This is a genomic window from Shewanella sp. ECSMB14101 (assembly GCF_000773485.1).
GTDB lineage: Bacteria > Pseudomonadota > Gammaproteobacteria > Enterobacterales > Shewanellaceae > Shewanella > Shewanella marisflavi.
Map to the genome: position 1 here is coordinate 1 of NZ_JSFF01000017.1, position 57671 is coordinate 57671.

A 57671-nucleotide genomic window follows, 5' to 3' on the forward strand; every position below is an offset into this window, starting at 1 on the left:
TTTAGTCCCCGCTTATCCGCGATGAACCAATTAATAGCCATAGGCCCTGGATAGTCCGCTGCGGCTATCCAGGGATATCCCTGCTAATCTTATTTCCCTTTTTATTCATCTATATAGTAATATCGACGCCATTCTTTTCTTATAGCAATCAAATTAAGTCAGTGATCTGAAATAGCATTTTAACCAGCTAAAATGATCAGCTATTTAATACGATTGGTATTACGTGCTTGCCAGCTTGGGATTGGCCTGACTGTCCGCACGAATTAACAGGGAGTTTACTGAATGAAGAAGGCATTAGTGGCGGCGGCAATCGTCGCCATAGGCGCGGGTGGCTACTGGGCGATGCAACAGGCGCCTAAGTCCGTGGACAATCAGGTATTGGCCTATGTGCCTGCCGATACACCGCTATTTTCCGCACAGTTTGAGCCTTTTCCGATAAAGGATTATATCGATGCCCTTCCTGAGGCGCAGAAGCAATACCCCAAAGAGATCAAGACCCTGCTATCTGAGGAAGACGATCCCAGAGCACAGTTTTTCTTTAGGGTGTTAGAACGCTATTTTGATGCCTCTCAGAGTGGTCAGCAGCTGATCGATACCTTCGGTCTGCCGGAGAAGCTCACTAGCTACTTCTATACCTTAGGTGTGATGCCTGTGGTCAAGCTAGGTGTCGCCAGCCCAGATCGTGTATGGGCTGTGCTGGATAGGGCCGAGGCCGATAGCGGCATGACCCATGAGGCGAAACAGATTGGCGAGGTTAAATACCGTAGCTATCGTCTTACCGACGAAGGGGAAAGCGAGCGTGTCGATCTGATCGTTGCCATCGACAAGGGCATGCTTACTCTGACACTGGATACCAGCTTCCTTGAGCCTGAACTGCTTGAAATTGCCCTTGGGATCAAGCCGGTTGAGCAGTCGCTTGCTAAGGCGGGCACTGTGGATGCGATCATTAACAAGCACGGCTTTAGCAAAGCCGGCATCAGCTATTTCAATCATGAGGAGCTCGTTAAGGCGATCACCACCTCTGATGGCAATCAGATGGCGCGCCAGCTGACGAAGATCTTCGCGCTGATCAAAGACGACCCCTTTGGCGAATTGCGCTCTCAAGCCTGTCATCGCGAGCTGAGTGGCATTGCGGCCAACTGGCCGAAAACCGTCATTGGCTACACGGATTTTGAGGTGAAGAACAAGCAGGCCAAGCTAGGCTTTAGCACGGTTATCGAGAGCAATAACCAGGTGATCCTAGGGGCCTTACAGCAGATGCGTGGCTTTATCCCGGCCCATACCCAGACGATTGACAGTGGCGTGTTTTCCATGGCGCTTGGCATAGATGTCAATCAGTTCGTGCCGAGTGTTTCTAAGATCTGGGACGATCTACTCACCCCTAGTTATCAGTGTGAGCCGCTGGCACAACTGCAAAGTGAGATGGAAGGTCAAAGCCCGGCAATGCTCGGCATGTTTACAGGTATGGCCAACGGTGTGAAAGGGGTGTCAGTCTCCCTGCTCGATTACGCCTTGGAAAATGATACTCAGCAGATCGCTTTAAAGAGTCTGGATGCTGTCGCAACCCTGTCGGCGGATGATCCGGCGACCCTGTTTAACATGGTTAAACCCTTTGCGCCTGAATTGGCGAATGTCAGTTTGCCAAGTGATGGCAGTGCAATTGATCTTGCGGCCGCATTGCATCTTCCGCCTTCATTAGGGGTTAGCGCTAAGATGGCGCTCAAGGGTCAGCATCTGGTGATCTACACGGGTGACAAGAGTGAGGCGATTGCCGATAAACTTGCTGGTGAGAAGCCTGTCGCCAACGGTTTGATGTCGATGTCGGCAGACTATGCCAAGCTGTTTACGCCAGCCATGAACCTGATGGCCATGAGCGGTGAACCTATCCCCGACGAGCTTGAAGCACTAAAGGATTATCGCACCAAGTTACAGCTAGGTATGGACATTAATGATAAGGGGATCGTTTTCGATACCCTGATGCAGACACGTAACGATTAATATCTAGCCTTGTATTAAAAAGCCCCGAGACCTATGTGACTCTCGGGGCTTTTTTATTGGGAGGAAAATATCCTTGAGTTACTCAGCCTTGGCGATGCCTAAGGCATTCAAGTTGGCGGCAATATCTTCGGCGGCCGTCTCGGGATTAATGTCTTCGTCGATTTTCAATATAGTGCCATCTTCACCTATGTAGAAGGTGACCCGGCTTGCCACTCTGACCAGATTGAGTACATCGTAGGCCTTGGCGGTTTCCTTAGTGGGATCGCTCAGCATAGGAAAATCGGCCTTCTGCTCCTCGGCAAATTTTTGGTTATCTTCGAGATCATCGACACTGGCCATCATGTAAACGGCCTTGTACTCGCGAATAAGATGACCTTTTTGCACTAAAGACTTGCACTCTAAGGTGCAGCCTCGCGTGTTCGCCATGGGATACCAGGCAAGTACTAAGGTCTGTTTACCCAGGTAGTCGCTGAGCTGATAATAATGACCATCTGTGGCCTGCAGTTTGAAATTCGGTGCCTTGTCGCCCACCTTCAGATCTGTGGCACTGGCTTGTAGCGACATTAAGAGTCCCAGGCTCAGGCCAAAGAGGAGTTTGCTGATTAGCTTATTCATAGTTTTTCCTTTCTTCTGTTAGTTGGGGGAAGCGGGAGCAAATAGCTCGATTAAGTTTTCCCAATAGACGGGGTCATCCATGGGGCGAATGATATCGGGTTGGGTAGCAATGCCCGATAAGCGTCTGCCGATGGCATCATACACTTGGGTGGCGTTGAAGCTTATCTTGATGGCGCTGTTGGGCAGAGAGATTTGCTGTAGTTTGCCAAAATCACCGCGGGTTGGCTCTCCAACCAAGAGGGTGTTTGGCCAGGATCTGGCAAAGTGGGCGATCCACTGGCATTGCTGACGACAAGCAGGGCCGATAATGAGCATCAGCTTACCCGTCTTAGGTTGCGGCAGACCGGCCCATGGCTGGCTGGAATGTTGCCAAAACTTTATCTGCCAAGGGCTAAAGTGAGGATTATCCTCTGGTAGCAGCGAACTCACCAGCTCAAATTGCAGACGCTGAGATTGGTTGAGGCTAGTTGCCGGCATAAAGCCTAAGGGTTTTAAAAAGTCGCTGCGTAGATTCGCGCCCTTCTTATAGCGGGCAACCGCAAAGAGTGAGTCAGGCCATTCACTTAATAGTGGCGGCGTGACATCTGGGCTGAAGTAGTGACTCAAGAATTTTAGCAGCTCATCGCCAGTGCCATATCCCTGCTGTAGGTCCAGTATGGTAACAGGCGAAAATAGCGCACGTTTAAGGCGTTGTCCCAGTGGGCTGTCAGGCGTAAAGCGCGAGAGATCATAGAAGTTGAAGACGCCTTGGGGGAGATTGTCAAAGCTCTCTTGATGTTGTGGTGAACTCAATACTGTGGGCGGCTTGTGGGTTAGGGCGAGGCTTATCTGATGCTGGGTGCCTTGATTGTCAGTCAGGGTCAAACGGCAGTCATCCCTGGCGGCAAGTCCAATCTCACGTCTGAGCATAGAGAGCATCTGCAGGAGTTTAGCCTGCTCTATGTTGCTTTCGGCCAGACTGGGGGGCAGAAAAGCCTTAGTCGCCGATAGCCAGAGGTCGATGGGTAGCCCATCTATGTGGCTAATAAATGGGGTCTCGTTATTCAGGAGCCGATGGTCTAGATCCAGCGCCAGCCAGCTATCCTCCCTTTTTCTTAAGGTGATAGGCAGATAAGCCTGAGCCTGAAAGGAATCGGCCTCTGCGAGTGGATCATCAAGGGCAGTTAAGACTTTTACTAGCTGCTGGGCGAACAGCATTCGTTCGCCTTCTAGCGGTAATTGGCTGAGGGCCTTATTGATCTGGTTTTCTAATTGGCTTTGACGTAGAGGCGACTCGGCGGCATTAGCCGAGTATTGCAGCAGGTGTTGCTGCAGATAGTCGAGATCTGCGCGCATCTCCTGCTGAGACAATTGGGGTTTGGGTGGTTCTTCACGCAGGGCTATGGCCGTCAGCTGAATGCAGCTGATCAGCATGATGAGGCCGAAACCATTGATAATGCTCTGGTGTCCGAATGTCATCTGTTTTCCCTATTGCCATCGGCGCTTGGCGAATGAAACGATATTCGGTTAGAGAATGTCGTTGATCGAGAAGCCGATGCCGATCCGTTGGGTATGGGCGTTATAGTCGATTAAGCTTTCGCCATAGCCATTAAAATATTGCGTATACACGCGCAAGTTACCAATGATGGGGTAACTCCAAGTGAACTCGACGGCGCCGCGGTTGGGACTCTCAAGGTTATTACGCAGCATAAGCGTAAACCTGTGTTGGTCGATACCATAGACGCTGGTCAGCTCGAAGTTACCCATATAATCCAGAATATCTGGGTTGTCATCTCCCTTGGCCGACGTAGGTGTTTCTTTCTCATCTTCTGGAATACGCCACCACACTTTCAAGCCAAGGGCGAAAGGGCCATTGTCGAAAAGCATGGTGCCATAGATACGGTTCCAACTGCGGGAGAGATCACCTGATTTACCGTTAGATTGATGCACGGCACCAACGCCCCAGAAGGAGTTGGTTAAGGGGCCGATTTTCCAATCGTTGTTGAACAGCATAAAGATCTCCGGCTCGTGGTTGGTCTCACGAAATGGCGAGGAGATCTCCTTGTTGTACACCTGCCAATAAGATTGATTGGTGTAGGCGACAAACAGATGACCATTGTCCCCAAAGACGTTGTACATCAAGGGGAACTTGAAACTTATCTGGAACTTAGCTTCCAGGTTATCTATCTCGGAGTTGTTCTCGGCCAGCTCTTCAGCAAAAGGGTCCATATTGGGTGAGCTGTTATAGGTAACAGGGAAAAAGTAGTTGACCTTGTGCGGGGTGATCACGAAGGGACTCTCAGAGGTCGCCAATTCATCCTTGACGCGTTTGTCGAGTAATGAGGTATCGTCTTCGCTTTGAGCTGTTTGGCTCTGCGCTTCTTGGGTTGGCTCAGCGCCTAGGCTGGTCGCAGGTAGGGAGAAGAGTCCGATTAAGGCGATCCATATAAAAGATTGGGTGATTTTCATCCGTGGTTCCTTTGCTTGCGCTGTCTGAGATCAACATATGTCGCAGTAAATCTTGCCTATGTTGTAACATTTGCAACTTACTCGTGCACCTATTTTCAATCTGGCCGTCTGATTTTACTCACTAAATGTCATGCAATGCTCTTTAATAACCAAATGGAATAAATTCTAATTATTATCTATTTTTTAAGATATAAGAATGACGCTATATTAACCTCATCACTATTGTATGAGATGCGGTTATGGAACTATTTACACTTACCGGGCAGCAGGCACAGGGCAAAGTCTGGCTTGTGGGCGCTGGCCCTGGCGATCTTGAGCTATTAACGCTCAAGGCTTACCGCATCCTCAAGAAGGCCGACGTAGTGCTGTATGATGCCCTGGTGAGTGATGAGATACTCTCGCTGATCCCCAAAGAGGCCGAGCTTATTGCCGTGGGTAAGCGCGCGGGTAAACACAGTGCTGCCCAGGATGAGATCAATCAGTTACTGGTAACCAAGGCCTATACCCGTAAGAATGTGGTGCGCCTTAAAGGCGGGGATCCCTTTATCTTCGGCCGAGGTGGCGAGGAGCTGGAAACCCTAGTAGCATCAGGTGTGGCCTTTGAGGTGGTGCCTGGCATCACCGCCGCCAGTGGTACCTCTGCCTATGCAGGGATCCCTCTGACTCACAGAGATCATGCCCAGGGCGTGACCTTTATTACCGGTCATTGCAAGCTGGAAAGTCGTCCCATGGATTGGCAGGCCTATGCTAACAGCGCCAATACCTTGGTCGTTTACATGGGCATACTCAATGCCAACACAATACAACAAGGTTTGATCGGTGCGGGCCGCTCACCGCAGACGCCAGTGGCGATTGTCTCTAAGGCGACCACGGCGGCGCAGCAACGTTTCTTTGGTACCTTAGGTGAACTCACCGAACTGGCGGCTCATCCTGAACTGGAGATGCCAGCCTTGATGATCATAGGTGAGGTGGTTGGCCTGGCAGACAGCCTACACTGGTTTGAGCCTGAGACCAGCCCTAGAGTCTTGGATACGTCGATAAAGCAGTCTCTGGGTCAGTAATCTATCTTAAAGTCTTTTTTGAACAGTGCCTGCAGCGCGCGGGCATACTCTTCATCTGCCTTGGGGCGCACCAGCTGCGCCAACTCATCGCCGGTTGGCGTCAAACGATAATAGCTAAATACCAGATGACCATGCTTGGGCGTCAGTGTCATACGTTTGCCCGAGAGGGTGAAGCTGATGGGGTTTTTAGCGTTGAGCTGTCCCGTTTCAAACTCACTCCTGTGTAACAGCCCCGCATCGACCAGTGTCAGTATAGAGGAGTAGGGCAGGCCAAATTGCGACAGGGCGATCTGTGTGGCGTCGGATTTGCGAAACAGCTGACCAAAGCCACCATCGTGACGAAAGCCGATCACCAGCTTGAGCTTAGTTTCGTTGTTGACTGTGACCGCCATTCCCAGTGCCTTTTCAAATATCTGTGCCTCTTTGTGAGTTAACTGTCTCAGAGTGGCCAGGCTTCGTAGGCTAAAACTCCCTGGACTGGTGATCTCATTGGCTAGGATGCGCCCCCAAAGCGCTTGCATATTACGGTTGTGGATCTGTTCCGCCTGCTGAAAGAATTGATGGATCCAGTCGGGGTCGAGATCTGTGCCTGTAACATCCGACGGGGTATGAGAGAGGGCGATGGCGTAGATATTTTCCAGATTAGCCTGATATCGGCTAGCCAGCTTACGCAGGCGATGATCCGAGCGCTCGGCAATTGAGGCTTGGGAGGGGCGGTAGTCTTCATCACTACCCAGACCAATAAGGCGCCCCAGTAGCAGCGCTTTTCTGCGGGCAGATACATCGGGCTGGTTCGACCCTGAGTCGGATAGGTTAACAATCTCGGCCATAGTCTTGTCTTTCTTATATTGAATAAATCGATTCTATCTGAAAATCGGCGCTCACCCTAGCCTCAGGCGCCGGCAGGCCAATTGACGTGCTTATCCTGGGCCGGGTGGCGGGGAATATTGAGTGCCAAAATCAGAGAGCAGATGGCGAAACCCGCACCGATAAAGAAGACCCACTGGTTGGAATAGAGCCAGAGCATCCCCAGCAGTGCCGGGATCACCACGGCCGCGATATGGTTGATGGTAAAGCTGACCGACATGGTAGCGGCGATATCCTTAGGTTCGGCGATCTTCTGAAAATAGGTCTTGATGGCGATAGCCATGGCAAACAGCAGATGATCTAGCACATAGAGTACAGCCGCCATCTCGGCTTGCTCGACGAAGGCGTAGCTGGTGAAGATCATGAACAGACCCACATATTCTATGGTCAAGGCATTGCGCTCGCCGATGCGGCCGATAAAGCGGCCTATGGCTGGGGCGAACAGCAGGTTGACCACATAGTTGATCAGAAACAGTGCGGTGATCTGACTGACGCTATAGCCAAATTTTTCCACCATCATAAAGCCGGCAAAAACCATGAAGATCTGACGTCGCGCGCCGGAGAAGAAGGTCAGCAGGTAGTAGAGCCAATATCTTTGTCTGAGGATCACCTTTTTATGCTGTACCTCTCCTTGGGGAAACTGCGGAAAGTAGAGCGTCAGGGCGATCACCATTAGCAGCCCTAGGCCCCCTATGATGGCGTACATCCATTGATAATCCAGCTGCAGATAGGTCATCACTATCCAGATGCTGCCATAGCCTGTTAAGGCGGCGGCCGAGCGCCAGGCCAGCGCCTTACCCATGAAACCTGCGGTATCTGCCTTATCGACCCATTGCAGGGTAAGGGACTGATTAATGGTCTCGTAATAGTGAAAACCCACCGACATTAAGATGGTTGTCAGATAGAGCCCCAATACTTGGGGAAAGAAGCCTGTAATACCAACACCTATGGTGAGTAAGGCAAGGGAGATCAAGGCGAAGGTCTGTTCTCTGAGCAGGAGCAAGATGAAGATGGCAGTAAAGGCCAGGAATCCGGGGACCTCTCTCAGGCTCTGCAAGATCCCTATCTCGGCGCCAGTAAAGTTTGCCCGCTCGATAACGAAGTTGTTGAGTAGCACCTGCCACACAGAAAACACCAAGGACATTACGAAGGTCATTAGCAGTAATAGGGTTTGTGGGGTCCTTTTTAACATTCCTTTGATTCCTGTATCGCACAGAAAGCTCAGTCTACCTCATCCTCTAGGGCTTGTTGATCTTTTCTGTTTGGTGATTAAAACCCAATGCGGTCTGTCTATGATTGAGCCGCTAACCAGGCTGCCTAACTAATTTTTTTCCGCTATCTTGCTCCATGCAATGGGCGAAGTCTTAAGCTATCGTTGCTGGTTGTCGTTAGGCTCGCCCAGGGGGAGTCGCCTTACCTAGGTTGCGATTTTTTATCACAAAATGTATCCATAATGTAATTTGTGAACTAGGTAAACTTAAGCCGGATTTTGCCCTTAGGGCTCGTGATCTGTTTCAATTAAATATTGCTCGGATTCCCCTATCATGATGCTATAGAAAAAGCTAAATCGACTTAGGGGCCTTTGTGAGCAAAATATTAATCATCTATTCAAGTGTGCATGGGCAAACCCGTAAGCTGTGCGATTTCATGCAGCGTGAGCTCGAGGCGCTGGAACATAGTGTGACCTGCGCCAGCATAGATAACCCGCCTTCTCTGGATGAGTTCGATAAGATAGTCCTGGGCGCAAGTATTCGTCACGGCAAACACAACCCTAAGGTGTACCAGTTTATCAGCGAGAATATTAAGGTGTTGCAGGAGAAAGCCAGTAGCTTTTTTGCTGTGAGTCTGGTAGCGCGTAAGCCCGCCAAGAATACTCCAGAGACCAACCCTTACATGCAGGCGTTTTTGGCCAAGTCTCCCTGGCAACCTAAGTTGCTGGCAGTATTTGGTGGTAACCTGGATTACCAAGGTTATAACGCCTTAGATCGTAACATCATACGTTTCATCATGTGGATCACTAAAGGCCCAACCGCGCCGGATACCAAGGTGGAGTACACCGACTGGGATAAGGTAAAGCACTACGCCCATGAGGTGGCTGCGCTGTAACCAATATGAGTGTGGTGCTCAAAAAGAGTCGTAAAAGCGCGTATATAGCACCTTAATGTGCCTAATAGGAGAAACATGATGAAGATGCTGGCCAAGTTTAGAGAGGTACTGGAAACCTATCAGCACCTGTTTGCCATTCTCTTGTCGCTGTTTCTGATCGGCACCAGTGGCTGGATCATGATGGGGCGCGCCTTGCGAGCCAATGCCTCAGTGTGGGACTGGCTTCATGTCTATCTGGGGTTATTGGCCGGGGTGTTCTCTGTCACTATGCTGGTGACCAATGTGGTGCGCGGTCAGTGGCGCCAATATTTCCCCTATCTGGTGGGCGACTTTACTCAGTTAAGTAACGATGTATGTGGTCTGAAGCGCGGCAAGTTGCCCCTGGCTGGCGGGCGTGGCCTGTTTAGTGTGATAGAGGGAATTTGTATGTTGCTGTTTGTGGCGGTTGCGGCCACGGGCCTTATGTGGTTTTTGACCCAGGGCAGTAGCGAGGCGCTCAATTGGCGTAGCTATCATCACAGCGCGGCCCACGGTTTCATCGTCTTCATGGTGATCCACGCCCTGTTTGCCCTGTCGCATCTGCTGGATTTTATTCGTCGCTAGTATGATGCTTTGCGATAGACGAGGTTGAGTCGGCAATCTGAGTCGTTAGCGAATCGGATCTTTAATTTTGCGAAGCCTCATCAGAGATAAAAAGCGCGGCAGAAGCCGCGCTTTTTAATAGCTCAATCAGTTCGCCTCGTCGGTTTTTTCTGCGCTGGGCTGAGGGTCTTGGTGTAACAGATTGAGCAGCAAGGTACCAATGAGCACTGCGATACTGATAGACACTAATCTGACCAATTGCGCAGAGAGGGCATCGGACTCCAGGTGGCTAATGATCTGATATACCAATACTACAAAGTTGGTAAACAGTAGTTGATAGATAGACTGGGGGCACTGGCGGCGTATCGCAAAACAGGCTAGCTGTATACCGCTGAATAGGGCTAAACCTATCACTACCCAGGTTGGCAGGCCGAAGGCAAAGGCCAACATAACCGGAAAGGTGAACAGGATACCGACTGCTGTGGTGACGAGGCGGTTTTGCTTAAAGCTTTGATGGTCTTCAGGATCCGCCAGTCTTATCATGCTGCCTATGGTAATGGCGATCAGCATGCTTTGTGAGCTACCCAAGCCAATTAAGGCTATCAAGACGATTGTCATGGCGGTGGCCTTTAGCAGGATAACCCCCATGTGAGTACTGCTGCTGTTTTCCTGGATTTCATCAGGATGAATATCTTCATCATTTCCTGGAAAGATGAAGAAAATCAGGTAGGTGAGAACCAGGGCCTTCAGCGCTGACACCATGAGTAACCAGGGAAGTACCTCAATCGATACCTGTAGCTGTTTGCTCATAACTGTCATGATGATCACCACGATCAACATGAGAGTAGAGAGCAGATCCTTAGGATCGTTATGGCTGCGATAGAAGCTCCAAAACAGCAGGGACCAGCAAAAGAGTAGATAACCTGCCGGGGTGTCGAGCAACATGCCGCCGACAAATACCAATCCGAAACTGACAAACATGACCACAAGCAACAGTTTGACCATGAGATTCAGTGGCGGGCGCGATGGCATCAAGGTGAGAAAGAGCACCATGAAAACCGGCGCCAGCACTGGCAGTGGCGCAGCCTGATCCCATAGGTAAAACAGCAGTAAAATGGGGCCGAATACCAGACGGATGATAGGGTTCGCGGCGCTACGAAACATAGGTCCAGAGACTCACTATCTTGATCCAGATACCGACGAGAAACTCGCCTATGCTGCTCTGCTCAGTATAGAAGGCCACAGTAGCTTGAGAGCCGTAACGAATATTGCTGGGTGGTCTACCCTCGCTGAAGACGATATTAACCGGATACCTTTGTGCCTTGATTGCACTGTTATCTGCGGTGAGAAAACCGGTATTCTGATCTATGTTGTTACTACCGCCCGTACCCCAGCCAATGCTCTCCACGCGACCTTCAAGTATGCGACCAGGTAGCGCATCGAGTACGACTTCGACCTTTTGACCGACACGAATGTTTTCCAGCGAGTTTTCTCTCACCAGCGCTGAGATCCAGACGCTGCGGGGATCGATAAAGGTTAACAGTGGGCTACCCACATTGGCCCTTTGTCCCGGGGTCAGTTGTAGGTTGGTTACCACGCCTTTGCTGGGCGCCAGCACTTGGGTCTTTTGTAGATCCAGCTGAGCTTGTTCCAGCTTGGCCATGGCCGACAGGATCTGTGGATTGTCTTGACCCTTAGGGCCTAATGCTTGCGTGGCCTGGGCCAATGACGCCTCGGCGGCTTCAAGATTCGCCTGAGTTCTGTCTCTGGCTTCGATGGCGTTATCCAGCTCTGACTGGCTTAACACCCCTTGCCCTGCCAGTTCGCTGATCCTGGCAGCCTGTTCTTTGGCATTGTTGCGGGCTGCGATTGCATCGACAACCTTGGCCTGAGCGACTTCGACCGCGGCAGTGCTGGCACCGATATTTTGCCCCGCTAGCTCTAAGTTGGCTTGGGCAGCCTGCAGCGCAAGTTGGTAGTTGCGTGGATCGATTTGAAATAGGGGATCCCCCGCTTCGACAACCTGGTTGTCTTTGACATTGACTTCAGTGATGTTACCGGCGACTTCGGCAGCGACTCTTACGATATAGGTATGCACTCTGGCCTCGCTGGTCATCGGCGTGACCCGGTCGGCCCAAAGGCTATATAGCCAGACAGCAAAGATTAGCCCAATGATATAGAAACTCATTTTCCGTGATGATTTTTCCGCAGCAGACATCCCATGGCCTCAACAAATTTAAGTTATTTTATGTTAATCGGCGATGGTGTTATCAGCAAGTGAGATAGGTTAAATTAAGCGTTTTTATATGACATAGGTATCTAAAAATAATGAAAAAGCTATTTTGCTCTTGCTGTAAATCAGATAGAAGTCTATTAAGGAGTCTGGTAGCTTGCTGAATCCTTGCGCGCTTGCAGTGGGCGCCATAATTCAATAAACAGTAAACACTTAGGGAATAAATAATGTCAGGGAATATTTTTAAATATAAAGACGCTACCCGCTTGACGACATGGGTGCGTTATCTGCTCTACGTCCAGATCTTAGTGGCGTTGATTTCAATGGGCTCAAATTACTTAGAATACCAGCTGCTATTAGACTATCAGACTGGAGTGTATCAGTCAGAAGCGGTAGCCATTGCCGATGGTGAGGCGAACGATCAACGTCAGTTTCTGGTCGGCCTGCTGCATCTTGCGGTGTTTATCGTCTCGGGGATCATGATCCTTAAGTGGATATACAGGGCCAACTTTAATGCGCGTCAGTTAGGTGCCACTGACATGAACTTCACCCCAGGATGGTCTATCGGTTTCTACTTCGTTCCTCTTCTCTGCCTCTGGAAGCCCTATCAGGCGATGAATGAGATCTGGCATGCGAGTCATGATCCAGAAAACTGGAGCCTGAATAACGCAAATTCTGCCGTCAACCTCTGGTGGCTGATGTGGATCGTCAGCAATGTGCTGGGGCAGGCCGTGTATCGTTTTACGAATAAGGCCGAGGAGCTGCAAGACTTTATTAACGCTAACATGGTGTCTCAGGCCGCTGAGGTGGCAAGCATCCTTTTAGCGCTGGTGACCTTGAGGCTGATTAATCATATCTACCGGGCGCAGACTAAAAGCCAAGTACGGGCCGAACAGGAGGCCTTTCAGGGGGCGCAGCAGGTCGTCGTAAGCTAAATTATGACAAAGAAAAAGGCGCCATCAGGCGCCTTTTTTACAATCTATCTACGACCTATTTGTGTTCTACGGCCAGGTAGTTGATCAGGTCGATCAGCTCACCCAAGGTGCGGATCTGGCTTAGGTTGACTGCATACTTATCGTTAACGATAAAGGTCGGCACACTCTGAACGCGAAACTCTCTTTGCTGAGAACGCCAGAGATCTAGCTTGTCACTTACTGCTTTGCTGTCGGCGATTTCATCATACTTGCTGAGATCTATGCCGTGGTCGGCAAAGACTTTCTTGATGTCATCTCGGGTATTGATAGCTGGCTTCTCATGGGCGCTATGGTCGTGGTCATGGCTGTGTCCATGGCCACCTGGTTCGCCTTGGATGGCCGTAAACATGGCATGGATCATCTTGTCTTCGACGCCCATCTCATGAATCACACCAAGTGAGCGCATCACTTCTGTGCCAATGTCAGAGTTCATGAAATCCACGTGCTTGGTATCGAAGCTGACCTCCTTGTTGAGGTTGGCTTTAATGTCGCCCAGGAACTGTGTCTCCATATTGAAGCAGTTGTGGCAGTAGAAAGAGAAGAATTCAGTCAATTTAGGACTGGCACTTGGCGCCTTGTCAGACACAGTCATAAAATGTTGGCCTTCGACAAACTTGGCGGCAAAACTACTCAGTGGAGCCACTGCTAGGGTCAGGGCGAGAGCGATATGTTTAATCATGATTATCCTTAAATGATAGCGTCGTGGTGCGATCAATGGCTAATGTCATTCGTTATTAGGTTTAGCCTAAATGGCAAAGCTTAATTATGACTGAAGCGCGCCGAAGAAACAGTCGCTAGAGTGTGACCTCGGCTAAAGAACTGTGATTCTTTGGGGTGATAGATGGGATCTTGGCTGATCGTCAGGTTCAACGCTGCTCGCGTAAGGTCTGCCAGGCCTCGCAGATCCGTTTAAATTGGTTTGCGTCGCCGCCATCGCGATCTGGATGCCACTGTAAGGCCAATTTACGCCACTGCTTGCGAATCTCTTTATCCGTTGCATCTTGTTCCAGCTCAAATACCTTCAGAGCCTGACGTTTCGGCATAGCGTTGGGGTTGGCGCCAATATAGGCTTCGTAGCGATTCCAGAAGGATTCCAACATCTCCTGAATGATATCCGGGCAGGTATCATAGTGTTGCCAGTCCAGATAATAGTCTCTTAAGGCGTCGTCTTGACTGAGTTGGGTCTCCAGATTAGTGGGAATAATTCTGAAGATCTGTATCTCCATCGCTTTAACCTGTAACCAACAACCGGGCAGCAGCATGGCTTGCAGTTCAAACAGGGCATTCATCAATAGAAAATTCTGTTTAAAGAGGGCCTTTTGTGGTTGTTCGTCGAGATCTTTCAGGAGTCCTTGTTCTTGCAGTGCGGCGGCCAGGTGATGAACCTTCCAGCTATGGTTGCTGCGTTTTAGCAAAGAGAGGAGTGGCCAGATTAGCGGGTTGTCACCCTTGAAAGCGAAGCACTGGGTGCTTGACGCCTTGTCTTGCAACAGGGGGGCTGTCGTGGTTGATTTAGCAACTAGCATCCTGAGAGTCTCATCCGTGACTGGTGATAATTTCTACTATGACAATCACCAAAATGGAACGCAAGTCTTATTCGTCGGCCTATTAGCTTGTCGGGCCACAAAGCCCCACCGCAAGCAGTGAGGCTAAACTTAGGTTGGGATACCCAACGAGTTAGTGGGTATCAGTAGGCTGATCAGATCTCGGTAAAGAGTGTCTCGATAGGCAGGCGTGACTTAGGTAACTTAGCGTTGAAGTCTTCTTCGCTGCGATAGCCCAAGGAGACAACAACCGTGGCAGCATAGCCCTGTGCAGGGAGATCCAGCACCTGGTTGAGCTTAGTGGCGTTGAACCCCTCAATTGGGCAGGCATCGATATCCAATAGGCTAGCGCCCAGTAGTAGCGTACCCATGGCCAGGTAGACTTGTTTTTCCATCCAATGTTGAGCGTCTTTCAGCTCTACCCTGTGCATGTTGACGAAGAAAGAGCGGCCGTTGTGCTGGCCCTGTTTCGCCTGCTCGTCAGCAAAGCGGCCATCGGCAGCCTCTTGCTCGAGGAGTTTTTGCAGGTGCGCATCATCCATACTGGTCTTAGCGCACAACACCAAGACATGGGAAGCATTGAGGATCTTGGGGGTGTTAAAGGCGAAGTCACTGGTGGCCTCAGCAATTTTAGCCTTTCCCTCATCGGTCGACGCCAAGACAAAGTGCCAAGGTTGAGAGTTGGTCGATGAAGGGCTCATGCGCAGCAGCTGTTTAATCTCTTCTATCTTTTCTTGGTCTATCTTACGGTTAGGGTCAAATGCCTTAGTCGTATAACGCTTGTTAGTGTAGAAACTGAGTGGTTGCATGATGAGCTTCCTGTATGAGTCGATGTTGAGACCGATTTTACGTGACTCAACAGGTGATAAAAACAGATAAAAGTCACATATACTTTCAAAAAAATTTTGATAATTGGGTTTTCTTCTGGCCGCCACGACTCGGCATGTGGATTGTAAGCGACCAAAAAGATAATTTAGGCTTAACATTCTGAGTTACCAGCCAATGTTATACTCAACTGATACGCTCAGAGGGGATCGAGCTTAGGGCGAGCTTCAGACTAAGGAGTACAAGTGACCTATCCGACAACCGTGGATGAACAGCTAAGACTGGCCAGCTTTAATCTGTTTAACTTTATCGCCCCACCAGATGCCTATTATGAGTTTAACAATATCTACACTCAGGCTCAGTGGCAGCAGAAGTGTGATTGGATAAGTCACTATCTGACCACGCACAAGCCCTGCGTGATCGGCTTCCAGGAGGTGTTTTCGCCCGAGGCGTTGCGCGCTCTGGTGGCCGAGGCTGGCTATCCCCATTTCGCGGTTATCGATAGCCCTGAGGTGAGTGATGATTTTATCTATCGCCACCCTGTGTTGGCGCTTGCCAGTAAGTACCCTATTATCGACAGCATCGCCTGTGGCATAGATCGAGATGTTGCCAGCTTGATGGGAATAGCCCCTAGTTTTCAATACAGTCGCCTTCCGCTGAGGGCCACTATAGTGCTGCCCCATCTTGGCCCTTGTGACTGTTATGTGGTGCATTTCAAGTCGAAACGTGCGCTGTTCGAACCCGAACTGGCCGGTAAAAGTCAGCAGGGGGCATGGTTATTTGCCGCCGAGGCCGCGGCTAAGTGGGCGGCGTCTATGGTGCGGGGGAGTGAGGCGAGTCTACTCAGGGTGGAGATTGCCAAGCGCCGCGCCGAAAAGGGGTATCCTGTGGCGCTGTTTGGAGATTTTAATGACAGCCTGTCAAGCGGCGTCTTATCAGTGCTCGTCAGTGAAGATACCCGCCTGCTGGGGCAGTTTGATGAGCGAACTTTCCATGGCTATCGCCTTCAGGACGCTTATCAATTATACCAAGCCTCTCAGTATAGCCCGGCCTCTATTGCCCGCGCACCAACGCATTATCACCTCAATCGCGGCGAGGTGATCGACTATATTCTTCTCTCCAATGAATTTGACCCTCACAACGATCAATGTCTGGCCGAAGTTGCCGGATATCACACCTATGATCGTCATCTGATCAATCCACAATATGAGCGCGACAGTCACAGCACAGATCATGCGCCAGTGATGGTTAGCCTGAAAATCAGAGAATAATAGGCTTTAGCAGTCAGGGGGTTAACGTCTGACAGCGTTAAAGCTAATGGCTATATTATTGTTTTAATTGTGGAATTAATTAGTTCTATCGGCTATATTTTGCTCAATAAAAAAGGCCGTTAAGCGAGTGTCAGTAATCACAGTAGTGGGTGACAAAGGATAAGTTATGGACAATGAAACCAAGACGATACAGAGCAAACAATTTATCAGCAATATGACGGAGTCGGCGATACGTATCGGCCTGCTCGCCATCTTAGTGATCTGGACCTATGATATCGTGCGGCCTTTCTTGGTGCCTGCCTTGTGGGGCGGCATTATCGCTGTGGCCTTGATGCCCCTCACCCATAGGCTGGAGCGACTGTTTAAGGGGCGACGAGGCTTGGCTGCGACTGTGGTCGCACTGATCGGAATAGCACTGTTGGTGACCCCCTTTGTGGTGGTGTCGGGTTCCATCTTCGATGGCGTGTCCACTACGCTAAAAGTGGTGCAAAGTGGTGAGATCAATCTGCCGGAGCCGACGCAGCGGGTAGCAGACATACCCATCATAGGTCAGAGCCTGTTTGATGCCTGGAAAGACTTTAGCAGTAATTTGGAAAAAGCCATCATCCACTTCTTGCCTGAGATCAAGGCGGCTTTTTCTGCCTTGGCGGGGATTATAGGTAGTAGCTTAGCCACTCTGGTGATGTTTATTATTTCGCTGCTGATCGCCGCAGGTTTCATGGCAAACTCAGAAAGCTGCGCCGCTGGCCTGAGCAAGATGGCCGTTCGAGCGGTAGGGCCTAATGCTCACGCATGGACCAGCCTGATGGCGGCGACCATTCGCAGCGTGTTACTCGGGGTTGTTGGTGTGGCTTTGATTCAAGCCATGTTAATTGGGTCGGCGCTATTCGTCTTCGGTGTCCCTGCCGCAGGCCTGCTCACTCTGGTCACCTTGTTTCTGGGGATCGCGCAGCTACCGGCCCTGATCATCATAGTGCTGCCGCTTATTGGCTTTGCTTACTCATCGATGGAGGCCACCTCGGCCACCATCTTTAGTATCTGGGTCTTCCTCGGCGGTATTTCTGACAATATCCTTAAGCCGATGTTAATGGGGCGGGGCGTTGATGTGCCTATGCCTGTAATTTTGATCGGTGCTATTGGCGGCATGCTGTTTGCCGGCATCATAGGCCTCTTCCTCGGCGCTGTGGTGCTGGCGATTTGGTATGAGTTGTTTGTTGCCTGGTTAAATGGCGGTCATCCTGAGGAGGTGTTGTCTGAGAGTCAGGGCGACTCCTCTGTAGATGCCGGTGACGGTATCTAATCGAGGTCGGCCATGTTAGATGCCATCTGCAAAATCGCAGACCAAGCGCCGAAAACCTATTCGGTATTTAGTTTTCAGCGTCTGAGCGAGTCGGAGATAGAGAGTCTGCGTCAGCAGCTCTACTGCCCTGTGTGTGGCGGCAGGGCTTATTTTCGTAAGGCTTCGCGTGATGGCAAGGCTGCCTGCTTCGGCTCGCGCTACCATAAAGCAGATTGCAGCGAATTTAATCCATCAGCCAGTCGGCGTCAGGAGGAGCAAGACGCCCTTGAGGTCAACCAGCAGCTGCTGGACAATGACGCCCTGATGATTGATTTCACCCTTCCCCCTAAACGCACGTCCAGTAAAGCATTGCGCCATACTGTCAAGCCTGACGCTGATGACAGTTCGGCTACAGATGCGGTAGCTGGCGTTGAGAGCCCAAGGGCTCACTATCGAACCAGTTCTGCTGAGCCTAATGAAGCAAATAAGGCAGATGAAGCGCCAGAACAGCCGAAAGTCGCCACCCAGGGGCTGGAGAAATTACTGCACAGCCTGCTGAGAGGCAGCGAATTGGCCAGTTCAGATCTTTGGGTCTATACCGGCGATAAGTATCGCTGGCGAGCCAAGAACCTGTTTGTTAATTTCGCCGATGCCGAGCCCACAGAGCGAGGCGCGCCTCGTATGTATTGGGGCACCATCTCTCATGCCGACAAGGCGATGCTCTGGCTCAATCCCGCCGATTGTAACGATGTGGGCATCCCTATAGAGGCCTTCAAGAGTGAGCTATGCCAGCGCTTCGATATCTCCGATCGTCATGCACTGGAAGGCGCAGGTATTATGCTGTTTGGCAAATGTTTCTGGAACAAAGACAAGACGCGAAAAATTATTCAGTTGTGGAAAAAGGATGTGACCCGCATGCATCTGGCTAAGGCCGATGATTAGTGATGCAAACTGCATTGCCATACGCATTTTTTTGACGTCTATTGGCAAGGAGCGCTTCGCCACGTATCAATACCTACAGAGATAATACTCAGTATGTGAATGGCTTAGCGTCACTTTTGCTCACTTGGTACGGCTTATGCTCCATCTGGTTATCGAACCAGACACCTCGATTGAGGATAGGGAGTCGGCGATGATAGTCAGTATCCAATCACCCCAGCTGGGATTTGAGGTCAACCTGAGCCTTTATGCCAGCAACCCTGCCTACCGCCAGCGTATCGACTACATTCGTAAGCTGATGAGACAGACAGTGAGCGATGCGCCTGGCTGCTGCATGACTCGTCGAGAGCGTCAGGCCCTGAGCCAGTTAAGTTGACTGGCTTAATTCTCCAGTTTTAGTTGACCGGCTAAGTCGACCGGCTTTGTTTTCGGTTTAGTTGAGTTGCGAGGCGCTCTTATCCCGGCGTCGCGCCAGGAGCTTGTCGCCCCATTGATATAAGCCAAGCCCCGCGAGCACAAAACCTGCGCCTATCATCAAGGTTTGAGAGATATGCTCCTGATTCACTAGGGCGCCCAGGGTCATGGCAAAGACTGGCGTGATTAGAGTGACCAGGGCGACTGTGCTGGCATTGAGGTGCTGCAAGATATAGAAGTAAACGATAAAACCGATAAGCGAGCCAAAGATCCCCAGATAGAAGATGGCGGCAATCGAGCGCACCGACCAGGTGTCGATTGGCAGGCTAGCATCAAATAGCAGCCAGGCCAGTGCAAACAGGGGGGTAGAGAAGATCAAGGCGCCGACCGTGCTGGCGATGGGATGAATGGCAAGTTCGACCGTTTTGATCAGCACGCCGCTAAGGCTAAAGAGAAACACGGCGCACAGCACAAGCACCAGACCTACCCAAGCCTCGCTCCCTAGTGCGAGTTTTGCCGAACAGACAATCCCCAGACCGGAAAATGCCAGCACTAGGGCGATGATTCGCATCACGCCAAACTTGGGTTCGCCTAGCAGTCGCTGGGCCAGGAGTCCAGAGATCAGAGGTGATAACCCAAACAACAGCGACATGGTGCCCGAGGCCAGATAGCGGGCGGCAAAATAGCTGAGCAACATGCCGCCGACGATGCCGATGGCCGAAAATGCGTAAAGCTTAAAGGCGGTGCGATTCCAGGGTAGGCGTATGTTACTAAAGAGGATGATTAATCCACCTATGAGTAATGCAATTACCATGCGCAGCAAGACTGCCATGGTGGGATGTACAGTCTCGCTACTCCAGACGATCCCCAGTGGTGTGGTCGACCAGATGAGCACCACGGCCATAAAAGAGACGGGAACCAGCCGGGGAAGTGGCTGAGGCATTTGGCCTGACTGAAGGTTAGATGACATGGGAGAACACGCCCTGCTACAAAATTAAGGGATGATTGATAGAGGCGATTTTGACCGAGATTGTGGATGAAAGCTATGGCCAAATGAGGCCTTGAGAAAAAATTTATGCCTGGGTGGCTAAGTTGGCTGGGCTTAAAAAGTCAAAAGGGGCAATGCCCTTTAGCATATGCCCCTTTTGTTGTTGGCGTTTGTATGAGCCTTTACCCTTCTTAGGTTTCTCAACGCGCATCTTAAATAACTCGCTGGTGACTATCGCCTTTAGGGCGTTGTCTTTAATAACACCGCGGCCGCTCTCATGGGGAGCCTGCGCAGTGCGCCGCTGTTTTTTACTCATGCTATTTCCTCTATTGATCTATCACTCATTCTGGGTTGACGATAGCGAATCGCTGCGCCAATGCCATTGCCTGTGTAGGCCTTAACCTGTCAGGCGGCGCAAGATTACGCCTAGGTTGCTCAAAAAGCAAACAATATTTTACCATAAATAAGCAAATAACATTAGACCTTATGATTCAATGTCTTAGTTAGTATTGAGCTCAGATAAACAGGGTCGACCCACCAGAGATGGAGCAACCCTTATGGGATTAGACCTCTGCCAGCTCATGACGGTAGGGGATGGAGCGCTGCGCCCCTTGGCGGGTTACCGACAGGGCAGCGGCGCGATGGGCAAACTCCACCGCCGTCTGCATACTCAGGCCTTCTCCCAGCGCCACCATTAAGGCGCCGTTAAAGGTATCTCCAGCCGCCACAGTGTCTATGGCGTCTACCTCTACACCTGGCACCAACACACAAGCCTTATCGCTGCTGAGCAGGGCGCCCTGTTTACCTAGGGTGATGATCACCGTTTTGGGCCCCAGTTGATGTAGCATCTGCGCCGCCAGTTTGGCGCTTTGTTCATCGATGACCTCTATGTCTGTGATGGTTTCAGCCTCGGTTTCGTTAGGGGTGATCACATCGACCAAACGAAATAGATCTTTGCCGATCACCATGGCGGGCGCCGGATTGAGTATGGTGGTTACGCCCTTGGCCTTGGCGCGTTGTAAGGCGTCGAGTACCGTTACTGCAGGGGTTTCCAGTTGCATCAGGAGGTAGTCAGCCTGATCGATCAGCGGGTAGTGAGCCTTTAGCGCCTCCGGTGTCAGGGTGGCATTGGCGCCGGCGGAGACCCCAATCATATTTTCACCATTGTCGCCGACAAAAATCATTGCCGTACCCGTTGGCTGTGTGTCTGTGTAGGTGATCCCCTCTGGGGCGATGCCATCTTGCTGCCAGGCTTGAGCCATGGCTTGGCCTATAGCGTCTTGGCCCAGGTGGCAGATGAAGTCGACCCGGGTACCTTCTTGGCTCAGGCGGGCCGCTGCCACCGCCTGATTGGCGCCCTTGCCGCCATGTTCGAGGCGATAGCCACGGCTCATCAGGGTCTGTCCTGCGCTGGGCAGGTATTCCAGATTCATCACGTGATCGGCGTTGGCGCTGCCTAAAATTAACAGTCTACTCATGATGTCCTCTTGCCTTGTTGGAGGGCGATGCCCTCCATAGGTGATTTAGTGATTATAGGCGCTTAGGCAATCGACGAGCAGGTCGACGAAGCCCTGGCGATCCAGGCCAAAGAGTACGCTGGCATTGGCGGGACAGCCGGTGAGTTGATAGCGATCCACCACTGTCATCCCCTGGGTGTGCTCCCCTTTGGTTTCTACACCGACCCAGCAGTCCTGCGCGTTAAACAGCTCAGGCTTGAGTAACCAGGCGATGGTACAGGGGTCGTGCAGCGGCGCGCCGGTAAAGCCCCATTTGGGATCTCTATGGTAGATCATGAAGAAATCCAGTAGCTCGGCAACGCACTTGGCCACAGGGTTTGGGATGGCGCGGATCCGCTCAATATCCTCATCCATGATCTGCGCCTCATGGGTCACATCCAGGCCACACATGGTAATAGGTATGCCAGATTTAAACACCATATCGGCCGCCTCAGGGTCGACGAAGATATTAAATTCGGCCGCCGGGGTCCAGTTGCCAACCCCTGCGGCGCCACCCATCAGCACGATGCGGGCGACCTTGCTGTGTAACTCAGGATAGTTAGCGATAAACAGGGCGATATTGGTCAGTGGCCCTGAGGGCACTAAGGTCACAGCCACGTCGCTTTGGCGTACCTTTTCAGCCATCAGTTCGATGGCATTTTGGGTCACGGGTTCAAAGCCGGGATCGGGCAGTTTTGGACCATCAAGACCGCTCTCGCCATGGACGTTGTCGGCAATGATCAACTCTCTGGCGAGGGGCTTCACTGCGCCGCCTGCCACGGGAATATCGCTGCGGTTGAGCAGGGTCAGGATGCGCAGGGCGTTGTTCAGTGTCTTGTCCGGCGTCTGGTTACCGGCGCTGGTGGTCACCGCTAGCGGCTTAAGTTGCTCACTGCTGAGAGCCAAAATAAGCGAGATAGCATCGTCATGGCCGGGATCGCAATCGAGAATAATGGGAGTGGCCGAGGCAAGCGGGTGGATGATTTTGGGAGAAGCTGTAGCTGCAAAAGAATCTGTGGCAGCGGTTGTTTGAGTCATGGTCATGCTCCTTTGATTGACACCTGAGGCAGAGTAACACGCTTTAGAGTCGTGTCATCTCTGAAATGAAAATTTGTGATTAAACAGACAAAGCGGCGTCAGTCGGAGTCGTTTGGTCGGGAGCTGAAACGCATGTAGGAAGCACACGGCACCATTAATTAAGCGTTTTGGTTGCATAAGCCCTTTTTAGATGAGGTGAGAGATTAGCGCATTATATTTTACTTATATTGATAATTATCAGTGGTTTATTAGGTTTTCCTGCCAGAGGTAAAAATTTTTTGTCGTCGGATAACTATTTCTGATTGACTCAGTCGTCATTGCAGATTATTTTGCGCCCGATGTTTTAGCTGGGGTCAAAAATAAAGGCATGGTTCGCTAAGGGCGAACGTCGTTATGTCCATAATAAAGCAGCAACTAAGCGTATAACTTTTTGGGTTCTACGCCGAATAAAATGAGTTTGCCGTATCGGCTCAATTTTAGAAGGACCTTAAGCCATGTCTGACGCGACAGCCTTAAGTCTTATTCCACCTGTGGTGGTATTGGTGTTAGCCATTTGGCTGCGCCGTCCAATCCTTTCGTTAGTTATCGGTGCCTTAGTGGGGTTAGTCCTGTATCAACCTGATCAGGTACTGAATAATTTCTCCGATATTTCGCTTTCTGTCATGGCCGATGAGACCATAGGTTGGTTGATTTTGGTCTGTGGTGGTTTTGGCGCCCTGATCGCTTTGCTGGTAAAAACCGGAGGCTCTATGGCCTTTGGTCGCCATGCGATCAAATACGCTAAAGGGCCTAAATCATCGTTATTTATGACCTTTATTCTGGGTGTAGTGATCTTCATCGATGATTATCTTAACGCCCTGACAGTGGGTTCGACCATGAAGTCGGTGACCGATAAGTTTAAGGTGTCACGCGAGATGCTGGCCTATGTGGTGGACTCAACCGCCGCGCCCATCTGTGTGTTAGTGCCTCTTTCTACCTGGGCGGTCTTCTTCGGCGGATTGTTGGTGGACAATGGTGTGGCGGGTGAAGGCCAGGGGATCAGCGTCTATATGTCGGCCATCCCTTACATGCTTTATGCCTGGTTGGCGGTGGCTATGGTGCTGCTGGTGGTCCTGGGTATCGTGCCTGCATTTGGCCCGATGAAGAAGGCTCAGCTGGCGGCCATGGCGGGCAAACCCGCCAAGGCGATAGATGCCAGTGATGAGGTGCAGACTTCTGACGACTATAGCCTTAAGGCGATCGAAGAGGAGTTTAAGCATGCCGATAACCTGGGCAAGCTGCACAACTTTATGGTGCCTATCCTGCTATTGGTTGGCTTTACCGTCTATTTCGATATCGACGTGCTAAAGGGGCTTATCGCTACCTTAGCCGTGACCTTGCCTTACTACGGGGTTCAACGCCTGATGCCATTGTCAGAGATGATGGAGCAGATGCTCGATGGTTTTAAATCTATGTTGCCGGCCATAGGCACTGTGATTGCAGCCTTCGTATTTAAGGATGTCTGCGACAAGCTGATGTTGCCGCAATATGTCATTGGTAATTTGAGTCCCTTTATGACGTCCCAGTGGTTGCCCGCCGTGGTGTTTTTAACCATGTCGATTCTGGCCTTTGCTACGGGGTCGAGCTGGGGGATCTTTGCCGTTTCTATCCCTATCGTGATGCCATTGGCTCAGGCGGTGGATGCAAATATTCCTTTGGTGATCGGTGCCTTGTTGTCGGCGTCATCTTTCGGTAGCCAGGCCTGCTTCTATTCAGACTCTACCGTGTTGGCGGCGCAAGGGTCAGACTGTAACCTAGTGAGTCATGCGGTGACCCAGTTACCCTATGCCTTGATTGCCGCTGGGTTTACCTTTATCGGTTTCCTATTTTTGGCCTAAGCGGTCGTTATAGATAAAAGAGAAAGGGGCGTTGAATAGTCGATTCAACGCCCCTTTTGTTTAACCCATAGGGTGACTATAGGTAATCTAATCTTTTAAAACACTGCTCTAAATATACCGCAACCTAAAACAGTGAGGCGTTCAGCCACAGATGCACCAGAATACTGGCGGCGTAGCCAAGGGCTATCACGGGCGTCCACTTGAGGTGGCTGGCGAAGGTATAGATACCGCGCGCCTGTCCCATCAGGGCGACACCCGCCGCACTGCCGATAGAGAGCATGCTGCCGCCTACACCAGCGGTGAGGGTCACCAGTAGCCATTGACCTAGCCCCATATCGGGATTCATGGTGAGTACGGCAAACATCACAGGAATGTTATCGACGATAGCCGAGAGCACCCCAACCGCCACATTGGCATAGGTCACGTCCCAGTGGGTATACATGGCCTCGGAGACCAAGCTGAGATAGCCCATAAAGCCCAGGCCGCCAACACAGAGCACCACACCATAGAAGAAGAGTAGGGTATCCCACTCGGCGCGGGCGATGCGGCTAAAGACATCGAATGGCACTACGTTGCCCAGCTGCTCCAGACGCTTGATGTTGTTATCTCGTTCAGCCTGCTCTTTTGCCTTGAGTACGGCCCTAGGGAAGCTCTTACGTAGGAAGAAGCCAAAGAATTGCAGGAAGCCAAGGCCCGTCATCATGCCCAGTACCGGTGGTAGGCCTAGTAAGCTATGAGTGCAGACGGCGGTGGCAATGGTTAGCAGAAACAGGGCGACTATGCGTCTGGCGCCTCGTTTCATGATCACCTTTTCCTCTTCAGCTTTCTGCTCCGTATTGACGATGAAGATGCTCATGATTGCCGCCGGTACCAGGAAGTTGACCAGAGAAGGGATAAAGAGGGCGATAAACTGCTCGAAGTGCACCACCCCTTTTTGCCAAACCATCAGGGTGGTGATATCGCCGAAGGGGCTAAAGGCGCCGCCTGCGTTGGCCGCCACCACTATGTTGATACAGGCCAGGGCAATAAACTTCTTGTTATCACCGCCGACTTTCATCACTACCGCACACATCAATAATGCGGTGGTAAGGTTATCGGCGATAGGTGAGATAAAGAAGGCCATAAAGCCTGTGAGCCAGAATACGGTACGCAGGCTAAAGCCCTTGCCCACCATCCAGGCGCGCAGGGCATCAAACAGATTCCGTTCTTCCATGGCGTTGATATAGGTCATGGCAACCAGCAGGAAGAGTAGTAGCTCGGCATACTCTAGCAGGTTGTGTTTAAAGGCCGCTTCTGACAGTTCAGACATGCCGTGCTGCACATAGATGTAGCCTATGATGCCCCAGATTAATCCTGCCGCCACCAGTACGGGTTTAGATTTTCTCAGGTGTAACACCTCTTCGCCCATCACCATGATATAAGCCAGAATGAAGATGACGAGTGCCACATAACCTGCACCAGTGGCGGTGAGATCTAATAGCTGGCCACTGGCCTCGCCACTACTGGCAAAGACAGCTGGGCTAAACAGGGTGGCCAGACATAAGAGTAAGCTTGTAAATGTAATGGCAAGGTTGCCAAAGTGGGGCTTAAGGTTTCTCATTAAGTATTCTCTGTGTTAGGAATCGCTTAAAAATTACCACAGCTTTTCTGTTGAAAATCTTGATGCGCCTCAAATTTATTTGCATTAGTTTCGTCTAAGTCACATAAAGTTTGCGAAATTATGCTTCAAAAATAAGCATTTACTCACAAAGTGGTAGTAAATGTATCTCCCGTTTTGTGAGAGTTACCTGTTTTACCTTGTTGAGGGTTTTGCTCTGAGTCACGGTTTTACAGCCAGAAATGGCCTTTGTGCAGGGTAAAAAAAGAGAGCCTGGTGGGCTCTCTTTAATATGCTGGTTAGATGGCGCCGAATCGCCCAGCCTGATAGTCCTCGATCGCTTGCTGGATCTCTTGCTGGCTATTCATCACAAATGGACCCATATGTACGATCTTTTCGCGGATAGGTTCACCGGCAAATAATAGTGCTCCGGCGCCTTGTTCACCTGCGGCGAGATCCAGTAGCTGCTGGCTGTCGACAATCAGGTATTGTCCAGCTTGGTAGGCTTTATCTGGCACAGATTGGCTGTAGAGCTCGCCTTGGTACAGATAGAGCCCGGCAAATTCTCGCTCCTTGAGATCGATCTGGGCGGTGCCCTTGGGCGGGAACATGAGATCGGCAATCTTGCCTTGACCCGCTAAGGTTTGAATTGGCGCCGCTATCGGTTTTTCGTCCGACAATTGCCAACTGCCAGCCAGGGCTCGCAGGCAGGTGCCACTTTTGTTGCGAGTTTCTGGTAGCGGCTTGTCAGTGCTGTCACGATAAATAGCTGGGCGCATCTTCTCCTTGGCGGGCATGTTAAGCCAGATCTGAAAGCCATGCAGACCATCTTTGGCATCGGCCAGTGGCATCTCTGAATGCACTACGCCGCTGCCAGTGCTCATCCACTGCACATCACCCGCCTTGATAGCCTTGACATTGCCTAGCTGATCTCTGTGTTCGAACCCCCCCTTACGAATATAAGTAAAGGTTTCTATGCCCCTATGGGGATGAGGTGGGAAGCCACCGATAAAGTCTTTTTCATCGTCAGACTTGATCTCGTCCAGCATTAAAAAAGGGTCGAATCTAGTGTTCATAAAGTCGGCCACACGGCGTATGTTAACGCCATCGCCATCCATTGCGGGGCGAGCAGTAAATTGACTGATCACTTTCATGGTATCTCCTCGCTAAAGTTGTCTAATGCCGGCTGGTTAGTTAAGTCTAGCTGGCGGGAATGATGTCAGATTAACATTCGCCTAATAGAACAAATATCGCGAAATTACGCTCAAATCATTCGATTAAATAGTAAATTTATTCTGGGGCGATTAACTTACCTTATGTTGTTTAATGAATAGGTGATCTGTTACTAATTGTTTTTGCTATTAAATATTTTAATTTCGTCAGTATTATTGCCACGGAGCTGTGCTAGTATTCACGGCAAAATGAATCGGCATATCAGCGACACTGACTAAGCACGACGTTAATGAGTCGTGCAAGGTACAGATATCGAGGTCGTCACTGCATGCCGAGGAGCAAACAGCTACTAGTTGATTAGAGAAGGATCTTTTAATGGCAAATATTTGTCCTGGCTGCCATAAGGGCGTACTAAAAACCTATAACTTTCATGGTGAAATGGTCGACTGTTGCCGCCAGTGTGGGGGGATCTGGTTTGAAAATGGCAAGCTTAATGCGGCGCTGTCGAAAGCAGATAACGGTGATGAAAATGTCAGTTTTGAGGAGAGCTTAGGGCAATTACTGGGGAGGTCCAGCCGTTCTTGTCACCAATGTGACCGTAGCCTGCATCGTTACCATTTGATGGAGAGTTATCATGTGGAGGTGGATATCTGCCACTCTTGCAGTGGGGTCTGGATCGATGAGCATGAGCGAACCAAAGTCGTGCAATCACCAAGAATAAAGCAGGTGTTAGGCGAGCTGAATGCTAAGCCTGGGGCCATTAGTTGGGTATTTCAATTTCTATTAAAGATGCCGGTGGAGTTTAACCTTAAACCTAAGTCTCGCCCGCTGATCACCTATCTGCTACTGGCGTTAAATATTGTGATTTTTGCTGCCTATGGCTTCAATCAAGCCTCGACCGAGCAAGTGTTTGCTCAATTTGCCATGCGATCCAATGAGGTTTTGGCGGGGCATTATCCCTGGACTCTGTTGAGCCATATGTTTCTCCACGGCGATATTATGCACCTGGTAGGTAATATGTATTTTCTCTATGTGGTGGGGGATAACCTCGAAGATGTACTGGGGCGGGCTAAGTTCCTAGGCCTCTATCTGTTGTGTGGTTTGGCGGCCGCTGCGGCGCAGATAATTGCCGACCCTGCCTCAAGCGTTTACATGGTTGGGGCGAGCGGTGCAATCGCGGGTCTTTTTGGTATGTATCTAATGTGGTTCCGTCATGCCAGCCTGACCTTCATGATATTGATATTCCAAAAGAAGCTTAGCCCTATGGTATTTTTTGCGATCTGGCTGGGATTCAATATTTTCGGCCTATTGATGGCGGGGCAAGGCGTGGCTTACTGGGCCCATATCGGTGGCTTTGTTATGGGGTTGATATTGGGTATCACGCTAAAGGAAAAGGTCATGCACAATAATCCTATGTTGGCACTCCTCAGCGAACCCGAGGTCAAAATTGTTCGTTAGAGTGACGACTTACTAACAAGCCCTGTCTGCGGACTGGGCTTTTTATTGGCCGATTTTTGCCGCTGAAACTTAAGCGAAAAAACGGCGTCTACCCCTTGAATATATTCAGATCTTGATAGCTGGTAATTCGGGTAAACTTGGATACAATGTAACCATCATAACTGTCAAAGCGAGAGATAAATGTCCAGAGCCAAAATCTTGATCATAGATGATGATCCCGTCTGCACCGGAGTACTACTCGCCATGCTGGGGGACGACTATGACGTGACCTCGGCCAATTCTGGTATTGGTGGAATCGAAGTGTTGAAGTCTTTGACGCCAGATCTCATCTTGTTGGATATCACCATGCCCCATGTGAATGGCTATCAGGTGATCCAGCACCTTAAGGGAGACGAGCAAACCGCTAGCATCCCGGTGGTCGTGATCAGCTCGCTGACGGAGCAATCGGACAAAGCCTTTGCCCTCAAGCTTGGAGTGGATGGCTATATCACTAAACCTATCATGCCTGATGCCATTCAAGAGGTGATAGAGGATTACCTTTAACTCGCCTCAGTGCCTCGTCGCCCACTATTGAGTGTCGAGGCTTTCAGTTTAAATCATCTTTTTCAGTGGCTTGCATTGTAATTAGTGAGTCACTCATTCACCGATAGACTTCTCTCTAGACAGGTGTTCAGGCCTGGGCTATCTTATGGCGGCAACAAGGATGTCACCACTTGGTTGACCAATTCAGCAAGTTAAATTAAGGGATTAATGATGAAAGCAAACCTGCTATTGCCGCTATTTTTTCTTCTCAGTAGCGCCCAGTGCGCCGAACTTCCGCCACCTGATGCCTATGGGTTGGCCGGCATGGAAGTGGATGTCGCCAACCTTATCGAATATAACGTCTCTCAAATGAAGGCTGACGGTGACTTTATTGCCATGGAGCAGGTCTCAGGTATCGACAGTGGCAAGCTCGAGCGCGGTTACCGACGCGCCATGAAGATCTGTTTCGATAAGCATGACCTCATGTCAGAAGAAAATGCTGAGCGTTTGTCTAACTGCTTTATCGACGAGACCGCTAAGGAAGTAGGTGCTACTCCTGAGCAGTTTAACGCCTGGTTAGATGAGCTTGACCGACAAGACGCCGAAAACCCCGACGCTATGGACGCCCTCTTTAATGAGATGGATAAGATCAGCGAAGCCATCTATGCCCTGCAGGATAAGCCGGAGCGAACCGAGGCTGATGAGGCGCAGCTCGAGACGCTAGAGCGAAAGCTTATGGAGCTGAGCGAGCAGCGCGACAGGCTGCAGGCACAGGAGACGGAAGCCATGGCCGCAGAGATGGAAGCCCTCTTTAAGCGCTAGTCATGCGCGAGTCATTCACACATAAACTTATCGATAAAAGGCTCGGTACTGTTGCATTCAGACCGAGCCTTTTTAATGTGCTTCTGGCCTAACTCTGACCTTATTAAGGCCTACCCTCTGGCGATGGTGATATCGGCAATATGCCCATGGGCGGTGGCCTTTAGGGCGCCCTGCAGCATCTGGGCGGCTTCATCGGCGCTCATGAAGCTTGAGGTGTCGAGGTTTTTGCCGCTGGTAGGCCAAAAACCAGTATCCATGCCGCCGGGATAAACGGCGATGATCTTCATCGGTTTGCCTTTGAGTTCCAGGCGTACCGACTCGATAAAGCCGCGTACTGCCCATTTGGCGGCGCAGTAGGTGGACTCTCCCGCTTTGGCTTGCTGGGCTGCGGTTGACATTACCACCACCAGATTCAGCGGCGTGTCCTGATAACGTTTGACTAGCTCTCGTACCAGTAAGATGCTGGTGGTGACGTTGTTTTGCATGAGCTTTGCGATCTCATCCGTCCGTTGCTCGGCGATAGGGCCGAAGTAGCCGCTGCCAGCGCAGTGGATCACCGTCTCTAGTGCGCCGCCCATTGTCGTTACGGCATCGAGCAGCGCCGCGACGCCTTGTTCATCGCAAAGATCGGCGGCAAGAGGATGCAGATTCATTGAGGTCTGTGCGATACCGGCCAGTTTGGCCTGGTTACGGCCGGATATGACCACCTGCTGATCTGCGTCGGCATAACGCTGAGCCAGGGCTGCGCCCAGACCGCTGCTGGCGCCGGTTATTAACATCATGATTGACTCACTTTATCACTTGCCATGGTTGGGTCGTCTATTATGCCGCAACGGCTAAGGGATGCCAGCTAGGCGGCACTAGAAAAAAGGGAAGCCTGAGCTTCCCCTTGATGGTATGAGCTAATGAATGCTCTGGTAACTAAACCTTAAGTGTTTAGCATCTTTGATCAGCTTGATGAAATCTTCACGGCTGAGATGCACCAGGCTGGTGTGATCGCCAGCCTCAAGGTAGAGTTCTTTAGCTTCGATCAGCAGATCATCATAGATGGTCTCGATATTATAGGCCGCGCCGAGAGAGGGAATGGCGCCATGTTCGCAATCGTCAAACATCTGGTAGACGGTTTGCTCCTTCACCAGATGCAGATCGCGGTTGAGCTTCTCGCCCAATGCCTTGAGGTTGATCTTATGATTGGTAGGCAGCACCGCCATGATCCTGCGTCCCTGATGATCTTCTAAGATCACGCCTTTGGCCACTTGAGCGGGCGCCAGATGGGCGGCGATAGCCGAACTGATGGAGTTGTGGCTATGGCGATGCAGCACTATTTCATAGTTCACATCATGCTCGGCCAGATAGTGATTTAACCGGTTTGAAATACTCATATACTTGCCTCGTTAACGTTGTGAAACGTTAACGGTAAGTATAGTTCAGTAAGGCTCTCGCGCCGCTTTTCACTCTGCTAATGTCCCATGAAAAGTCGTTTACCTATCGGCTTATCCAAGTCTTGAACCGGCTCAGCAATGAGGGGCGATAAAATGGGGTTATCTTACCCAGGCAGTAATCGCTTATCGCATCGTGTTTATCAGTCTTGAGCAGATAAGGGCGAACCTCCCAGCCATGGAGCTCCACCTCTTTGTGCAGGTGGCGACAATCGCTGCGAATGCGGCTGAAATCATCGCTTATCCTGTCACCTTCGAGGATAAGGGCTAAGGTAAAGACGCTGTTCTGGCCGCCGCGGCGAATGTCCAGCTCGCAAGATTCCATGAAATAGCCGGCCTTCACGCTGGGATACTTGGCCAGCAGGGCGCGCACCGCGCCGAACATGGGCAGATCGCTTGCCAGTACCTTGCCTAGCAGCAGGAGTTGATTACCCTGAGTGAGTAGCGCCATGTCAGGCAGCAACATATAGCGGATCTCATCGCTGCTGACGACCTTAGATAAGTTGCTATTGGGGTTGAGAGCCATATCCATCTGATTGGTCAGTAGCAGCTGAAATGCCTGAGGCGCATCTATCTCTATCTGACCGTGAAATTCGCTGCCCTCTGCTTCCATAACCGCCTTAGCCTGATCGACCGACTCCTGCGAGGTAAAAATCGGCACGAAGTAGTGTACCTGCCCATCACTGACGGGGATGTGCCACTGCATGATGGAGAGCTCTGTGGTGCCATCGGCCTGAGGCTTGTCCTGGCCATCGCTCAGCAGGTAGAGCCTGGCCTTAATTAGATGTTCATAGAGGGCTTTGGCCTGGGTGTGATCGGCAAGTGCCGCCTGCAGGGCGGTTTCGAGTGCGTTGCTCGGGGTGAGTGTAACTTCCATTTTCTTAAATCCTTGTTTCCAGCAGGTAGAGACCAGACATCCTGATGAGCTGGCATAGTAGATCAAGGTGTTAGCCTGGGTCTAGTTTTGGCGAGCTAAATATCTAATTGTAATAGGTAAGTCATTACTTTTAGGGAGGTCACTCCTTTCGTTGAGAGGTCTCAATTGTTGTATCCACTGTCTTTTCAAAAGTGGTGGGGTGTTTGGCATTACCTCTCTGTGGGAAATCAAACCTCCTATCAATCATTTGATATTGGCTGAGAACTTAGCCGTTTGTTTTATCAGTAAGACGAGTCAAATCTCGATTGGCAAGGCTATCATCATCTTGAGTTGTAGCGGCATAGTGGATTTAGCCAAAATGGGTATAGGCATATCTAGTGAGAGCTCTACTCATTTCATACTCTTTTTGTCTTCACCTGGCTTCCTCTTGTGAATAACTATTCATTCTGATCGCCTTTAAATTCTTATCGCCGAGTGTTTATTATACTTTGTCGAGCTTTCGAGTTGTTAACATAATCTTAATTAAAACTTAATATTCAAGCCAACCTTGCTGGCTAAAAATGCCACAGGCTAGATAGGTCGGCATATACCACTATATTAGCGGTCAATATATGAGCATTTGTTTATTTTTTCTTTTTATATAGCGACTTAGGCTTAATTATCTTTGTTGAATATATCATTTATGGTGAAAAGTTTGATCTTGAAGCAGTAATCAATATACCTCTTTAGGGATATTTTGACTGATCGCCAGTGACAATCTTCACACAAATGTTACCCGTATGTTTCTTCTTAACTATCCCTTTTGATATAGCTTTAATCGTCTTGATGACGCAGTGCTTACAATAAAATAACTACATAAAAAGTGAATAAAATTCACTTGCAGGAGAGTAAGATGAAATTACAAAAGCTTGCAGTTGCTATTGCGGTCTCTGCCGTATTAGTTGGCTGTGGTGATGACGATGACACACAATTAGTGACTTGTGGTGAGGGTTCAACACTCAATACTGAGACGAATATCTGTGAAGTGATTACTGTTGACCCCGTCGATCCCGTTGACCCTGTCGTGTGCGGTGAAGGAACAGTGTTAGATGCAGAGACCAATACCTGTGTTATTCCGCCATCAACTGGGCCTGTCGACCTATATAACAGCGATAACTGGCAAGAAAACTTCCCCGATCAACATGCAACTTGGGCAAGCACTGAAGAAAACAACCCTGAGTCTGGTGCGCCAACCGATCTGCTAGAAGCTAACTCTAATTTGGTTAGCGCTTGGGCTGGTTATGGTTTTGCCAAAGATTACAACCGCGCTCGCGGCCACCACTATGCATTGACCGATGTGATCAAAACGCTGCGAACTGGTAATCCGATTGTCGGTCATGATGGTAATGTTGTCGGCGAAGCGATGGCGGCATCTTGCTGGTCTTGTAAGTCTCCAGACGTTGCACGCATGTACGATCTGGTGGGTGAAGGTAAGTTTGCCAACAATAGCTGGTCCACCTGGGGCCATGAGATGAGCAACACCATAGGTTGTGCCGATTGTCATGAGCTGGGTGAAAATACACTGCGTTTGAGCCGTCCATATGCCGACCGTGCTATGACAAAAGTGGGTCTGACATTTGAAGCGCAAAATCATAATGATCAAGCGAGCCAAACTTGTGCTCAGTGTCACGTCGAATACTACTTCGATGGTACCGACAGTAAGAAAGTGCGCTTTCCATGGGATCACTGGGTTCCTGGTGTAGAAACCGATTATGCAAGTGTCGTAGGTTACACGGGTGATGATAAGCTCTATAAGGGCTTCGCTGCCGAGGCTCAGTTAGCCTACTACGACAAGATTAATTTTAAAGATTGGACTAACGCCATTTCTGGTACGCCATCACTGAAAACGCAACATCCTGAATATGAAAACTTAATGGATAGAGCTTCCCATGTGATGCCTAACCACCTTGAGTTCAGCTGTAATACCTGTCACATGCCTAAAGCTACAAATGCTGATGGTATCGAATACTCGAACCACAATGTTAAATTTGACCCCGCCAAGCTCCCTTCAGACTGTACGACTTGTCACAATGATAGTGCGCTTGAGTCTATTCTGGAAAAGAGAAAGACAGAGATTGAGAAGCTACGTTTCGCAGCTACGGGTACCGATCCTCGTCTGACCGAAGCACACTTTAAGGCGCAGGCTATCTGGGCTGCAAACGGTGTTGAAGGTATCGAAGCTGGCAAGACGATTGGCGAAGCTAAAGGTAACTATGAGGCAGCGCTGAAAGCAGGCAATGAGTTAGCGACCGAAATGAATAGTCTGCTTGGTAAACTCAGAAATGCTCAGTGGTTCTGGGATAGTGCAACGGCCTCACATGGTATGTATGCGCATAACTTTACCGAAGCAAAACGTCTGTTGGTTAAGTCTAATGCCATTCTGGACACTGTGATTGCTGAAGCTGACTTGCTACTGGCTAAATATGCGCCTGATTATGTCTATGACGCCACCAAGTACGATACGAAAGCTGAGGTACAACTAGAAGCTGGCCTTAACTTAGACGCTATGAAAGCGGCTAAAGAAGAGTTTATTAATGAGCGTGTTAAGAAAGAGTGGCCTGTCGAACTACGCTAAGTAGTCACTTCATCTCCAAACCACTTTGTCTCTAAGCAAAATGCCGGTCAGTTAAACTGACTGGCATTTTTTATCTCATGGCGATTGAGTTATGGTCTGCATCTGAACATGACTTTCCTTATAGCGTTTTGTGTCTTTGATTCTCTGATGGGGAAGGGGATCTGGGAACGATAAAAGTCGTGGAAATTGTCCCATGCCCTTGAAGTGCTGGCCGCTAAACAGGATAGGTAAATCACAGTGTTAATCGAGTAGAGCGACATCATTAGTCGCAAGAGGTAAGTCTAATGCTTGGTGGGAGCAAGTGTTGCAATATTCATATGAGATGGCTGACAGTATGGATAAGCATACTGTCAGCAAGATGACCAATAGGGCGGTTATTTGATGTCGGTTGTGATTGACTCTACAACATAGTTGTCGAAATAAGCTGAGCGGATTTCACTGCCACTTCTAGAGTCTTTGGCCCAGGCTTCACGAATACCGTTCATGCCGGCCGCATGATAATAACCAAAGAGTGTGAGGTCGACTTTTTCAATTTGTGTCGACAAGCTATCTTCTATTGCTGATGGAAATTTCAGGTCAGGAATGACACCGCTGAGTTCGCCAAATATCGTCCAGTCCAAATTGCTACTCACTACACTGAGCTGCAGAGCTTGATATCCGGTATTAAAATTGGTGAAGTCGTAGTTTGTTTGCGAGCTCGAATTGGTCGCAATATCTGTCATTGCTTCTAGTAATTCGAACTGGTTTTCTGGCAGCAGGATTTCATGGTTTTCATCTGGGTCGTTAATTGGATACCTGCCTCCTGCAGAGTAGAAAACTAAAGACTCTTGGTCGTTGCGAAGTTGTTCATGTCTATAGAACTGAATGAAATTTTTGGGATTGAGTTGTGGAAGCACAAAAACATTCGGTTGAGGATTGTAGTAATCCATTGGTCGGTACTGAAAGTGTACCCGTCCACTTTCGTTTGAGCCGTATGCATAAATGACGTCAACATCCAGATAGCCTCTATAGTAATTGACCTTTTTTGCCTGATTCTTCTCTTCGGTGAAGATGTCTGCAGAGACAGCGATAGTGTTTTGCGCATTGGGGATGTCGAGCAATGCACCATAGGCTTCTTCGTCGGCTTCGTTCGTCGGCAATAAGAGTAGATCTAAAGGCTTGAATGCTTCTTGAGGCGCGCGGCATACACGTTGAGCACCAGGCGCCGACGTATCTATGATAGTGCTTGCGATTTGTAATTGATGATTTGGATAAGCCGCTGCAATGTCACTGTAATCCAGGCTGATATCCTGGCAGATACAGTTAGCATTTAACGCGTCTGAATAGAAATTTTGAATGCCCATGTCACTCACATTTAAGTTGAGTGAGGTGTCAATATTGTAGTATCCGTTGTCTTGCCAAATCGTGGTGAGATGTTTGGCATCTTTGGGCCATGGGATATCAAACTTTCCTTGAGTATCCATCTGGTATTGACTGAGAACAGAGCCGTCAGCCTTATGAACAATAAGGGTTACATCTGTGTTGGCAACACTATAATCGCATTGAGTCGCGCTTGACTTAAACTCGCCGACTATTTGCTTAACTGGCAAGTTTGAATTTTGATTGTTATCTGTTTCATCTGAGCTGCCACCGCAGGCGGTCAGCAATATTCCCGATAATAGGAGGGGAGTCCCTTTTAAGAGTTTCATATGTCTTCCCTGAAAAAGTTAGTGTTTAATTCAACTTTGTCTAAATTAATAGATCTTTATTTTGTTATTTAATTTAGTGGTTTAGGTTATCATTTTGTTTCTTTTTAAGAAAGCCTAAACCGTTAGATCTTTGATTAATCACTGTGTATCAGGTTTAACTCGACAGTTAGGGAGTGTTGGTCTGGCGACCGAGGAAGTCGGGGGATTCCATCCCACACCCGGGAGAATGCGGCCTGATGGCCGAGGTAAGTTTCACTCAGGGTTAATTAGCCTCACGGCTGAAAAAGTCGTGGAACTCCGTTCCACACCAGGGCAAGGAGGACTGCTCGTCCTCGCCCTCCTTGCATCCACCCAGACGCCCCAGACGAAGTTGTTTGCCCTCATACTCCAATGAAAATCGCCTAACGACTCGGATGGGACTCCTGTCCCTCCGAGCCTTAGCCATCGTCCATGATGGCTATACGGCATTTTCATCTGCGTATTTCGGCAACTTCGATGGGGATCTGCTGTAGCCACAACCTTCTTTTCGAGATAATTATTATAACTTTAGCTTTAACTTAACTGATCGTTTTAAAACAAAATATCTGGACAGGTTATTTTTTGAACGCTATGTTGAATGCTGTCGATAGAAAGTGCTGCAGGGAAGGATTGGTACACTTAGGTATTTATATCTTAAGTATATTTCATGGAAGACGACGAATAAGAAACAATTATCAATTGCCTCCCATTAAATGTATCTCATTCTTTGCAATCATTTTAGGTTGTTTAGGGTTTCGGATAGTAAAGGTGTAGTCGTCTCGCTGCTATCTAGAAGCCTAATTTAGAGAGTCGAGATATCTATGAAATTATCCCAAGTATTATCAAGTATTAATCAGGTCGAAAAGTCGAAATTTATTTCATGCTTAGATAAGTTGTGCACTAGCGCTTTACCAAATGATAAGCAATTAGCAAAATCAGTGGGTAAGATCGATGGACAGATAAAGAATGCTTCAGGTAGTGAAATCACTTCCTTGTTTGCTTTGGTTTCTTCTATATATAAAGAGTTTATTCAAGAGCAAATTGCTATGTCAGACGCCCAAATTGGTCTGCTGGTAAATATTCTTACGCGAGATGGGAATTGCATCGCTCGTATATCTTGGATTGAACACTTGTATAATAAAGAGTGGAAGAAGTTAAATGACTCATCACTAGAAATAAAAGATTTGATTGAGAGGGATAAAGATTCCGAAGATATGTGTTGGGGGAGACAATTAGCCATTTATCATGATTGTTTCAGTGTTGCATTCCTAAATGATGAGAAGATTAATCGCGAAGCAAGAATTACTGACGATGAAAGAAGTATATTGAATACCTTGGCTGATCGATTAGGTATATCTATGGATGAAGCTTCTGCAATAGAGCATCTGATTAATCCGATACCTCAAAATAATGTTCTGGATGGTTTGAACTCCTTGAGGGAAATGGGTGTGTTGTTTATAAATAGGAAGCGAGCAGAGGTATTGGTTGCGGATGAAGTTGTTGCTATTTTAAATGAGCTTCAGGGTAAGGAATTGGCAAATAAACACACCTTAAGAATACTTAGATCACTATCTGACCCTGAATTATCTAATGTGTTTAAATATTATAATAAGAAGATTAGAGGTGTTGAACGTTATAAGAAGATTAATGAAATTATTCATTCTAGAATTCCTATAAGAAATATTCTCCAACGAGATATATTTAGTTCTGGTGAGCCTCTTAATGAAAGAAAGGATAGGTTAAAGGCGCTAATACATGACTTGGATCTGAACGTAGATAAAATTGGCGCTACATTGGACGATAGAATTAACGTTATTATATCTAAATTAAATAACTCAACTCACCAAGAGTTCGAAAGTCTTAGTGCTGCAGGCTTTAAGGAGCTGTATGTAACACTTCAAACTCACTTTCCTGACTTTGAATCTATACTTAGAACTGAGTTTGAATTGGAAGAGTCTGAAGACATTGATACAGAGAAATTGAGGGCTTTAAGTATTACGCCGGTTGACATCCTCTATTTGTTAAGTAATGAACAAATAAAAGTGGTTCGGGATAAAATGTCACTGTCGAAAAGGGGGAATCCAAGGCAGCTGATTTTGGAGTCTTTCGCTAATGCAAATGAAAAATTAATAGAGAATTATCCTGCGCTTGCAAGAAGGGATCTGGCTGCCTTAAGAAAAGCAGCAATTGAAATATCAGAAGCAGAGGTAGGTGTTAAATTTGAAGAGATAACTAAAGAGATATTTGAAAACTTGAATTTAGTTGTTGATGAAGATGTGAGGAAGTCAATTAACACAGCCAAAGATAAAGCAGATATAGTCATATCTTTAAGTGATGACGATGTGATTATTGGTGAGGCTAAGACATTTAAAAATGGTGATTTTGCAAAATATTCAACAACATCAAGACAGGTCAAGGCATATGTAAACCGCTGTGAAAATCAGGGGAAAAGAGTTGCTCAGGTATTGATTATCGCTCCAAGTTTTTCGCAGGACTTTGTTGAAAGTGCTGAAATGGATACAGAAATTAATATATCACTATTGGAAGCGGAAGGATTGAAGATGATCTATGACGCTTACAAATCTCGCCGTAACCCTAAATTCTCAGCAAAGTTACTAACTAAAGGTGGTTTACTAAAGGCTGAGTTGATTGCAAAAAATATCTAGATTTTGAGGTTGTTTATTTTTATCAGCTGTCATTATTAGTTTTCAATGCGGGTTAAAGCTACAACAAGTCCCCATCGAAGTTGCTGAAGGGCGTTGGAATAAATCGGGTGAGGCGGGCATGGATGCCCGACTAGCTTCCGCAGGTGCATGGATGCATCCTTCGGAAGCGCTAGCGATTTATCCATAAGCACGAGGGATCACAACTTCGTCTGGGGTGTCCTTGGGGATGCAAGGGGTATTGGACAAGCAATACCCCTTGGCCGGGTGAAGCCTGGAAGGCTTCGAGTACTAGCCAAGCAAAGCTTGGCTCATCAAAGCGTAATAAGGTTTACGCAGGAACCCTCTCCGTTAAACATCATAATCAAGCACTGGTGCTAACCACCGCTCTGTCTCCTCGACACTCATTCCTTTACGTTTGGCATAGTCCTCCACCTGATCCCGGCCGATATTGGTTACGCCGAAGTAGCGCGACTGCGGGTGGGCGAAGTACCAGCCGGAGACGGCGGCGGTGGGGAACATGGCGTAGCTCTCGGTGATCTTAAGATCTATGGTCTCGTCGGGTTGTAGTAGCTCCCACAGCAGGCCTTTTTCGGTGTGATCCGGGCAGGCAGGGTAGCCGGGAGCCGGACGTATGCCTTTGTATTTCTCGCGGATCAGCGCCTCGTTGTCTAGCTGCTCATCGGCGGCGTAGCCCCAGAACTCCTTACGTACCCGCTCGTGCATCCGCTCGGCGAAGGCCTCGGCCAGTCGGTCGGCCAGACACTTAAGCATGATGGCGTTGTAATCGTCGTGGTTGGCTTCGAAGCGGGCTACATGCTCGTCGATGCCGTGCCCGGCAGTGACGGCGAAGCCGCCCATGTAGTCGGCGACGCCTGAGTCTTTCGGCGCGACAAAGTCGGCGAGACAGAAGTTGTCGTTACCGACACGCTCTATCTGCATCCGCAGATGATGGGTGGTCATCTCGACCTGGCTGCGGGTCTCGTCGGTGTAGATCTCGATATCATCATGGTTAACCGTGTTGGCCGGGAAGAGGCCGATAACCGCCTTTGCCGTAAGCCATTTCTCTTCGATGATGGTCTTGAGCATCGCCTTGGCATCTTGATAGAGCTTGCGCGCCTCTTCGCCCACTACCTCGTCGTCGAGGATCTTGGGGAAGTGACCATGTAGCTCCCAGCTGCGGAAAAACGGTGTCCAGTCGATACGCTCGATAAGATCTTCCAGCGGATAGTCGTCAAATACCTGTCTGCCCAGTTGATTGGGCACGAAAGGCGTATGAGTGTTCCAGTCCTGCTGGCAGCGGTTTTCCCGCGCCGCCTCGATGGAGATGATCTGCTTGCGCTTAGCCTGTGAATTGCGTTTGTCGCGCATCATCTGATACTCGTCATAGGTGGCGTCTATGGTCGCCTGACGGGTTTCGTTGCTGATCAGCTTAGCCACCATGGGCACGGCGCGTGAGGCGTCGGCGATGTAGATGGCACCTTTGGGGGCATGAGGGGCAATCTTGACCGCGGTGTGTATCTTAGAGCAGGTGGCGCCGCCTATGATGGAGGGGATGGTGAGTCCCGCCTTATGGAAGGCTTTGACGTTGTGTACCATCTCATCTAGGCTTGGGGTGATCAGGCCCGACATACCGATAATGTCGACATTTTCCGCCTTGGCCACCTCGATGATCTTCTCGACCGGCACCATGACACCCAGATCGATCACCTCATAGCCGTTACAGGCCAGCACCACCCCGACGATGTTCTTGCCGATGTCGTGCACGTCACCCTTTACCGTGACCATGAGGATCTTGCCGTTGGACTGCCCCTCGACCTTCTCGGCTTCGATAAAGGGGTTGAGGTAGGCCACGGCCTTTTTCATTACCCGCGCCGATTTCACTACTTGAGGCAGGAACATCTTACCCGAGCCAAATAGGTCGCCGACCACGTTCATGCCGTCCATCAGCGGGCCTTCGATCACATCCAGTGGACGAGTGGCCTGCTGGCGCGCCTCTTCGGTGTCTTGGTCAATAAAGTCGGTGTTCCCCTTAACCAGGGCGTGTTCCAGACGCTTGTTGACCGGCCAGCTGCGCCACTCAAGATCTTCTTTCTTGGGGCCAGCGGAGCCGTCGCCACGGTACTGCTCGGCGATCTCCAGCAGCTGCTCTGTGTTGTTAGAACCTTCAACCGGGCAGGGAAGATTTAGCACCACAGCCTCAACCCTGGCCTTCAGCTCGGGATCGATATCATCATAGATCGCCAGCTGTCCGGCGTTGACTATGCCCATGTCCATCCCCGCCTGGATGGCGTGGTAGAGGAACACGGCGTGGATCGCCTCGCGCACCGGGTTGTTGCCGCGGAAAGAGAAGGAGACATTCGATACCCCGCCGGAGATCATCGCATGGGGCAGGGTGCGCTTGATCTCGCGCGTTGCCTCGATGAAGTCCACCGCATAGTTGTCGTGCTCGTCGATGCCGGTGGCGATGGCGAAGATGTTAGGGTCGAAGATAATATCTTCTGGCGGGAAGCCCACTTTATCGACCAATACCCGGTAGGCGCGGGTACAGATCTCTATCTTGCGCGCCATGGTGTCGGCCTGACCGACCTCGTCGAAGGCCATGATGATGGCCGCCGCGCCGTAGCGTTTTACCAGGGTGGCCTGCTCGATAAACTTCTCTTCGCCCTCCTTGAGGGAGATGGAGTTGACCACCCCTTTGCCTTGAATGCATTTGAGTCCGGCTTCGATCACCTCCCACTTGGAGGAGTCGATCATGATAGGTACCCGGCTGATATCTGGCTCTGAGGCGATAAGGTTGAGAAACTTCTGCATCACCTCGACGCCGTCGAGCATCCCCTCATCCATGTTGATATCGATGATCTGGGCACCGTTCTCTACCTGATCCCGGGCGACCGACAGCGCCTCTTCGTATTCGCCTGTCTTGATCAGCCGCAGAAACTTGGCCGAGCCGGTGACATTGGTGCGCTCGCCCACGTTCACAAACAGGGAGTCAGCGTCTATGGTTAGGGGCTCCAGTCCCGACAGGCGGCAGGCTACGGGCAGTTTAGGCAATGTGCGGGCGCTGTGTTTAGTGACAGCCGCGCGGATCACCTTGATATGCTCAGGTGTGGTACCGCAGCAGCCGCCGATAATGTTGAGCAAACCTTCCTCTGCCCAGGGGCCTATCACCTCGGCCATCTCCTCTGGCGTCTCATCGTACCCGCCAAACTCGTTGGGCAGGCCAGCGTTGGGGTGGGCGGAGACATAACACTCGGCGATCTTCGACAGCTCCTCCACATAGGGACGCAGTTCTTGTGGGCCCAGGGCACAGTTGAGGCCGATAGAAAGTGGCTTCACATGGCGCAGCGAGTTATAGAAGGCCTCTGTGGTCTGGCCCGTCAGCGTGCGGCCCGAGGCATCGGTAATGGTGCCTGAGATCATGATAGGCAGGCGTTGACCCAGCTGGTCGAAGACCGTTTCGATGGCAAACAGCGCCGCCTTGGCGTTGAGGGTATCGAAGATGGTTTCTACCATGATGATGTCGGCGCCGCCTTCTATCAGGGCCTCGATGGACTCGATATAGGCGCTGACTAGCTCGTCGAAATGGATATTGCGATAGCCGGGATCGTTGACATCCGGGCTGATGGAGCAGGTGCGGTTGGTGGGCCCTAGTACCCCGGCAACATAGCATTGGCGACCAGTTGCGCGGCTCACCTCGTCGCAGGCGGTGCGGGCGAGGCGAGCGCCCTCTAGGTTGATCTCCCGTGACAGCTCCTGCATCTCATAGTCGGCCATGGCCACACGGGTAGCGTTAAAGGTGTTGGTTTCTATGATGTCGGCGCCAGCCTCAAGGTAATCCTTGTGGATCTGTTTAATCAGCTCAGCTTGAGTCAGCACCAACAGGTCGTTGTTGCCCTTAAGATCGCAGGGCCAATCGGCAAAGCGCGCGCCGCGAAAGTCGGCTTCTTCCAGTTTATGGTTCTGGATCATGGTGCCCATGGCGCCGTCGAGGATCAAAATTTCGTTATTGAGTCGCTCGCGGATCGCGTCGTTAATCTGTCTTACGTTTTGAACAGGGGATGGGGTCGCCATAACTTTTACCTACTTCAACTGACCTATTGCCTAAACTGACTGCGTCTAGCTCATCGACGCACTATTTTTGTTTTTGGATGTATAAACGTATAGACGTCTATACTAATCGACTTATAATACCCAGGGCAAGTCAAATGAGTATAAGCGTAAACCCGGATGAAATTCGAGAGCTGCGCCGCTGCGTCCTGTTTAAACTGCATTGTATGTAAAGGCCGGCAAAGATATTTAATTTGAAAGTTTTTCAATGTGTTAATTGTCCGGCGTTGCCAAGCTTATTGCCATAAGGGTATGCTGCTAGCGACTTAACTTGAAAAGGTTTAATGCTGCGGATATGACGCAAACGACACTCTATTTGATGCGACACGGCGAATGTGAAGGCGGTAACTTGCTGAGGGGGCACAGCGATCTGCCCCTGACCGAGATAGGTTTTGCTCAGATGCAACTCGCCTTTGCCAAGCTGCCGGAGCCGGTAGACAGGGTGATCAGCTCGCCGCTTAAGCGTTGCCGCGTGTTTGCCGAGCATTTGACCAGCAAGAGTCAGATCAAGGTGGCGTTAGATGCTGGTTTAAAAGAGATCTATTTCGGCCGCTGGGATGGTCAGCCCATTCCTGAGCTGCACGCCGAGCATGGCGCTGAGTTGAGCGCCTATTGGCAAGATCCCTGGGAACATCCCTTGCCTGAGGCTGAAACCATGGCGGCCTTTGAGCAGCGTATCGACGAGATGGTCGAGCAGTTGGTACATCAGCATAGCGGTGAGATTTTGCTGTTGATCACCCATGGCGGGGTTATCCGTCACTTGATGGCCAAGGCCCTTGGGGTAGAGCGAGCGGTAGGCTTCTACACCCAGCTAAGCCTGAATTACGCCAGCGTGGTTAAGATAAGTCATTACCGCGACAAGGGGGGGGAAGGCTACTGGCGATTGCACTGGCATGACGCCGAATAAGCCATGAACTAACTTGTGTTTCGCCTTGTCTCTTGGCGGAAATACCGCATAATAACCGGGCGCAGGGACCGCCTGCGCCGGGAGTAAGGTGTCGAGATCCCACTGGGAATAACTCGGACTTAATAGGGAATTGGGGAGGCCAAGTGCCGTTAGCCCAAACTGTGCCCGCAACTGTGAGTGTGCTGCCAGGTCGTATCATCGCCCGGGTCGCCACGAGTCAGGATACCTGCCTACTCTCTAACTACTATCTCAAGCGGGTGACTTGAGGGAGCGAATAGATGAATACAATCGAAGGGCCAACTCTGGTCCCAGGGCTGCGTGCGCAGCCATGCTGCTTGCGAGGAATGCCTTGGTGAGCCAAGAAGCGAGCGCGAGTGGCGAGCAAGGCCCAAATAGCCTGGGCCAGAATAATCAAGGTTTAAGCAGCCAAACGAGTCACACTAGTCTGAATGAATCGAGCAACTGTGCGCCTGTTCTCTCGGTCAATGAACTCGGCTGGCACTGCGGTGAGCGGGATATCTTATCTCAGATCAGCTTAGATCTTCCCCAGGGCAAGATGCTGGGGATCATAGGCCCTAACGGCGCCGGTAAATCCACCCTACTGCGTTGCCTCTATCGTTTTCTTACTCCGAGTCGCGGCGAGATCAAGCTGTTTGGCCAACCCATCGCCAGCCTGAGTGCCCGGGCATTTGCCCGTGAGGTCGCCGTAGTGCTGCAAGATACGCCGCAGCATTTCGACATGACCACGGCGCAGCTGGTGGCACTTGGGCTGACGCCTCACAAGAGCGCCTTTTCGATGACGACCCCCGCCGACAAGCAGGCGGTGCGCCGCGCCTTGGAGACAGTGGGCTTAAGCGATCGCGCCGGGCAGGCTTACGAGTCCCTTTCGGGCGGTGAGAAGCAGCGCGCTTTGATCGCCCGCGCCATAGTGCAGCGCCCTAAGCTATTGATCCTCGATGAGCCAACTAATCACCTGGATATCCGTTATCAGATCCAGATCCTCGAACTGCTGAAGACTCTTGGGGTGACAGTGGTGATCTCTATCCATGATCTGAATCTTGCCAGTGCCATGTGCGATAAGCTGTTGTTGCTCGATCGCGGCTGGGCCGTGGCTCAGGGGACGCCTAAGCAGGTGCTGAGTGAAGCCCAGATCGCCAACACCTTCGGTGTCTGTTGTCAGGTGGCGCCTCATCCCCAGCATGGTAATCCGCAGATCCACTATTTCTATGGTTATTACGGCGAGCAGGCCCAATCTCACGGTGAGCAGGAGGCAAATCATGTTAAGCCTTAACCGTGGCGATCATAGCGCCAGGCGCTCACTGGCGCTTGCCTGCCTGGCGCTCTTGACGCTGGCGACGCCTATTTTGGCGGTGAGCTTCGGCGCCGCCGAGATAGGCGTGATCGAGGTGCTCGAGCTATTGCTGGCTAAATTGAGCGGCGCCGATCCTGGCGGCGTCACAGCTAGGATCGTGCTGGAGCTACGTCTGCCGCGCATCTTGCTGGCCTTTATCGCTGGCTTCGGTCTGGCCATCGCCGGCGCCGTGTTACAGACGGTGACCCGCAACCCTTTGGCCGACCCCTATCTATTTGGTATCTCCTCGGGTGCCTCCTTTGGCGCCGTGGTCGTGATCACCCTGCTGGGCGGCGCAGGTGGTGCCCTGGCCAGTATCGGCTTGCCGCTCGGCGCCTTTATCGGTGCCAGCCTGGCGGTGCTTATGGTGCTGGCCTTGTGCGGCGCCAACTTGAGCACCCAGATAGAGCGTATGCTACTTTCCGGCGTGGCGATCTCCTTTCTGTTTGGGGCGCTGGCCAGTCTGATGCTCTATTTCTCCGGGCCGCAGTCGGCCGCCGCCGTGCTGTTTTGGAGCCTGGGCAGCTTTGCCAAGGCGAGTTGGCAGATGCTCTGGTTGCCCTGGGTCCTAGTGTTGGGTGCAACGGCTATCTTGCTGTTGCTCAAGCGGCAGATTTTGGCGATCAAGGCAGGAGATGAGACGGCCCATACCTTAGGGATCCAGGTGCGGCGCCTGCGACTGATCAGTCTGCTGCTCTGCTCGTTAATCACCGCCGTGCTGGTGGCCAACTGCGGCGGCATAGGTTTTGTCGGCCTGATGGTGCCCCATATGGTGCGCCTCCTATTGCCTGGCCGCTTCGCCCTGATGTTGACGGCCTTGGTGGGCGGTCTGTTTATGATCTGGGTGGATGTGCTGGCCAGGTGCCTGCTCAGCTATCAGGAGCTACCCGTGGGCATTATTACCGCGGTGATCGGTAGCCTGTTCTTTTTGTTTATTTTAGGCGGTAAGCGCCGTGGTTAGGCAAAGGTCCCCTATCGGGCGCCAGTGTTGTCAGCCAATCATAGAGGTTAAGCAGTATGTTTGAGATAGTCGGAGTCAGTGGCGAATTTGATGCCAAGATCCAGCAGCGAATCGATAGCAAGACCAAGCCGCTTGGCGCACTGGGCCAGCTGGAATCTTTAGCGCTGACCATAGCTCGGGTATTGGGCCCTGACAACCCGCAGATAGTCCATCCTACCTTGTTGGTGTTTGCCGGCGATCACGGCATCGCCGCCTCGGGCGTCTCCATTGCGCCCAGTGAGGTGACGACGCAGATGGTGATGAATTTTCTCTCTGGCGGCGCGGCGATTAATCTTTTTTGTGCCCAGGCTGGGGTGACCATGGAGGTGATCGATTGCGGCATCGCCAATGAAATTGCCGACCAGCCTAGGCTGATTAACCAAAGGCTCGGGGCTGGCACTGGCGCAATACATAGAGAGAGTGCCATGACCCTGGGGGCGGTGAAACAAGGCTTTGCCATGGCCAAGGAGCGAGTGGCGCTGCACCATGGGCGCGGTTGTAACCTAATCGCCTTTGGTGAGATGGGCATAGGCAATACCAGCTCGGCGGCGGCCATTATGGCGGCGTTGCTGAAGCGCGAGGCAGCCGAGTGTGTCGGTCGTGGAACAGGTATAGATGCCGCTACCCTGGCGCGTAAGCAGCTGCTGGTCGAACAGGCGTTGCATCTGCACCGCGAACAGCTCGGCGATCCCTATGGCGTGCTGGCCAGCCTGGGCGGCTTCGAGATAGTGCAGATGACAGGCGCCATATTGGCGGCGGCTGAGCTTAAGATGCTGGTGTTGATCGATGGCTTCATCGCCACCGCGGCGGCTCTGGCGGCGGTGACTATCGCGCCCCAAGCCCGAGACTATATGATCTTCGCCCATGAGTCGGATGAACGGGGTCATAAGCTAATGCTCGAGCACCTTAATGCGCGGCCTCTGCTCTCTTTGGGGCTACGTTTGGGTGAGGGAACCGGCGCCGCGCTGGCGGTGCCGTTAGTGCCGGCGGCGGCCAAGTTTTATAACGAGATGGCCTCACTCGAAGAGATGGGCATAGAGATTTAGCGGCAATAACCATGTAACGGTTACGGCAAGTAAAAGGATGAGGTTGGGATGTTTGCCAGAGAGTTAACCCTGTTTTTTATCGCCATGGGCTTCTTTACCCGGATCCCCATGCCGGCCTGGGTGCAAGTGGATAGTGAGCGGCTCAATCAGGCGAGCCGCTATTTTGCCTTGGTGGGCGTAATGGTAGGCGGGATCTGCGCCCTGGTCTATGGCCTGAGTACCAAAGTCTTACCCAGCAATATTGCCATCTTGATGGCCATGCTCACGGGGTTGCTGCTGACCGGCGGTTTTCACGAAGATGGTTTGGCCGATACCGCGGACGGATTCGGTGGTGGCTGGCGCGTGCAGGATAAGCTCACCATCATGAAAGATTCCCGCGTCGGTACCTATGGCGTGCTGGCGCTGGTGATGAGCCTGCTGTTTAAGTTTGTGCTGCTCAGTGAAATTGCCCTGTTTGATGGCGATCTTGTGATGGCGGCACTGGTGGTGGGCCACTGTTTGAGCCGCCTGCTGGCGGCTTCACTGATCTTTACCGAGACCTATGTACGCGATGATGACACCAGTAAGAGCAAGCCTCTGGCGCAGTCACAGACGCTGAATGAGCTGGGGATCCTGCTGCTGACCGGCATAGTGACTCTATGGCTGAGTGGCATCGCCTCGGCGCTCTCTCTCTGCCTGGTGCTACTGGCAGTTCGCCAGCTGCTGGTGCGCGGCTATCGGCGTCAGATCGGTGGCTATACCGGAGATGTCTTGGGGGCAACCCAGCAGGTGAGCGAGCTGGTCTGTTACCTGTTTATTCTGGTGATCAGCCTATGATCCATCTGGTGTTAGGCGGCGCTCGCAGCGGCAAATCACGATATGGAGTGGCCTTGGTGGCCGACTATGTGGCTAAGGGCTATGAGTGTCTGTTTGTGGCCACGGCTCAGGCGCTGGATGAGGAGATGGCCGCGCGTATCTCCCGCCATCAAACGGAGCGAGCCCAGGATGAACTTCCCTGGCAGATGCTGGAATGTCCGCTGGCGTTGAGTGAGTGTATCGAGGCCAATGCCCAGGAGAATCGGGTGATCTTAATCGATTGCCTTACCCTTTGGTTGACCAATCAGCTACTCGAAGGAGATGCTTGGTGTGACGCTAAGGCGGCGCTGCTGCGCGCCCTAAAGACGGCCCCAGGGGCTATTGTGCTGATCAGTAACGAGGTGGGCTCTGGCGTGGTCCCAGGTGATCCCTTGAGCCGACGCTTCGTCGATGAGGCGGGCTGGCTACACCAGGCAATTGCCGAGTTGGCCGACAAGGTGGTGCTGGTTTGCGCCGGACTGCCACTGACGCTCAAGAATGCTGACGCTTAAGGATGCGGCGAGTCAGGCCGCCAGGGGATAGGAACTAACAGCAATGACAATGGATAACCCAAATAAGCAGTTTGATGCTGGTCAGCCGAGCTCTCAGCAGGCGGCTATCTTGATGGTGCAGGGCACCACCTCGGATGCGGGTAAGAGCACCCTGGTGGCGGGGCTATGCCGCTATTTCGCCCGTCAGGGAGATAAGGTGGCGCCCTTTAAGCCGCAAAACATGGCGCTCAACAGCGCCGTCACTATAGATGGTGGCGAGATAGGCCGCGCCCAGGCGCTGCAGGCCGAGGCCTGTTATCTGGCTCCCCATACAGACTTTAACCCGATTCTGCTCAAACCTAACTCGGATACCAGCTCGCAGGTGATTGTACAGGGCAAGGCGCTGTCGCACATGGACGGTAAAGCCTATTTCGGCAAGGATAGTCAGGGCTATCGTACTAAGGCGATGGCGGCGGTGCTCGACTCATTGTCGCGCCTAAGAGAGCAATATGCGCTGATCTTGGTGGAAGGAGCGGGCAGCCCGGCGGAGATCAACCTGCGCGAGGGGGATATCGCCAACATGGGCTTTGCCGAGGAGGTCGACTGCCCGGTGATCCTAGTCGCCGACATCGACAAGGGAGGCGTATTTGCCCATATCGTAGGCACCTTGGAGTTACTGTCTGAATCGGAACAGGCCAGGGTTAAGGGCGTGGTGATCAACCGCTTTCGCGGCGATATTGCGCTGTTACAGCCGGGGCTGGATTGGCTGGAGGCCAGAATAAACAAGCCTGTGCTTGGTGTCTTGCCCTACCTTAAGGATCTGCATCTTGAGGCGGAAGACGCCCTGGATGCCCGTCAAGTGAGTGCTAGCAACGCCCGTTTTCGGGTGTTGGTGCTGGTCTTTCCCCGCATCAGCAACCACACGGATTTCGATCCCCTTAGGCTGCATCCAGAGATCGACTTTCGCTATCAGACAGTCACCGAGGCCTTCGATGGCACACCGCCACAGGCGGATCTCATCATACTGCCCGGCAGCAAGAGCGTGCGTCAGGACCTTGCTACCTTGGTGGAGCAGGGCTGGGATCGCATGCTTAAAGCGCACTTAAGATATGGTGGCAAGGTGATCGGCATCTGCGGTGGTTATCAGATGTTGGGGCTGGCGATTGAAGATCCCCAAGGGGTCGAGGGTGAGGCGGGTGAAAGCGATGGCCTGGGGCTGCTGCCCATAGTGACCGAGTTGACGGCCAGCAAGCGTCTGGCCCAGGTGAGCGGTAGCCTGCACTTGCAGGGCGAGACGGCGCCAGTGACTGGCTATGAGATCCACTGTGGCCGCTCCAAGGTGCTGTCCTCGTCAAAGCATCCCTTGTCGCTTGAGGGAGATGATGGCAAGCACTTTAGCGACGGTGCAGTGTCGGCGGATGGGCAGATCTTGGGCAGCTATCTGCATGGCCTGTTCGATACCCCCGCCGCCTGTGAGCTGCTACTGAGCTGGGCGGGACTGACACAAGCTGCGGTTATCGACACTCAGGCAATTAAGCAGGCGCAGTTAGATCGCCTGGCCGATACGTTGGCCGAACATCTGGATATGACACGCGTAAGCGCACTGCTGCAGAGAAACCGCTAAAGGGCGACTGGAGCAAATGAATTATTTACAGGGGAACAGGATGAGCAGTGACAAGCAACTAGCGGACAAGGCCGAGCGTCATAAGGCGCGCCAGCAGAAGGTAAAAGAGGCAGTCGACGCCAAGATCGCCAAGGCCCAGACCGAAAAAGGGGTCTTGCTGGTGATGACGGGGAACGGCAAGGGGAAGACCACGGCGGGCTTTGGCAATATCACCCGCGCCGTGGGTCATGGCAAGAAGGCGGCCGTGGTGCAGTTTATTAAGGGCAACTGGCCCTGCGGCGAGCGCGCCGTGTTAGAGCAAGTTGGCGTCGAGTTTCATGTGATGGCCACGGGCTTTACCTGGGAGACCCAGGACAGAGAGAAAGATACTCTGGCGGCGCTGAGCGCTTGGGAGGCAGCCGAGACTCTGCTGAGCGATGACACCATAGACATAGTGCTGCTCGATGAGCTCACCTACATGGTGAGCTATCACTACTTGGACCTGGACCGGGTGCTGACCGCGCTCAAGAATCGTCCGCCCATGCAGCATGTCATCATCACTGGGCGCGCCTGTCATAGGGCGATTTTGGAGCTGGCGGATACGGTGAGCGAGGTGCAGCCCATAAAACATGCTTTTGAGGACGGAGTTAAAGCCCAGCTCGGCTTCGACTACTAAAAATTGCTATTGCAGTGCTCTATTGCGGCGTTGCGTCCTCATTCACGGCTCGCCTACCAGTAGGTATGTCTTCGCCGTTTATTGCGGGGCGCCTTGCACTAGAGCACTTCATGACGCAATTTGGCTTTCTGCCTGTTTGCTCCTGTGGCGGTATTGTCTGCGCGGGCTCACCCAATCACATACTCATGTATGCTCATGGGCTGAGCCAGCTTGACGGCTTAGCCACAGAAGCAAACAGATTAAAATTCTCCTGCGGTGATCGGCTGGATAGATATTAATAAAGGGAAAATGAATCGATGAAGATAAGGGTTAGGCTGTGGCTGATGTTGGCCTTGTTGCTGTGCGTGCCTGGGCTTAAGGCGGCGCCTGCGAAGCGGATCATCGCTTTGTCGCCCCATGGGGTGGAGATGCTGTTTAGTATAGGGGCGGGGGATAGGGTGGTTGCGACTACAGATCACGCCGATTTTCCCGACGCGGCCAAGGCGATCCCGCGGATCGGCGGCTACTATGGCATACAGATAGAGAGGGTGATCGAGTTAGATCCTGATCTGATTGTCATCTGGGGCGGCGGCAATAAACGCGAGGATATCGAGCGCCTGACTCAATTGGGCTATCCCATCTATAACAGTGACCCAAAGACGCTGGAGGCGGTGGCTGAAGATCTGCTGGCGCTGGGCAAGCTGACTGGCAAGGAGCAGGAGGCAGAGCGGGTGGCCGAGCAGTATCTTATTGGTCTCAAGGCGCTGAGAAAGGAGAACAGGGCCAAGGCACCGGTGAGCGTCTTTTATCAGCTCTGGTCTGTGCCCCTGATGACGGTGGCCAAGGGAAGCTGGATTGAGCAGATCATTGAGGTCTGTCATGGCGAGAATGTATTTCGAGATGCGGCCAATGAGTATCCTCAGGTGAGTCTGGAGGCCGTGCTGCTCAAGCAACCTCAGGTGATTCTGCAGAGCCAGGATGAGGGTAATGTACGCGGTATCGACTGGTCGGCCTGGCAGGAGATCCCTGCGGTGAAACAGCGCCATATCTATCAATTAGATGCCGACCTCTTGCATCGCGCCGCGCCAAGGGCCATCTTAGGGGTTGAATCTCTGTGCCAAGCCTTGGACAGGGCGAGATAATTCAGGAGAATATTAATGACTATGCTTTTGGGCTGTTTACTCTTTGCCATGTTGCTACCCTATCTGGCCAAGGTGCCTGTGGGCATGGCGATGGCCAAACAGGGGGGCTATGATAATGCCTATCCCAGAACCCAGCAGGCTCAGCTGACGGGATTTGGTGCCCGGGCCTTGGCGGCACATCAGAACGCCTTCGAGTCCCTGCTGATCTTCGCGGTGGCGGCGCTGACCGTAATGGCGCGAGATAAGGTCGACGACACCGTCGGCTTGTTGGCCCTGGTGCATGTGGTGGCCAGATGTGCCTATCACCTCTTCTATCTCATGGATAAGAGCACGCTACGCTCTCTTTCTTGGTTTGTGGCCATCATCGCCGCCTTCAGCATCTTTGCCCGGGCGTTCTAATTCTTTCCTGATAGCTCTTCATGATAGCCCTTCAAGATAGCCCTTCATTGGCGCAGTCCCTTGCCCTTCAGCGGTAAGGGCTGCGCACCAGCTCGCTAATCTTCCTACCGTTTTCATGATTTGTCTGCACGCTTTGATACGTCCGCGCTTTCTCATATGTCCGGCTTTCCTCATATGCGGACACCTGGGGAAAATGACCGGACACTTTTACGGGTGTCCGCGGACACTTTTAGGGGGCGTCTAGCGGACATCTTTATCTAAAGTATTGAAAAATATTGAATATAAAAGTTGGCACGGCAATTGTAATCCTAATGGGCAGAATTCGACTCAGTCGAGTAACGGACACTGTTAGGGATAAACAATGATTAAAGATACCAGCGGACAAGATAAGCAAGTTGCCCCCAGTCTAGGACGCCGCATTAAATGGCCTGTCACTATCGGCGCAGGTGTACTTTTAGTTTCTGGCCTGGTGTGGGCCAGTGTGAGTGGCAGTAGCGTGAGCGAGTCGATTGACCGCAGCGAGCTGCGTTTTGCCACCCTGGAGCGCGGCACTCTGGTTCGCGATATTGCCTCGACTGGCAAGATAGTCGCCGCCAACGCCCCTATCCTCTACGCCCCGGAGAAGGGCACAGTGACCCTTATCGCTAACCCAGGTGACAAGGTGGAGCAGGGCCAAGTAGTGGCAACCATTGAGAGCCACAGCCTGACCAATAGCCTCAAGCAGCAACAGGCGCTGCTGGAAGGGATGCAGAGCGCTCTGGAGCGTGCTCGTCTCGACGCTCGCCGCGACCAGCTTAAGGCGATACAGACCCTGGATATGGCCAAGGTGGATCTGGAGGCCGCCGATCGCGAGAGCCGTCGTGGCGATCAGCTGATCGAGTCTAGCCTGATCTCCAAGATAGATTATGAGAAGAGCAAGGATGAGCTGCACAAGGCCAAGTTGCTCTATGCGCACGCTCAGCAGGAAGCCGAGCTGATGAAAGATACCTTGAGCTTTGAGCTGAAAAACAAGGCGTCCGAGGTGGATCGTCAGGCCTTAGTGGTTAGCGAGCTGGAACGTCAGGTGGCGGCGCTAAATATCACGGCCCCCGTCGGTGGCATCATAGGTAACTGGTTGACGGAGCAGAAGGCCCGCATCGGCCAGAGTCAGCCGATATTGACCGTGGTGGATCTTAGTGCCTTCGAGGCTGAGCTGGCGGTGCCTGAATCCTACGCCGACGAGCTGGGGATTGGCATGGATGTCGAACTTAATTTCGGCGGTCAGCTGGTGATGGGCAAGCTGTCGGCCATCTCGCCTGAGGTGCGCAACCGTGAGGTGACTACCCGAGTACGCTTTAAGCAGCAAGAGGCGTTACACCTGCGTCAGAACCAGCGCCTGTCGGCCCGCGTGCTACTGGAAAACCGTCCCGACGTGCTCATGGTCAAGCGTGGCCCCTTCGTCAACAGTGGCGGCGGCACTCTGGTCTATGCGGTCGAGGGGGATCTGGCCGAGCGCACCGAGATCCAGCTTGGAGCACGTAGCATGAGTCATATAGAGGTGATCTCGGGTGGCGAGGCTGGTGATCAGTGGATTATCTCTTCCACAGACGCCTTTAAGAACGCCGAACAAGTATTGATCCGCTAAGGAGCGCAGCGATGAAGACCCTGATATTAAAGCTTAATCCGCAGCAAGTCGTCTCAGGCCTGGCCTTATTGCTCCTGCTGGTGGCGACTCAGGTCTATACCCAGGATGCCTCAGACTGGTTCCTGCTTGGACTCAACATTTTAGAAGCGACCGGCATGCATGGGCAGGCCGTCGATACAAACCAACTTCCCGACGTCGCCAAGGTTGGCGGTGATCTCACTCAATGGTTATTGGCCCGATTGTCCTAAAGCATTTTGACATTGGTGCAATAACAAACTGAATAACGCGATACAAAAAATGAAGGAAACAACCCATGTTAACGATGAAAAATATCAACAAGGTGTTTAAAACGGATTTGGTGGAAACCCATGCGTTACGGGATTTCAATCTCGAGGTGAAAGAGGGCGAGTTTGTGGCCGTCACAGGGCCATCGGGATCAGGCAAAACGACCTTTCTCAATATTGCCGGCCTGTTAGAGGGCTTTACCCACGGTGAATATCATCTGGACGATGTCAACATCTCTAACCTGAGCGACAACAAGGCGGCAGCCATTCGCAACGAGAAGATAGGCTTTATCTTTCAGGGCTTTAACCTTATCCCGGATCTTAATCTGGCGGAGAATGTCGAGGTGCCATTGCGCTACCGCGGCTTTAGCGCCAAAGAGCGTCAGCGCCGGGTGAAGGCCGCGCTGGAGCAGGTGGGCCTGGGGGCGCGTATGAAGCATCTGCCGTCACAACTTTCCGGTGGTCAGCAGCAGCGTGTGGCGATTGCCCGCGCCCTGGCTGGCGAACCAAGATTTCTCCTCGCCGACGAGCCAACAGGTAACTTGGACAGCCTGATGGCTCGTCAGGTGATGGAGCTTTTAGAAGAGATCAATAAGGCGGGCACTACCATCATCATGGTGACCCATGATCCCGAGCTGGCGCGCCGCGCCCAGCGCAATATTCAGATCGTCGATGGTCAGGTGTGTGACTTTACCCTTTATCAGGGCGGTCAACCGCATCTGGTGGACTCGGCCGAAAAAGCCGCCAGCTAAGGAGAGTAAATATGTTTTTATATTACGTCGATCTGGCCTGGCGCAGTATCCGCAAGACACCGATTATGTCGCTGCTTATGGTGCTGGCCATCTCCGTAGGGATAGGCATCACCATCACCACGCTAAACGTTTACAGCATGATGGCCTATAACCCAGCGGGGGAGCGCTCCGAGCAGCTCAACGCGATTCAATTCTGGTCACAGGGACCGGACTCCTGGGATGATTTTCACCGCCTGATCACCTATCAGGATGCGATGAACCTGCGTAAAGATAATAAGGCTCCGGCTCAAGCGGCGATGTTTCGTAGCGGCATGGCGGTGCAGACAGATAACCCAGAGGTGTTGCCAAGGTTGCAAGGTATTAGAGTCACAGATGGTGATTTCTTCAAGATGTTTGAGGTGCCCTTTGTCTTTGGTAATCCTTGGGACAAGGAGGTGGATCTGAATCCGGCCTATCAGGCGGTGATCGGTGAGAAGCTTAACCAAAAATTGTTTGGCGGTGAAAATAGCGTGGGCAAAACCATCTACCTCAATCGTAAGCCCTATCAGGTGGTGGGGGTGATTGGCGACTGGAATCCTCAGCCTAAGTATTACGACCCCACCAGTGGCGCCTTTGCTAAATCGGAGCAGATCTTTGTTCCATTTTCCTTGGCGGCTAACGAGGAGTTCAGCATCTGGGGCAACTCATCTGGCTGGAAATATGAGCAGATGAACAACTATCAGGACAGGTTGAATTCGGAGAAGGTGTGGCTGGAGTATTGGACCTATCTGCCGACGAGTGAAGATCGGGCCGCTTATAAGAGCTATCTCGCCAACTATGTGGAGCAGCAGAAGGCGTTGGGTCGTTTTACAGATAACAAGTCGCCTGAAGATTCCCTGCTTATGTCTGACGTCGCAGGCTGGTTGGAGCGCAGCCATGTGGTGCCGGAAGATAATAAGATATTGGTGGGGTTAAGCGCCCTGTTCCTCAGCGTCTGCCTGGTCAATATTCTCGGACTGATGTTGACCAAGTTTCTTAAGCGTGCCCCCGAAGTGGGAGTCAGACGTGCCATCGGTGCCAGCCGTGCGCAAATCTTCTCTCAGTACATGGTGGAAGTCGGGGTTATCGGCCTGTTTGGTGGCCTGGTGGGGCTGTTGTGGGCCTGGGGTGCTCTTTATGCCCTGTCTGCTCGCTTTGGCGTCGCCGAGGGACTGACCCATCTCTCTATGAGTATGTGGCTGATCACTCCAGCTATCGCCGTGGGCACCGCATTGTTGGCCGGACTCTATCCTGCCTGGGTAGTGTGCCGCACTAAACCAAGCGTCTACTTGAAGAGCCAATAAGGGATTGAAAATGCTTAATATTAAACCAATTTTTAGCAGCTTGTTGCGCAGTAAGAGTGGCCCAGTATTGCTGTTTGTACAGATAGTCCTATCGGTGGCGATTGTCGCTAATGCCAGTTTCATCATTCATGAGCGTCTGCAGTTGATGCAGCGCGACTCTGGCATAGACGAAGAGCAGGTACTGACCTTTAGTGTGTTTAACTTCGATCCCAGCATAGATGGCGAACAGCAAAATAAGATCGATCAGCAGATCCTGCGCGCTTTGCCTAACGTAGAGGCGGCCACCTCCACTAACATGTTACCCCTGAGCGGCAGTGGTTGGTCGAGCACCCTCAATCTGGGGCCAGATCCTGAGACGGCCAAGTCAACGCCACAGTTTGCCATGTACCTGGGCACAGAGCATACCGTTAAGACGCTTGGGCTCAAGCTCGTCGAGGGGCGTAATTTCTACGCCGATGAGATCAATAAGAGCGTCAACGATCCCGGTAAGCTGGCGATCATCTCCAAGGCATTGGGTGAGGCGGTATGGCCGGGTGAGTCGGCCATCGGTAAGTTGCTCTATGTCGATGATGAGCAGCTTGAGGTGGTTGGCGTGGTGGAGAAGTTTCAGGGCGCCTGGGTCGACAGCGACGAGCTTGAATACAGTGTGATCCACAACGTCGACTTTGCGGGTTATAGCTATATGGTGCGTGCGGAGCCCAGTCAGCATGAGGCGTTGCAGGATG

The 57671-nt window shown here is 51.4% G+C and carries 51 protein-coding genes and 1 riboswitch (1 of these 52 running past the window's edge); of the genes, 30 read left to right on the top strand and 21 right to left on the bottom strand.

From position 1 onward, the window contains the following. Positions 1-282: 282 nt before the first annotated feature. Complete coding sequence (locus NY07_RS13370) at positions 283-1998, top strand: hypothetical protein (RefSeq protein ID WP_033539867.1); 1716 nt, start codon at positions 283-285, stop codon at positions 1996-1998. Positions 1999-2076: 78 nt separating this feature from the next. Here NY07_RS13370 and NY07_RS13375 read toward each other — a convergent pair whose 3' ends face one another. The 3 genes from NY07_RS13375 to NY07_RS13385 are packed head-to-tail and all read right to left on the bottom strand — an operon-like array spanning position 2077 to position 5055. Continuing rightward, positions 2077-2613, bottom strand: a complete 537-nt coding sequence (locus tag NY07_RS13375; RefSeq protein ID WP_033539868.1) for a peroxiredoxin family protein — start codon at positions 2611-2613, stop codon at positions 2077-2079. An 18-nt stretch (positions 2614-2631) separates the two neighbouring features. Continuing rightward, a complete protein-coding gene (locus NY07_RS13380) occupies positions 2632-4071 on the bottom strand; it encodes a hypothetical protein (RefSeq protein WP_033539869.1) in 1440 nt (479 codons plus the stop codon). 48 nt (positions 4072-4119) lie between these two features. Further along, complete coding sequence (locus tag NY07_RS13385; protein WP_033539959.1) at positions 4120-5055, bottom strand: phospholipase A; 936 nt, start codon at positions 5053-5055, stop codon at positions 4120-4122. A gap of 245 nt (positions 5056-5300) precedes the next feature. Here NY07_RS13385 and cobA point away from each other — a divergent pair, with 245 nt between their 5' ends. Further along, on the top strand, positions 5301-6122 hold the full coding sequence (cobA, locus tag NY07_RS13390) for a uroporphyrinogen-III C-methyltransferase (RefSeq protein ID WP_033539870.1): 822 nt from the start codon (positions 5301-5303) through the stop codon (positions 6120-6122). Here the strand turns inward: cobA and NY07_RS13395 are convergent. Together NY07_RS13395 and NY07_RS13400 are read right to left on the bottom strand one after the other, a co-directional pair. Further along, positions 6116-6952: a TIGR03899 family protein gene (locus NY07_RS13395; RefSeq protein ID WP_033539871.1), complete on the bottom strand. Its 837-nt coding sequence runs from the start codon at positions 6950-6952 to the stop codon at positions 6116-6118. The genes cobA and NY07_RS13395 overlap by 7 nt on opposite strands. Positions 6953-7014: 62 nt before the next feature. After that, positions 7015-8181: an MFS transporter gene (locus tag NY07_RS13400; protein WP_181404202.1), complete on the bottom strand. Its 1167-nt coding sequence runs from the start codon at positions 8179-8181 to the stop codon at positions 7015-7017. Between the two features lie 392 nt (positions 8182-8573). On the opposite strand from NY07_RS13400, the gene hemG reads away from it, so the two are divergent. Together hemG and NY07_RS13410 are read left to right on the top strand one after the other, a co-directional pair. Continuing rightward, positions 8574-9095 (top strand): menaquinone-dependent protoporphyrinogen IX dehydrogenase, encoded by a 522-nt coding sequence (gene hemG, locus NY07_RS13405; RefSeq protein WP_033539873.1) that lies wholly within the window; start codon positions 8574-8576, stop codon positions 9093-9095. Positions 9096-9170: 75 nt separating this feature from the next. After that, entirely contained in the window at positions 9171-9698 is a 528-nt protein-coding gene (locus NY07_RS13410) for a cytochrome b/b6 domain-containing protein (protein WP_033539874.1), read from the top strand. Between the two features lie 126 nt (positions 9699-9824). Here the strand turns inward: NY07_RS13410 and NY07_RS13415 are convergent, their stop codons facing one another. Together NY07_RS13415 and NY07_RS13420 are read right to left on the bottom strand one after the other, a co-directional pair. Then, complete coding sequence (locus NY07_RS13415; protein ID WP_033539875.1) at positions 9825-10841, bottom strand: DUF2955 domain-containing protein; 1017 nt, start codon at positions 10839-10841, stop codon at positions 9825-9827. Next, a complete protein-coding gene (locus NY07_RS13420; RefSeq protein ID WP_235363932.1) occupies positions 10831-11865 on the bottom strand; it encodes an HlyD family secretion protein in 1035 nt (344 codons plus the stop codon). Before NY07_RS13420 ends, NY07_RS13415 begins: the two co-directional genes overlap by 11 nt. 272 nt (positions 11866-12137) lie before the next feature. Between NY07_RS13420 and NY07_RS13425 the strand changes: the two genes are divergently transcribed. Beyond that, the gene (locus NY07_RS13425; RefSeq protein WP_033539877.1) at positions 12138-12845 is read left to right on the top strand and encodes a DUF4328 domain-containing protein; all 708 of its coding nucleotides are present in this window, start codon (positions 12138-12140) and stop codon (positions 12843-12845) included. 55 nt (positions 12846-12900) lie between these two features. Here NY07_RS13425 and NY07_RS13430 read toward each other — a convergent pair whose 3' ends face one another. The 3 genes from NY07_RS13430 to NY07_RS13440 all read right to left on the bottom strand — a co-directional run bounded on the left by NY07_RS13430 (position 12901) and on the right by NY07_RS13440 (position 15237). Further along, positions 12901-13563 (bottom strand): thiol:disulfide interchange protein DsbA/DsbL, encoded by a 663-nt coding sequence (locus NY07_RS13430; RefSeq protein ID WP_033539878.1) that lies wholly within the window; start codon positions 13561-13563, stop codon positions 12901-12903. Between the two features lie 187 nt (positions 13564-13750). After that, positions 13751-14410: a DNA-J related domain-containing protein gene (locus NY07_RS13435; RefSeq protein WP_033539879.1), complete on the bottom strand. Its 660-nt coding sequence runs from the start codon at positions 14408-14410 to the stop codon at positions 13751-13753. A 173-nt stretch (positions 14411-14583) separates the two neighbouring features. After that, positions 14584-15237 (bottom strand): oxygen-insensitive NAD(P)H-dependent nitroreductase NfsB, encoded by a 654-nt coding sequence (locus tag NY07_RS13440; protein WP_033539880.1) that lies wholly within the window; start codon positions 15235-15237, stop codon positions 14584-14586. A gap of 261 nt (positions 15238-15498) precedes the next feature. Here NY07_RS13440 and NY07_RS13445 point away from each other — a divergent pair, with 261 nt between their 5' ends. The 4 genes from NY07_RS13445 to NY07_RS13460 all read left to right on the top strand — a co-directional run bounded on the left by NY07_RS13445 (position 15499) and on the right by NY07_RS13460 (position 19118). Then, complete coding sequence (locus NY07_RS13445) at positions 15499-16524, top strand: endonuclease/exonuclease/phosphatase family protein (protein ID WP_033539881.1); 1026 nt, start codon at positions 15499-15501, stop codon at positions 16522-16524. Between the two features lie 166 nt (positions 16525-16690). Beyond that, positions 16691-17824, top strand: coding sequence for an AI-2E family transporter (locus NY07_RS13450; RefSeq protein WP_033539882.1), 1134 nt, complete (start codon positions 16691-16693; stop codon positions 17822-17824). Positions 17825-17836: 12 nt separating this feature from the next. Beyond that, positions 17837-18745 carry a hypothetical protein gene (locus NY07_RS13455; protein WP_033539883.1) on the top strand — a complete coding sequence of 303 codons (909 nt, stop codon included), beginning with the start codon at positions 17837-17839 and terminating at the stop codon, positions 18743-18745. Positions 18746-18881: 136 nt separating this feature from the next. Beyond that, positions 18882-19118, top strand: a complete 237-nt coding sequence (locus NY07_RS13460; RefSeq protein ID WP_033539884.1) for a hypothetical protein — start codon at positions 18882-18884, stop codon at positions 19116-19118. Between the two features lie 57 nt (positions 19119-19175). Here the strand turns inward: NY07_RS13460 and NY07_RS13465 are convergent, their stop codons facing one another. The 4 genes from NY07_RS13465 to rihA form a co-directional block, all read right to left on the bottom strand. Beyond that, positions 19176-20126: a DMT family transporter gene (locus NY07_RS13465; RefSeq protein WP_052125688.1), complete on the bottom strand. Its 951-nt coding sequence runs from the start codon at positions 20124-20126 to the stop codon at positions 19176-19178. Between the two features lie 103 nt (positions 20127-20229). Then, positions 20230-20460 (bottom strand): ribosome alternative rescue factor ArfA, encoded by a 231-nt coding sequence (locus tag NY07_RS13470; protein WP_033539885.1) that lies wholly within the window; start codon positions 20458-20460, stop codon positions 20230-20232. Positions 20461-20707: 247 nt separating this feature from the next. Continuing rightward, the gene (gene rbsK / locus NY07_RS13475) at positions 20708-21622 is read right to left on the bottom strand and encodes a ribokinase (RefSeq protein WP_033539886.1); all 915 of its coding nucleotides are present in this window, start codon (positions 21620-21622) and stop codon (positions 20708-20710) included. Positions 21623-21667: 45 nt separating this feature from the next. After that, positions 21668-22678: a pyrimidine-specific ribonucleoside hydrolase RihA gene (gene rihA / locus NY07_RS13480; RefSeq protein ID WP_235363933.1), complete on the bottom strand. Its 1011-nt coding sequence runs from the start codon at positions 22676-22678 to the stop codon at positions 21668-21670. 494 nt (positions 22679-23172) lie between these two features. Here rihA and NY07_RS13485 point away from each other — a divergent pair, with 494 nt between their 5' ends. Next, positions 23173-24555, top strand: a complete 1383-nt coding sequence (locus NY07_RS13485) for a Na+/H+ antiporter NhaC family protein (RefSeq protein ID WP_033539887.1) — start codon at positions 23173-23175, stop codon at positions 24553-24555. A 124-nt stretch (positions 24556-24679) separates the two neighbouring features. Here the strand turns inward: NY07_RS13485 and nhaD are convergent, their stop codons facing one another. Both nhaD and NY07_RS13495 read right to left on the bottom strand, forming a co-directional pair. After that, positions 24680-26155 (bottom strand): sodium:proton antiporter NhaD, encoded by a 1476-nt coding sequence (nhaD, locus tag NY07_RS13490; protein ID WP_052125689.1) that lies wholly within the window; start codon positions 26153-26155, stop codon positions 24680-24682. 296 nt (positions 26156-26451) lie between these two features. Beyond that, the gene (locus NY07_RS13495; protein ID WP_033539888.1) at positions 26452-27306 is read right to left on the bottom strand and encodes a pirin family protein; all 855 of its coding nucleotides are present in this window, start codon (positions 27304-27306) and stop codon (positions 26452-26454) included. Between the two features lie 394 nt (positions 27307-27700). Between NY07_RS13495 and NY07_RS13500 the strand changes: the two genes are divergently transcribed. The 3 genes from NY07_RS13500 (at position 27701) to NY07_RS13510 (ending at position 30127) form a co-directional block, all read left to right on the top strand. Further along, a complete protein-coding gene (locus NY07_RS13500; protein WP_033539889.1) occupies positions 27701-28783 on the top strand; it encodes a rhomboid family intramembrane serine protease in 1083 nt (360 codons plus the stop codon). Positions 28784-28963: 180 nt separating this feature from the next. Then, on the top strand, positions 28964-29326 hold the full coding sequence (locus NY07_RS13505) for a response regulator (RefSeq protein ID WP_033539890.1): 363 nt from the start codon (positions 28964-28966) through the stop codon (positions 29324-29326). Positions 29327-29533: 207 nt separating this feature from the next. Further along, complete coding sequence (locus NY07_RS13510; protein WP_140946860.1) at positions 29534-30127, top strand: V-type ATPase 116kDa subunit family protein; 594 nt, start codon at positions 29534-29536, stop codon at positions 30125-30127. 110 nt (positions 30128-30237) lie between these two features. On the opposite strand, the gene NY07_RS13515 is transcribed toward NY07_RS13510, so the two are convergent. From NY07_RS13515 to NY07_RS13525, 3 genes are all read right to left on the bottom strand, one after another. Further along, entirely contained in the window at positions 30238-30909 is a 672-nt protein-coding gene (locus NY07_RS13515; RefSeq protein WP_033539892.1) for an SDR family NAD(P)-dependent oxidoreductase, read from the bottom strand. A 120-nt stretch (positions 30910-31029) separates the two neighbouring features. After that, positions 31030-31509, bottom strand: coding sequence for a YbaK/EbsC family protein (locus NY07_RS13520; RefSeq protein ID WP_033539893.1), 480 nt, complete (start codon positions 31507-31509; stop codon positions 31030-31032). A 103-nt stretch (positions 31510-31612) separates the two neighbouring features. Continuing rightward, positions 31613-32443, bottom strand: coding sequence for an SseB family protein (locus tag NY07_RS13525; protein WP_033539894.1), 831 nt, complete (start codon positions 32441-32443; stop codon positions 31613-31615). An 892-nt stretch (positions 32444-33335) separates the two neighbouring features. Between NY07_RS13525 and NY07_RS13535 the strand changes: the two genes are divergently transcribed. Further along, complete coding sequence (locus tag NY07_RS13535) at positions 33336-35057, top strand: ammonia-forming cytochrome c nitrite reductase subunit c552 (RefSeq protein ID WP_033539896.1); 1722 nt, start codon at positions 33336-33338, stop codon at positions 35055-35057. A 374-nt stretch (positions 35058-35431) separates the two neighbouring features. Here the strand turns inward: NY07_RS13535 and NY07_RS13540 are convergent, their stop codons facing one another. Then, on the bottom strand, positions 35432-36745 hold the full coding sequence (locus tag NY07_RS13540) for a hypothetical protein (protein WP_033539897.1): 1314 nt from the start codon (positions 36743-36745) through the stop codon (positions 35432-35434). A gap of 839 nt (positions 36746-37584) precedes the next feature. On the opposite strand from NY07_RS13540, the gene NY07_RS13545 reads away from it, so the two are divergent. Further along, positions 37585-39429: a hypothetical protein gene (locus NY07_RS13545; RefSeq protein WP_033539898.1), complete on the top strand. Its 1845-nt coding sequence runs from the start codon at positions 37585-37587 to the stop codon at positions 39427-39429. 348 nt (positions 39430-39777) lie between these two features. On the opposite strand, the gene metH is transcribed toward NY07_RS13545, so the two are convergent. After that, positions 39778-43500, bottom strand: coding sequence for a methionine synthase (gene metH, locus NY07_RS13550; protein WP_033539899.1), 3723 nt, complete (start codon positions 43498-43500; stop codon positions 39778-39780). Positions 43501-43831: 331 nt separating this feature from the next. On the opposite strand from metH, the gene NY07_RS13555 reads away from it, so the two are divergent. The 15 genes from NY07_RS13555 to NY07_RS13625 form a co-directional block, all read left to right on the top strand. Continuing rightward, a complete protein-coding gene (locus NY07_RS13555; protein ID WP_033539900.1) occupies positions 43832-44443 on the top strand; it encodes a histidine phosphatase family protein in 612 nt (203 codons plus the stop codon). A gap of 68 nt (positions 44444-44511) precedes the next feature. Then, positions 44512-44691: riboswitch (cobalamin riboswitch) on the top strand. A gap of 197 nt (positions 44692-44888) precedes the next feature. Beyond that, entirely contained in the window at positions 44889-45734 is an 846-nt protein-coding gene (locus NY07_RS13560) for an ABC transporter ATP-binding protein (RefSeq protein WP_235363934.1), read from the top strand. Next, on the top strand, positions 45721-46755 hold the full coding sequence (locus tag NY07_RS13565; RefSeq protein WP_033539901.1) for a FecCD family ABC transporter permease: 1035 nt from the start codon (positions 45721-45723) through the stop codon (positions 46753-46755). Before NY07_RS13560 ends, NY07_RS13565 begins: the two co-directional genes overlap by 14 nt. Positions 46756-46811: 56 nt before the next feature. Continuing rightward, on the top strand, positions 46812-47840 hold the full coding sequence (gene cobT, locus NY07_RS13570; protein WP_033539902.1) for a nicotinate-nucleotide--dimethylbenzimidazole phosphoribosyltransferase: 1029 nt from the start codon (positions 46812-46814) through the stop codon (positions 47838-47840). Between the two features lie 48 nt (positions 47841-47888). Next, positions 47889-48656 carry an adenosylcobinamide-GDP ribazoletransferase gene (locus NY07_RS13575; protein ID WP_033539903.1) on the top strand — a complete coding sequence of 256 codons (768 nt, stop codon included), beginning with the start codon at positions 47889-47891 and terminating at the stop codon, positions 48654-48656. Further along, positions 48653-49186, top strand: a complete 534-nt coding sequence (gene cobU / locus NY07_RS13580; RefSeq protein WP_033539904.1) for a bifunctional adenosylcobinamide kinase/adenosylcobinamide-phosphate guanylyltransferase — start codon at positions 48653-48655, stop codon at positions 49184-49186. Before NY07_RS13575 ends, cobU begins: the two co-directional genes overlap by 4 nt. Before the next feature lie 49 nt (positions 49187-49235). Further along, positions 49236-50789 carry a cobyric acid synthase gene (locus NY07_RS13585; protein WP_235363935.1) on the top strand — a complete coding sequence of 518 codons (1554 nt, stop codon included), beginning with the start codon at positions 49236-49238 and terminating at the stop codon, positions 50787-50789. Positions 50790-50829: 40 nt separating this feature from the next. Continuing rightward, positions 50830-51444 (top strand): cob(I)yrinic acid a,c-diamide adenosyltransferase, encoded by a 615-nt coding sequence (gene cobO / locus NY07_RS13590; RefSeq protein WP_033539906.1) that lies wholly within the window; start codon positions 50830-50832, stop codon positions 51442-51444. Positions 51445-51740: 296 nt separating this feature from the next. Then, complete coding sequence (locus tag NY07_RS13595) at positions 51741-52565, top strand: cobalamin-binding protein (RefSeq protein ID WP_033539907.1); 825 nt, start codon at positions 51741-51743, stop codon at positions 52563-52565. Positions 52566-52580: 15 nt separating this feature from the next. Further along, a complete protein-coding gene (locus tag NY07_RS13600; protein WP_033539908.1) occupies positions 52581-52964 on the top strand; it encodes an MAPEG family protein in 384 nt (127 codons plus the stop codon). A 361-nt stretch (positions 52965-53325) separates the two neighbouring features. After that, on the top strand, positions 53326-54588 hold the full coding sequence (locus NY07_RS13605) for an efflux RND transporter periplasmic adaptor subunit (RefSeq protein WP_033539909.1): 1263 nt from the start codon (positions 53326-53328) through the stop codon (positions 54586-54588). An 11-nt stretch (positions 54589-54599) separates the two neighbouring features. Further along, positions 54600-54836: a hypothetical protein gene (locus NY07_RS13610; protein WP_033539910.1), complete on the top strand. Its 237-nt coding sequence runs from the start codon at positions 54600-54602 to the stop codon at positions 54834-54836. A 65-nt stretch (positions 54837-54901) separates the two neighbouring features. Beyond that, the gene (locus NY07_RS13615; protein WP_033539911.1) at positions 54902-55624 is read left to right on the top strand and encodes an ABC transporter ATP-binding protein; all 723 of its coding nucleotides are present in this window, start codon (positions 54902-54904) and stop codon (positions 55622-55624) included. Positions 55625-55635: 11 nt separating this feature from the next. Next, the gene (locus tag NY07_RS13620) at positions 55636-56946 is read left to right on the top strand and encodes an ABC transporter permease (protein WP_033539912.1); all 1311 of its coding nucleotides are present in this window, start codon (positions 55636-55638) and stop codon (positions 56944-56946) included. 10 nt (positions 56947-56956) lie between these two features. Beyond that, positions 56957-57671 carry the 5' portion of an FtsX-like permease family protein gene (locus NY07_RS13625; protein ID WP_033539913.1) on the top strand. The gene runs 482 nt beyond the window's last position, so only the first 715 of its 1197 coding nucleotides appear in the window; its start codon is at positions 56957-56959; the stop codon falls past the right edge of the window.

What these genes read in the sequence shown, in the direction of transcription:
- NY07_RS13425 (WP_033539877.1), top strand. Translation starts at nt 12,138, where the DNA reads ATGTCAGGGAATATTTTTAAATATAAAGACGCTACCCGCTTGACGACA.
- NY07_RS13380 (WP_033539869.1), bottom strand. Translation starts at nt 4,071, where the DNA reads ATGACATTCGGACACCAGAGCATTATCAATGGTTTCGGCCTCATCATG.
- NY07_RS13565 (WP_033539901.1), top strand. Translation starts at nt 45,721, where the DNA reads ATGTTAAGCCTTAACCGTGGCGATCATAGCGCCAGGCGCTCACTGGCG.
- NY07_RS13500 (WP_033539889.1), top strand. Translation starts at nt 27,701, where the DNA reads ATGGCAAATATTTGTCCTGGCTGCCATAAGGGCGTACTAAAAACCTAT.
- rihA (WP_235363933.1), bottom strand. Translation starts at nt 22,678, where the DNA reads ATGACTCAAACAACCGCTGCCACAGATTCTTTTGCAGCTACAGCTTCT.
- cobT (WP_033539902.1), top strand. Translation starts at nt 46,812, where the DNA reads ATGTTTGAGATAGTCGGAGTCAGTGGCGAATTTGATGCCAAGATCCAG.
- NY07_RS13615 (WP_033539911.1), top strand. Translation starts at nt 54,902, where the DNA reads ATGTTAACGATGAAAAATATCAACAAGGTGTTTAAAACGGATTTGGTG.
- NY07_RS13535 (WP_033539896.1), top strand. Translation starts at nt 33,336, where the DNA reads ATGAAATTACAAAAGCTTGCAGTTGCTATTGCGGTCTCTGCCGTATTA.
- NY07_RS13595 (WP_033539907.1), top strand. Translation starts at nt 51,741, where the DNA reads ATGAAGATAAGGGTTAGGCTGTGGCTGATGTTGGCCTTGTTGCTGTGC.
- NY07_RS13540 (WP_033539897.1), bottom strand. Translation starts at nt 36,745, where the DNA reads ATGAAACTCTTAAAAGGGACTCCCCTCCTATTATCGGGAATATTGCTG.
- NY07_RS13510 (WP_140946860.1), top strand. Translation starts at nt 29,534, where the DNA reads ATGATGAAAGCAAACCTGCTATTGCCGCTATTTTTTCTTCTCAGTAGC.
- NY07_RS13410 (WP_033539874.1), top strand. Translation starts at nt 9,171, where the DNA reads ATGATGAAGATGCTGGCCAAGTTTAGAGAGGTACTGGAAACCTATCAG.
- NY07_RS13515 (WP_033539892.1), bottom strand. Translation starts at nt 30,909, where the DNA reads ATGATGTTAATAACCGGCGCCAGCAGCGGTCTGGGCGCAGCCCTGGCT.
- cobO (WP_033539906.1), top strand. Translation starts at nt 50,830, where the DNA reads ATGAGCAGTGACAAGCAACTAGCGGACAAGGCCGAGCGTCATAAGGCG.
- rbsK (WP_033539886.1), bottom strand. Translation starts at nt 21,622, where the DNA reads ATGAGTAGACTGTTAATTTTAGGCAGCGCCAACGCCGATCACGTGATG.
- NY07_RS13400 (WP_181404202.1), bottom strand. Translation starts at nt 8,181, where the DNA reads ATGTTAAAAAGGACCCCACAAACCCTATTACTGCTAATGACCTTCGTA.
- NY07_RS13420 (WP_235363932.1), bottom strand. Translation starts at nt 11,865, where the DNA reads ATGAGTTTCTATATCATTGGGCTAATCTTTGCTGTCTGGCTATATAGC.
- NY07_RS13585 (WP_235363935.1), top strand. Translation starts at nt 49,236, where the DNA reads ATGGATAACCCAAATAAGCAGTTTGATGCTGGTCAGCCGAGCTCTCAG.
- NY07_RS13440 (WP_033539880.1), bottom strand. Translation starts at nt 15,237, where the DNA reads ATGCAACCACTCAGTTTCTACACTAACAAGCGTTATACGACTAAGGCA.
- NY07_RS13485 (WP_033539887.1), top strand. Translation starts at nt 23,173, where the DNA reads ATGTCTGACGCGACAGCCTTAAGTCTTATTCCACCTGTGGTGGTATTG.
- NY07_RS13435 (WP_033539879.1), bottom strand. Translation starts at nt 14,410, where the DNA reads ATGCTAGTTGCTAAATCAACCACGACAGCCCCCCTGTTGCAAGACAAG.
- NY07_RS13470 (WP_033539885.1), bottom strand. Translation starts at nt 20,460, where the DNA reads ATGAGTAAAAAACAGCGGCGCACTGCGCAGGCTCCCCATGAGAGCGGC.
- NY07_RS13375 (WP_033539868.1), bottom strand. Translation starts at nt 2,613, where the DNA reads ATGAATAAGCTAATCAGCAAACTCCTCTTTGGCCTGAGCCTGGGACTC.
- NY07_RS13460 (WP_033539884.1), top strand. Translation starts at nt 18,882, where the DNA reads ATGCTCCATCTGGTTATCGAACCAGACACCTCGATTGAGGATAGGGAG.
- NY07_RS13600 (WP_033539908.1), top strand. Translation starts at nt 52,581, where the DNA reads ATGACTATGCTTTTGGGCTGTTTACTCTTTGCCATGTTGCTACCCTAT.
- NY07_RS13495 (WP_033539888.1), bottom strand. Translation starts at nt 27,306, where the DNA reads ATGAAAGTGATCAGTCAATTTACTGCTCGCCCCGCAATGGATGGCGAT.
- NY07_RS13545 (WP_033539898.1), top strand. Translation starts at nt 37,585, where the DNA reads ATGAAATTATCCCAAGTATTATCAAGTATTAATCAGGTCGAAAAGTCG.
- NY07_RS13370 (WP_033539867.1), top strand. Translation starts at nt 283, where the DNA reads ATGAAGAAGGCATTAGTGGCGGCGGCAATCGTCGCCATAGGCGCGGGT.
- NY07_RS13450 (WP_033539882.1), top strand. Translation starts at nt 16,691, where the DNA reads ATGGACAATGAAACCAAGACGATACAGAGCAAACAATTTATCAGCAAT.
- NY07_RS13610 (WP_033539910.1), top strand. Translation starts at nt 54,600, where the DNA reads ATGAAGACCCTGATATTAAAGCTTAATCCGCAGCAAGTCGTCTCAGGC.
- NY07_RS13555 (WP_033539900.1), top strand. Translation starts at nt 43,832, where the DNA reads ATGACGCAAACGACACTCTATTTGATGCGACACGGCGAATGTGAAGGC.
- NY07_RS13395 (WP_033539871.1), bottom strand. Translation starts at nt 6,952, where the DNA reads ATGGCCGAGATTGTTAACCTATCCGACTCAGGGTCGAACCAGCCCGAT.
- NY07_RS13505 (WP_033539890.1), top strand. Translation starts at nt 28,964, where the DNA reads ATGTCCAGAGCCAAAATCTTGATCATAGATGATGATCCCGTCTGCACC.
- NY07_RS13520 (WP_033539893.1), bottom strand. Translation starts at nt 31,509, where the DNA reads ATGAGTATTTCAAACCGGTTAAATCACTATCTGGCCGAGCATGATGTG.
- NY07_RS13620 (WP_033539912.1), top strand. Translation starts at nt 55,636, where the DNA reads ATGTTTTTATATTACGTCGATCTGGCCTGGCGCAGTATCCGCAAGACA.
- metH (WP_033539899.1), bottom strand. Translation starts at nt 43,500, where the DNA reads ATGGCGACCCCATCCCCTGTTCAAAACGTAAGACAGATTAACGACGCG.
- NY07_RS13575 (WP_033539903.1), top strand. Translation starts at nt 47,889, where the DNA reads ATGTTTGCCAGAGAGTTAACCCTGTTTTTTATCGCCATGGGCTTCTTT.
- NY07_RS13605 (WP_033539909.1), top strand. Translation starts at nt 53,326, where the DNA reads ATGATTAAAGATACCAGCGGACAAGATAAGCAAGTTGCCCCCAGTCTA.
- NY07_RS13415 (WP_033539875.1), bottom strand. Translation starts at nt 10,841, where the DNA reads ATGTTTCGTAGCGCCGCGAACCCTATCATCCGTCTGGTATTCGGCCCC.
- NY07_RS13525 (WP_033539894.1), bottom strand. Translation starts at nt 32,443, where the DNA reads ATGGAAGTTACACTCACCCCGAGCAACGCACTCGAAACCGCCCTGCAG.
- cobU (WP_033539904.1), top strand. Translation starts at nt 48,653, where the DNA reads ATGATCCATCTGGTGTTAGGCGGCGCTCGCAGCGGCAAATCACGATAT.
- nhaD (WP_052125689.1), bottom strand. Translation starts at nt 26,155, where the DNA reads ATGAGAAACCTTAAGCCCCACTTTGGCAACCTTGCCATTACATTTACA.
- NY07_RS13455 (WP_033539883.1), top strand. Translation starts at nt 17,837, where the DNA reads ATGTTAGATGCCATCTGCAAAATCGCAGACCAAGCGCCGAAAACCTAT.
- NY07_RS13465 (WP_052125688.1), bottom strand. Translation starts at nt 20,126, where the DNA reads ATGTCATCTAACCTTCAGTCAGGCCAAATGCCTCAGCCACTTCCCCGG.
- cobA (WP_033539870.1), top strand. Translation starts at nt 5,301, where the DNA reads ATGGAACTATTTACACTTACCGGGCAGCAGGCACAGGGCAAAGTCTGG.
- NY07_RS13430 (WP_033539878.1), bottom strand. Translation starts at nt 13,563, where the DNA reads ATGATTAAACATATCGCTCTCGCCCTGACCCTAGCAGTGGCTCCACTG.